Genomic DNA, 54512 nt, shown 5'->3' with positions numbered 1-54512 from the left:
CGAGGCGTTCCACGACAGCGTGATTTGCGTGCCAGAGGCCGAGGCGGTGAGCCCCGAGGGGATGGACGGTGCGCTCGTGTCCGGGGGGAGCGTCACACACGGGGAGGCGGCGTTGGCGGTGACCACGCCATCCTTGACGGTGAGCCGCCCCGTGCCCAGGGCGTAGTCCGAGCCGTTGTTGTTGTCCCAGGTGGTGCCGTTGTTGAACGCGGCCTTCATTCCCGTGGCGGCGCCCAGGGCGACGGTCTTCTTCACCCAGTTGGCGCAGGCCGTCTCGTTCATCGCCACACCGGGCGGCGTGGTCCAGGTGCCACCGGTCGGTGCGTAATGGATGTTGACGGTGCTCCAGCCGCGCGTGCCGGTGAAGTAATACACCTCGGCCTGGTTGTTGGTGGAGGTGGTGCAAGGGGTGCCCGCGTTGGCCAGGAGCTGGCCATTCTTGATCTGGTGGGTGCCGCTGGCCGGGATGTTGTAATTGGCACCAGACTGGTTGTTGTAGTTGTCCCAGTGATTCTGCCCATCGGTGAAGACGGCCTGGAAGGTGCTCGCCGTTCCCGTGGTGAGCACCTTCATCACCCAGTTCGTGCACGCCGGGCTCAGGGACTCGCCCGGCGTGGCCGTCCAGCTTCCGCTGGCATTGTGGTGGATGTAGGGCGCGCTCCACGCCTTGTAGGGTGTGTAATAATAGACAGTCGCCGTGCCAGCGAACGCGGACGGACTCATCAGCATCAGCGCCAGCAGGGCACTTCCTCTCCAGCGGACTCTCATGTGCTCGCGACCTCTCCAGGGGGGAAGGACAGCGGGCACCGGTATAGTCTTTTCTGGATTTTCTGGAAATCAGGGCAGCCGGTCATCGGCGAACGAAGCAGGCTTGGCGTACGTGAAGGGAGCAGGAGGGGTGAGAGCGATCCATGCGTCCCGCGGCCGCGCGTACCTCGAGCTGGCCGACGCGACGCCGGCCGATGCCGAGCGCGGGATGGCGATGCTCGAGAAGCGGGTGGGGTGAGGCCAAGGGTCGGGGCTCTGCGGAAATAACGACACCGGACAGTTTCGGAACTTGACGGTTCCGGAACTCGCTAGTATCAACATCATCACGAGGATGACTGCATGACTCAGAACGATGACGACGCCATTGCCGTCGAGCCTGCACAGCCAGGACGCAAGCGAGACCACTCGCGCGACGCGAAGATCCTCGAGGCCACGCTCGAGGTTCTCGCCGAGGTGGGCGCAGCGGGCCTGACAATGGACATCGTGGCCGCGCGAGCCGGAGCCGGGAAGGCGACCATCTACCGCCGATGGACGTCGAAGACAGAGCTGGTCATCGACGCCGTCGCGCACATGAAACGCAATCAGGTCGATCTCGAGCGTCTGCCCGACACGGGCACGCTCCGCGGAGACCTGCTCGGCCTGTTCAAGCCGCAGTCGATCGAAGAAAGCGAGCGCAAGCTCAAGATCATGACAGGGCTCGCCTCGTTGCTCTCGCAAGACCAGGCGCTCGCCGACGCGGCAACCGCCGCGGTCGTCCAACCGTGGGCCGAAGCGCACTTCGCGCTGATGCGGCGAGCGGTCGAACGCGGCGAGATCTCGGCGTCCGCCGACATCGGCACTCTGTCCCAGGTCATCCCGTCGATGGCCGCCTACCGCACCCTGGTTCAGCGCAAGCCGATCGACCTGGCCTTCCTCGTGTCGATGGTTGACGGAGTCATCATGCCGGCCCTCCGGCGTCAGCCCTCGGAGGTACCACCCGCTTCGACAGGTCACAGACCTGTTCCCACCACCTCACGGGTCGACGAATCCCCGTTGCCCCGACGAGCCTCGAGCGTGCGGAAACGCTCGAAAACCTGAACCTGCATAGGAGAGAGTCATGACCGTCAGCGTTACCAACCACCTCAACTTCCGTGGCGATGCTCGTGCGGCGCTGGAGTTCTACCAGTCCGTGTTCGGCGGCGACCTCACCATCGTCACCTACAAGGACGCCCAGAACGTCCAGGCTCCGTCCGAGGCGAATCAGGTGATGTGGGGCCAGGTCGCCGCCAAGAATGGCTTCCGGGTGATGGCGTACGACGTGCCGTCCCGGATGCCGTGGGACGAAGGCAAGAATGCATTCTTCGTCTCTGTCCGCGGTGACTCGGATAAGGAAATCACCGCGCTCTGGGAAAAGCTCTCCGTTGGCGCGACCGTCGCGCAGCCGCTGGCGCCGTCGGGATGGGCGCCCCTCTACGGCATGCTCAAGGACCGCTTCGGCATCACGTGGGTCCTGGACGTCGCTACGGAGTACAAGGCGTCCTGAGCCAGCGAAGGAGCGGGTGTGGTGGCGCTGGCTCGCACCTCCTCTTCACCGCTCCTCCGGGAGGCAGTGGCAGCTACACGTTCCTCGCCGGCCTCAGCTCCACCCGTTGCGGCGGAAACGGGGTCTGGCGCCTCTGGTAGACATGCGCCTCACGGGCCTCGGGTGTTGGCTCGGAACCAGCCCGGCTCCGCGCGCACCACGGTGTTGCCCGTGAACATGCCCCGGGTGAACACCGGATCCTCGAAGAACACATAGGGATGCACGAGCTCGGGCCGGCTCGCGGCCTCCAGCCTGGCCGAGAGCGTCGGCGGCAGCGTGAAGTCGAGTGCACGCAGGTTGCTCTCGAGCTGCTCCAGCCTGCTGGCGCCGATGATGGTGGAGGCCACCGCGGGGCGCGTCGCCACCCAGTTGAGCGCCACCTGCGCGGGCGGGTGCCCCACCTCCTTCGCCACGGCGACGAGCTGCTCGACGATGGCCCACGGCCGGTCCTTCAAGAACTTGTCGGCAATGGGCAGACCGGTGGCCAGGAGCGCGTGGGCACGCCCCTCTCCTTTCAACCGCGAGCCCTCGCGCGTGTATTTGCCCGACAGGAGCCCACCGGCGAGCGGGCTCCAGGGAACGATGGCCGCCCCCAGCTCGAGTGCCGCGGGAATGTGCTCGCGCTCGATGTTGCGCTCGGCGAGCGAATACTCCAGTTGCAGCGCCGAGACCCGCTCCCAGCCGTTGCGCTCGGCCAGCGTCTGGGCCCGAGCGAAGTACCAGGCCGGCACGTCGGAGAGGCCGATGTACCGGACCTTGCCCTCGCGCACGAGGTCGGTCAGGGTCCGCATCACCTCCTCCACGGGCGTCAGGCCATCCCAGGCGTGGAGCCAGTACAGGTCCACGTAGTCCGTCTTGAGGCGGCGCAGCGAGCCTTCGAGCGCGCGGTAGATGTTCTTGCGCCCGTTGCCGCCCGCGTTGGGGTCTCCCGGCGAGGTGCCCATGGTGAACTTGGTGGCGATGACGGCCTGGTCTCGCTTGCCATGCTTCGCGAAGAAGTCGCCGATGATGCGCTCGCTCGAGCCGGCGGTGTACGCATCCGCGGTGTCGATGAAGTTGCCGCCCGCCTCCAGGTAGCGCGCCAGGATTTGATGGGCGGTGCTCTCCGGGTTGCCCCAGCCGAACTCGGTACCGAACGTCATGGTGCCCAGCGCCAGCGGGCTCACCCGGAGCCCCGAGCGGCCAAGCAGGTGGTACTGCGTCAGGGAATCAATGTGATGGGTAGACATGAGGGTGCTCTCAATCCCTGGCAAGTTGTCTTGCCTTCGCGTTGTCGACAGGCCCTCTCAGGGGCCCGTCTTGCCGCTACAGATAGGGGGAAGCACACCCGAGGGCGACCCGCTTCTTGCCCTGAACGCCAGGAGCTAAGGCACGACTCCCGGCGCTTCGCCGGCCTCGACCTCCGCGCCGTAACGCAGCGACTCCCACGCGAGCATCACCTTCTTGCGCGCGGGGCCCCAGCGGTAGTCACCAAAGACGCCCGTCTTGCGCAACACGCGGTGGCAGGGGATGAGCAACGCCACGGGGTTGTCTCCCACCGCCGAGCCCACCGCTCGCACCGCTTTCGGGTTGCCGATGGCTTGGGCAAGGTCCTCGTACGTGGCCACGTGGCCCGGGGAGATGCGCAGCAGCGCCTGCCACACCTGCACCTGGAAGGGCGTGCCCTTCACCAGCACTGACAGCGGCGTGGGCTCGCGCGGGGGCCGCGAGGGGAAGATGCGCTCCGCCCACGTGGCGGTCGCATCGCGGGACTCCATGAAGGTGGCACGCGGCCACTGCGCACGCAGCGACACCAGGGCCTCCTCCGCGGACTCGTCGGAGAGGAAATGCAGGCCGCAAATGCCGCGCTCACAGACGGCGATGAGGCAGTCCCCGAAAGGCGACGGGTGGATGCCGTGGCGCACGGTGAGTCCCTCGCCGCCCAGCTTGAACTCGCCCGGTGTCATGGCGGTGAGGGTGACGAAGAGCTCGTGCAGCCGGCCGCCGCCGGACAGGCCCACGGCGTAGGAGGTGTCGAGCACGCTGTGCCGCTCGGCCAGCAGGCGGCGGGCCGAAACGAGCGTGTGCACCTGGAGGAAGCGCTTGGGGCTGATGCCCGCCCAGCGGGTGAAGAGGCGCTGGAAGTGGAAGGGGCTCAGGCCCACGTGCGCGGCGACGTCGTCCAGAGAGGGCTGCTCGCGCGCATGGGCGTCGAGGTAGAGGATGGCCTGCTCGATTCGGGCGTAGTCGCTGGTCGCCATGCTCCGGCTCCTGGGATGGGTGCTCCTGTACCCGGTATGGCCGCCAGGTCGCGCGGGAGCAACCCGGTTCTTGCGCTCCTTCGCGCCGCCAGATGCCGCAAGAAGCGGGTGGCTCACCCGGTGCGGGTCTCCCTAGCCTGCCGCGCGTTCTACCCACGTCTGGAACTTCGATGCGTCTCTACGACTATCTCCCCTCCGCCAATGGCTACAAGGTCCGACTCCTGCTCTCCTGGCTGGGCAGGCCCTATGAACTGGTGCCCGTGGACATCTTCGCTGGCGAGAGCCGCACGGAGGACTTCCTGCGGCGAAAGAATCCCGACGGGCGCATCCCCGTGCTCGAGCCCGAGCCGGGCCGCTTCCTGGCGGAGTCCAACGCCATCCTCCTCTACCTCGCGCGGGGCACGCGGTTCCTGCCGGAGGATGCCTTCGAGCGCGCCCAGGTCGACCAGTGGCTCTTCTTCGAGCAGAACAGCATCGAGCCCAACGTGGGCACCGTGCGCTTCTGGCACCTGACGGGCCGCGCGTCCCGCTACCCGGAAGCCTTCCGTCTGCGCGTGGAGCGAGGCCATGAGGCGCTCGCGGCCCTGGAGCGGCACCTTCACGGGCGCACGTTCCTCGTAGGCGAGCGACCCACGGTCGCGGACATCGCGCTGTATGCGTACACGCACGTGGCACCCGAGGGCGGCTTCTCCCTGGAGCGCTCCCCCGCCGTGTCCGCGTGGCTGGAGCGCGTGAAGGCCCTGCCCGGCCACATCGGGGCGCTGGCGCCGTACTCCGCCAACGCGCACGTGACAGCCGCCTGAGGACCGCCTTCTCAGGGGCGGGGCCAGCCCCTCCGTCGGGCTATCAGGGGTAGTCGACGACGTCCACCACGCGCTGCGGGATGTTGGACAGGTGGCCGCCTGGGCCCTCGAGACGAAGGATCGGTGGTACGGCTCAGGAGGCCTTGGCGAGGAGCACGTCGCGCAGGAGCGTGCTCGCCGACGGGGCCTCCGGGTCACGCTCCAACCAGCGGGGGACGGGCAGTCCCTTGGAGCGGAGGAAGGGGGCGTTGAAGAGCTTGCTCGCGTAGCGGTTGCCGGAGTCGCACAGCACGGTGACGACGGTGTGCCCAGGTCCCATCTTCCGGGCGAGGCGGATGGCACCGGCGACGTTGACGGCGCTGGAGCCCCCGAGGAAGAGGCCCTCGTGCTCGATGAGGTCGAAGAGGATGGGGAGGGCCTCTTCGTCGGAAATCTGGAAGAACTCGTCGATGGGAGCGCCCTCGAGGTTGGCGGTGATGCGGCCCTGGCCGATGCCCTCGGTGATGGAGGAGCCCTCGGCCTTGAGCTCGCCACGGGTGTACCAGTGGTAGAGCGCGGCCCCCATGGGGTCGGCGAGCCCGATGACGATCTTCGGGTTGAGCTCCTTGAGGGCCATGCCGACGCCCGCGAGCGTGCCGCCGGAGCCCACGGCGCAGATGAAGCCATCCACGCGGCCCTCGGTCTGCCTCCAGATTTCGGGGCCCGTGGTCTCGATGTGGGCCCGGCGGTTGGCGACGTTGTCGAACTGGTTGGCCCAGATGGCGCCATGGGGCTCGCGGGCGTTGAGGGCCTCGGCGAGGCGGCCGGACACCTTCACGTAGTTGTTGGGGTCCTTGTAGGGGACGGCGGGGACCTCGATGAGCTCGGCGCCCATGAGGCGCAGCGTGTCCTTCTTCTCCTGGCTGTTGGTGTCGGGGATGACGATGACGGTGCGGTAGCCGAGGGCGTTGCCCACGAGCGCCAGGCCGATGCCGGTGTTGCCGGCGGTGCCCTCGACGATGGTGCCGCCGGGGCGGAGCAGGCCGCGCGAGACGGCATCGCGGATGATGAAGAGGGCGGCGCGGTCCTTCACGGACTGGCCCGGGTTGAGGAACTCGGCCTTGCCGAGGATGGTGCAGCCGGTCAGCTCGGAGGCGCGCTTGAGCTTGATGAGGGGCGTGTTTCCAATGGCCGAGATGACGTCGTGGTGGATGTGCATGGGGGCGGGTGAGACCGTATCAGTTCGCCGCCAGGAAGTTGCGGACCTGGGCGGTGTGGTAGCGGACGAGGAGCGTGTTGATGAGGGGCAGGGCGCGTTCCACCATCTCCGCCGCCTGTCCCGGCGGCAGTCCGGTGAGCCGGTCACTGAGCATCTGGGCCTCGCGCACGAACAGCGAGTACATGGCCTTCGTGTAGAGGAGCAGGTCGTCCACCCGGAAGCCCAGGGCCTCGGTGAAGCCCGCTTTCTTGAGCTGGCCCCACTGCTCCACGAGGAAGGCGTCGTCGCGCGCCAGCACCGTGCGTCCCCCCTTTTCGCGTGTGACCAGCAAGCCCAGTTCCACCATGCGCTCCAACTCCGCCCGGCTCACGCCCGCCTCCTTCAGGAGTGCCGCCGCGCTCACCGTGTCCGGCTGGCCGACGACGCCAATCGAGGGCCCCAGCCGCTGGCGCACCTCGGTGATGAGCTCGCGCTGCTTGGGGGTGAAGGCGTCATCGCGCTCGCCCAGCATGGCGCGGATGGCCTTGAGCGGCAGGAAGCGCTCCTCCTGGAGCTGGCGGATGAGGTGCAGCCGCTTCAGGTGCTGCTCTCCGTAGAAGGCCATGTTGCGGCCCGTCTTCTGTCCCTCCGGCAGCAGGCCCTGCTGGATGTAGAAGTGCACCACCTGCCGCGACAGGCCCGCGCGCTCGCACAGGTCCTTCATGCGGTACGGAAAGGCGGAGCGATCCACCGCCGTCCGCCCTGGCCGCCCGGCCGCCGCCTGGGACCGACGCCGCTCGCCACGCGCCGCCATCACGGTACCTCCATAGGAGACCGGCACCACCGCCGGTGCTCGCACGCTAACACCTGCTCATCCCGGGTGAAGCGTTGACCGGGCAACAGTGCGCCGGTGGGGTCCGCGCGCCATGGATGTTGGCGCGTTTTCGTGAACTTGACGGTGTGTCAAGTGTCACTGGACACTTGATGCCAACCCCCCGCGGTCCTTCGTACCCCTGGCGGATCCTCCTTCCGCTTCGAGAGCTTCCATGCGTCCGTTCTCTCCCGGAGTGCCGTGGTCCGTATGCGTGTGCGTCCTGATGCTGGCGTGCGGCGCGTGCGGCCCGAGTGAATTCGACACCACCCGTGTTCCCCCGCCGCCCGTCACACTGGGCGAGGACTTCTTCGGCGTCCTGTGCGACCGCATGGGGGCGCTGCTGCTGCCAGAGGATCTCTCGGGCGCGGCCGTCCACGGCGTCTGCCATCCCGGGCCGGACGGCCAGTACGCGGCGAGCGTGGACACGGCGCGGCTGCCGCCGCTGGTGGATGGCTCGGTGAACGCGGCCGGTCAGCCCGTGAGCCTGGCCGAGCAGGAGACGAAGCGGGCGGAGGCGCTGGTCCGGCTCGCGGAGCTGGCCCGTCAGCGCCCGCGCGTGGTGGCCGCGCTGGATGCGCTCTTCCCGGACGTGGAGGTGCCGGTACGCGACGTGTCCAATCCGGACGCGGCGCTGACATGCGGCCCGGCGAATCCGGAGCGGGCGCGGCTGCACGCGGAGCTGGCGGCGCTCCTGGGGCGCATGACGGCGATGTACGGTGACGGCACGCTGCCGGACACGACGCGGGCGCTGGGCTCGTGGCTCGAGTCCTTCGCCAATTCGCCCGAGGCCACCCAGGTGTTGGCCGAGCTCGCGGCGCGCCAGGGTTATCAGCCCTCGGAGCGGACGCTCGGGGCGCTGCGGCCGCTGCTCGCATACCCGGGGATGCGGAACCTGCTGGATGCCAGCACGCGCGTGGTGGCTCCCAGCGCCTCGCCCGGCCCCGCGCGCACCGCGTTCACGTCGATGCTGGAGGTGGCGCACCACGCGCTGCGGACCGTGGAGCCCGAGGAGGCGCGCGCGCCGCTCTCGGTGACGCACGACAAGGTGACGGGGCGGGACGTGCTGTCGCGCCCGCGCACGGCGACCGAGTTGTTGTCCACCCTGATGCTCACCGAGGCGGGATCCGCGCCCTCCGGGTCGCCAGTGCTCGCTCCGCGGCGTGACCGGCGTGGGGTGGCGGTGGTGACCTCGGTGGGGTTGCCCTTCGTGGACGCGGATGCTGACGGGCTGCCGGACGTGGACGGGCTCGGCCGGTTCGTTTCGGGCTCCACAGCGCCGGTGCCCTCGCCTTTCCCCGTGCCGGGCGAGCAGGACACGGCGGCGCGGGACGCCGAGGGCCGCGCGCTCTCCGGTCCGGGTGGCTCACCGCTGTATGCCTACGTCAATGCCCGGCGCACGCTGCTGGGGCAGATGCTCTCCGAGGTGCGGCCGATGATGACCTCGGACGCTACGCACCCGCGCAGCACGGTGATGCAGCTGCTGGACGGTCTGCCGGTGGTGCTGGGCCCACGCGACGGTGCGAAGTCGAGCACGCGCGAGTACCCGCCCGTGACGGTGACGTATGACGCCTTCCACGCGGACGAGTCGCCGGTGTTGGACCTGGTGCACGCGGGCGCGCAGGTGCTGGGGCACCCGTCCGCGGACGACACGCTGGTGATGACGCGCGCGCTGGTGACGAACCACCCCGGCGACGTGGCGCGGCTGGTGGGACTGCTGCGAGCCCTGCTGCGCTCGGTGGACGCGCACCCGGAGGCGGAGCTGAAGGAGGGCAACACGCTGCGGGACGACCTGGTGGACGTGCTGGTGGAGATCTCCCGCGAGCCGGGGTTGCTGGAGGACATCGTGAAGGCGCTGGCGCAGCCCGACTCCCAGGGGCTGGGCCCGGCGTTCGCGAGCTTCATGGAGCACCGCGATGGCATCGACTACGACCGCAACGCGCTCAACGGCCCGCCGAGGAACGAGACCGTGGGCGACAATGGCAATCCGAGGACCCTGGTGGACCGGGCGCAAGCGGACGCGGGGTTGAACCAGAGCCTGTTGCAGCGCTTCCTCCGCATCGTGCACGACGCCAACGGGGTGACGTTCTGCAACAAGGCCGGCGCGGTGGTGCACGCGCGCGGGGTGCCGCTCGCGGGCAACCTCGACCTGCCGTTGTTCGGTGGAACCTACAAGGAGTGCGAGGTCTTCAAGGTCGACAACATGGCGGTGTTCTACCTGCAGTCCATGGTGGGCAAGGCACAGCTGTACATGCGGCCTTCCATCATCCGGGATGGAGTCCTCGGCATCGGTGCCACGACCGTGAGCGTGATGGAGCAGTCCAGTGGCATCACCGGCTTCTGGGACGCGGCCAACAGCAGGACGCTCCGGCCGAAGACCGAGTGGCTCGGCCGGATGATCGTGTTCGACCAGGTGAACGACAGCCCGACCTCCAGCGGGAAGAACTACATCACCAACCGCTTCCTGAAGGATTTGCAGGGAGCGAACATCGGCAGCTCGGTGTGTCCGGAGCGGGTGATCGACGATCCGGACCCGGACGCGGCGGATGCCGCACCGGATGGAAGGATTCGCGGCCTGCGTGCCTGCGCGGCGGATGAGTGGTTCCCCGTCCGCAACCCGGACACGTTGCTGATGCTGGAGAAGGAGGGCTTCTTCAAGGCCATCCGCCCCCTGCTGCTCGCCTTCACGAGCCGTGACCGGGAGGACCTGTTCATCCAGATGATGGAGGTGATGCACCGGCACTGGATGAGTGACCAGGCTCCGGCGAAGGACTGCAAGCTGACGAGCAACCCGGATGATCCGCGCTCCCAGTGCTCGCGAGCGGGTGCGAAGCAGCTCGAGCCCCTGCTGGCGGAGCTGCTGCGCGGGGACGCGCTCGGAAGCCTCCAGTCGGTGGTGCCCAAGCTCCAGGCCCTCCAGGTGCCGCACTGCACGGCGGTGGATGCGAGGACGAAGCACTGCACGCGCACCGAGATGCGGGATGGCGTGAAGGTGCTGGGGGAGCTGGTGCGGACGGCCATCGACCCGGCCCGGGCCCAGGAGGTGGGCCTGACGGACCGGCGTGGCGGCTCCACGCACGTACGGCAGGACGGAGTGACGCGGGCGCAGGTGACGCCGTTGTCGCTGGCTCTCGATGCGCTCTCCGCGATGGACGATGCGTTCGACCGGTACGCGGCCGAGCATCCCGGTGAGCCGGACCGGCGCGAGGCCTTCAAGGACGCGGCGTCGCGGCTGGCGGACCAGTTCCTCGCGGTGCGGGGCGAGCGCGAGACATCGGAGCTCGTGAACCCGCTGACGTCGCGGCTGCTGCCACCGGCGATCGACCTGCTGCGCTCGGAGCTGTACGCGCGCTGCCCGGAGACGTGGACGCCTCCCTACAAGCGGTGCACCTGGATGCGGGACGAGGTGACCCAGCAGGCAGAGGACGTGCTGGGCGGTCCGGTGTTCGCGACGACATGGGACTTCCTGGATGCGGCGCGGCGGGACGCGGCGCTGTGGACCCAGGTGGAGGGGTTGACGGGCTACCTGTTGAATCCAGACGCGGCGGGGTCCTGGCCGGCGGTGCTGGGGACGGCGGTGGACGCGGTGCAGTTGCTGGCCTCGGAGGGGAAGCATCGCGTGCCACTGGCGCACCTGGCGGCGGAGGCGTTGAAGCCCGGGGAGCTGGTGGATGCGACGCTGGTGCTGGGACGCCGGGTGGCGGGCAAGGTGTACGCGGAGGACGGAAAGACCCAGGTGTGCGCGAGGGAGATGGACCCGCATGAGTTGATGTCCGGGGTGCTCGCCCGACTGGTGACACCCACGGCGATACCGGGTGAGGCGGTGCCACGGACGCCGTTGGAGGTGCTCACGGAAGCGGTGTCGGAGGTCCAGCGGGTGGTACCCGGACGGAGGGAGGCGCGCTCGGCGGAGGACTACCAGCGCATCGCCCGGGAGGTGGTGTCGTTCCTGGTGGATCCGGAGCACGGGCTGGAGCGGTTCTACGCGGTGGCGAACAAGGCTGGAGGTGCGCCGTGAAGGTGCTCGGGTCCATGACCTCTCTGTCGATTCCCGTGGTCCTCCTGGGCGCGCTCCTGGCCGCGCCGCTCGCGAGCGCCAGCGGTCTGTACGTAGGAGATCGCGGCGTGCGCCCACTCGGGCGCGGAGGGGCCTTCGTCGCGGGCGCGGATGACCTGGGAGCCATCTGGTACAACCCGGCGGGTCTGGTGGACGCGGGTCCGAGCGTACTGTTCGATGGCTCCTGGGTGCGCTTCTCCACGGACTTCACGCGGCGGGTGGAGGTGACGAACGGCGCGGGAGCCTCGCAGGTGAGCGAGCTGCCCTCGGTGCGGGGCTCGTCCGAGTTCCTGCCCATCCCCACGGTGGCGGGTTCCTGGGCCTACGGTGAGCGCAAGCAGCTCGTGGTGGCCGCGGGCGTGCTGGCGCCGCAGATGGCGGTGATGAGCTACCCCCTGGCGCTGGAGGATGGCACTCCGTCCCCCTCCCGGTATTCGCTGGTCACGCTGGATGGCTCGCTGCTGGTCATCCCCGGAGTGTCGGCGGCATACCGGCCCTTCGACTTCCTCCAGGTGGGCGCGGGCGTGAACGTGCTCACGGGCAGCTTCGTGACCCAGACCGTGTTCAACACGAGCCCTCCGGAGCGGCTGCTCTCGGCGCCGGAGGATCCGTCCTACGACGCGCTGGCGGAGCTGAGGGCCACGGGCCTGCTGGCGCCGAGCGCGAACGCCGGCATCCTCGTGCGCCCGGCGAAGTGGCTGCGCGTGGGGCTGAGTGGACAGCTCGGGTACACGCTGGACGCACCGGCCACGGTGCGGGTGCGGTTGCCGAGCGCGGCGGTGTTCGCGGGGGCTCGGCAGGAGGGCGAGGGGGCGCGGCTGAAGCTCACGCTGCCGGCGATCCTCCGGGCGGGGGTAGAGGTGCGGCCTGTCGAGGCTTTGAGGGTGGAGCTGGGCTATGCGCGCGAGCTGTGGTCCACGCACGAGTCCATCGACATCCTGCCGGAGGACGTGCGCATCCACGACGTGGCGGGCATCCCGAGCCCGTTCAACGTGCCGGCCATGTCGATTCCACGCCGGTTCAAGGACAGCCAGTCGTTCCGGCTGGGGGGCGAGTACACGCTCTCGGCCGGCAAGGTGTTCGCGCTCGATGTCCGGGCGGGTGTCAGCTACGAGCAGAGCGCGATCCCCGCGGCCTACCTGGCTCCGCTGACGGTGGACTCGGACAAGGTGACGGGCTCGGTGGGTCTGGGCCTGCGATTGGGGGAGCGCCTGCGGTTGGATGCGGTGTACTCGCGGGCGTTCGGTGGGCAGCGCGAGGTGACGACCACGGAGGCCGCGGTGCCGCGCATCAACCCGATGGCGGGCGAGGACTTCCCGACGGCGCCCGTGAACGCGGGCAGTTATCAGGTCCAGTCGAGCATCCTGGGCTTCGGTCTTCGCTATCAACTCTAATCGTGTTCCGCATGCACCCTCTCCCTCTGGGAGAGGGCGGGGGGTGAGGGTCGTCGCCTCCGTGTAGTCACGAGCCACACGGTCCAAGGGCAATACCCTCACCCTAGCCCTCTCCCAGAGGGAGAGGGGACACACACAGTGCACACGTCATGAACCCAGTCCTTCTCACCCTCTTGATGCCGGGTCTTCTGATGACCGCTCCCCTCTCTCCCTCACCCTCGGATCTTCCCGCTCTCGCACGGCTCCCGCTGGAGCAACGGCGCGCCCACATGAATGCCCTCTCGCGCGAGGCGCTGACGGAGCTGTTCGCGGCGACACCGCCCAGGACGCTCCTGGAGGCGGGGAAGGCCTCCGCCGCTCAGTTGGGCACCTATGAGACGCGCGTGGTGAAGCGCGAGCGGGTCTCCGGCAAGCTGCACGAGCCGCAAACCATCCAACTCGCGGTCCGGCAGTCGCCTCGGGCCCTGCGGCTGGAGGTGCTATCCGGACCCGCCAAGGGACGGAAGGTCATCTACGACTCCGTGGTGAAGAAGAACGAGCTTCGGGTCCGCGAGGCGGGAGTGCTGGGCATTGCCGGCGCGGTGTGGATCGACATGAACGGAGGGCTCGCCCGGGGCGACACGAACCACCCCATCACGGATTTCTCCTTCACGTCGATCATCGGCACCCTGGAGGACTGCTTCGCGAAGGGCGAGGCGGTGGGCGGATACGCTCGGAAGGACGAGGGCTTCGACGCGGCGGGGCGCTACTGCATCACCTTCACCGCGCCCGCCGGAGCACAGCACCTGTACGCGACGCGGGCGCGCATCTGCATGGATCCGGTGCTCGCCCTGCCGGTGGTGCTGGAGATCGACGACGCACGCGGGCCGCTGGAGCGCTTCGACTTCACGGACGTGAAGCCGTTCTCGAAGGCCGACTTCTCTCCGTCGTCACTTTGAGCGGGCCGGCAGGGGTTGGAGCCCGGCCTTCCAGCGTTGGAGCAACTCGCTCGTGTCGTGCTCCCACGGATGGAAGCCGGGCCGGTAGTAGCTCAAGTAGGGGCCGATGAGCCCGAGCATCCCGCCGGGCTGGATGCACAGGAAGCGCACGAGGCCGAACCACTCGCGCACGGAGAAGAGGAGCTTCTCCGCGTGCATCAGCCGGACCTGATGCTCGAAAATCTTGGCGGAGAAGATCACCGTCGTCAGGAGCATGACGAGACAGCGTTCCAGCCAGGGGGAGCCGATGGCGCGGTAGACGTCGAACGCCACGGCCTTGTGCTCGTTCTCCTCGGCGGCGTGCCAGCGCCAGAGCTCGGCCATCCGCGGATCGGCGTTCTCCAGCATCCGAGGGTCCCTCAGGACGAGGGTGGCCAGCAGCGCCGTGAAGTGTTCCAGCGCGCAGGTGACCGCGAGCTGCCGCCGCCGAGGCGCGTGCTTCGTGACCCGCCGGAGGATCCGCTCCACCCGCTTCTCCATGGCCACCACCGGGTAGCCATTCCTGATGAGCATCTGGTTGTACCGGACGTGCTCCCGGCTGTGATGGCCCTCCTGGGCGCAGAAGGCGTCCACTTCACGCTTCAGCGGCTCATCCGTGACCTGGTTCCGGAACGCCTTCACACTGGCCATGAAGAAGCGTTCGCCCGCCGGGAAGAACACGGACAGGTTGTCGAAGAAGAGCGTCACCGACCGCCGGCCGCCGTGCCAGTACTTCGGCACGTCCGAGAGGTCGAAACGGAAATCACGCACTTCCGGTGCTTCTCTCCTGGGCGCCTCGGTCGTCATCATGGAATCGTCCACCTTTCGTCGCGCTTCTCCGCTGTGAGCAGGATTCGGATCGCGGTGATCGCCGACTCGATGTCCGGCGGATCTCCGGTAATGGCATCGCGGTACAGGAACGACTCGCCGATGCGGATGATGACGTAGGCCAGCGCATCCAGGTCCATCGCCGGACGGATGTGGCCCTGCTTCACGCCGTCCTCCAACGCCGCACGGAGGCACGCGGTGTTGCGCTGCTCCACCGTGCTGCTCTTCGACATCAGGATGCGCATCGCGTACTCGGCGTCCTGCTGCACGAACAGCCGGAGCGGCTCGTTCTCCACGATGAGGTGGATCATCCGCTGCGTGATGTCGGCGATGAACTCGGGCCCTTCGCCACGGGCCTCGCTCCGGGCGGTGTTGAGCGCGAACTCGAACTGCGAGGAGATGACCTCTCCATAGAGCAGCTCACGGGTGCCCACCCACCGGAACACCGTGGCGCGGCTGACACCCAGCTCCTGGGCCATGCGCCCGATGTCGAAGCGCTCGCCCTTGTTCCACCACTCCAGCGCGAGGGAGAACAGCGCCTGGGGCGTGGCCTTCGCGGGCGCTTCGAGCCGCCGGGTGAGCGGGGTCTCGGGGGCACTCCGCTGTTTGGCGCGCGAGCGTTTCATGCCGTGGGGCCTGGCATCATCATCTTCTGCCGCCTCCGCCGAGCGCCCGCCACCAGGATGCGCTGGTAGAGGGTGGGCATCACCCGCTGCATCAGGTCGATGAGGACGGCATCGAGGCCAATGAGCTGGCGCCGCCGGTTCTTGAGGATGGCGGCGACGATGTGGGAGGCGGCACGCGCTGGCGTGGTGGCGAAGAGCTTCTCGAAGTCCGCGGCCGAGCGCTCGTCCACCCAGCCCTGACGGTGGATCATCCGGGCGCTCCGGGCGATGTTGGTCTGGATTCCACCGGGGTGGACGCACGTGACACCGATGGGGAGGTCCTCGACCTCCAGCTCCTGGCGCAGCGCTTCCGTGAAGCCCTTCACCGCGAACTTCGCGGCGTTGTAGGCCGACTGTGTCGGGAAGCCAATGAGTCCGAAGACGCTCGAGATGTTGACGATGTGGCCCTCGCCCGCCGCCTTGAGGTGCGGCAGGAAGGCCTTGGTGCCGTGCACCACGCCCCAGAAGTTGATGTTCATGAGCCACTCGAAGTCCTCGTACCGGGTGTCTTCGAGGGTGGCGCCCAGGCCGACGCCAGCGTTGTTGATGATGATGTGGACGGCGCCCATGTCGCGTGCCACGTCATCGGCCCAGGTGTGTACCGCCTGCCGTTGCGCGACATCCAAGCGCACCGTACGCACCTGGACGCCGTGGCTCCGGCACCGCTCCGCCGTCTCCGCGAGGCCCTGTTCATTCACGTCGGAGAGCGCCACGTGGCAGCCGTGCTGGGCGAGCAGCACCGCCGTCTCGCGGCCGATCCCCGAACCCGCACCCGTGATGGCCGCGACCTTTCCCTTCAACGACTTCATGGGCTGACTCCGTTGTGTGGTGTGTCACTGGCGGCCCCGTCGAAATGGCCGCGCAGCAGGGCTGCGATTTCGACCACCGCGTCGCGGCAGGCTTGGCTCACCCCGGTCATGTTGGCGAACCCGTGGATGAGGCTGTCGAAGCGGCGCAGCTGGACCGGCGTGCCGGCTCGTTGGAGCGCGTGGGCATAGGCCTCTCCCTCGTCTCGCAGCGGATCGAACCCGGCGGTGACCACCAGCGCCGGTGGCTGGCCGGACAGGTCCCGGCACACGAGGGGAGAGAGCCTCGGGTCCGGGCCCTCGCTCCGGAAGGCTCCCATGTAATGCGTCTGGTACCACGCGACATCCGCCCGCGTGAGGAAGAAGCCCTCGGCGAAGTGCTCCAGCGATTCCCGGTCCACGGTGCGATCCACCGCCGGGTAGAGCAGGAACTGCAGCACGGGACGGGGAGTGCCATCCCGGACGGCGAGCTGGGAGACGACGGCGGCCAGGTTTCCGCCCGCGCTGTCTCCGCCCACCGCGACCCGGGCTGGATCCGCTCCCAACTCCCCGGCGTGCGCGCACGCCCATGCGAACGCGGCGGTCACATCCTCCAGCGCCGCGGGAAAGGGATGCTCGGGCGCGAGCCTGTACTCGATGGAGAGGACATGCAGGCTGGCGTGACGGCACAGCAGCCGGCAGGCGGAGTCGTGGGTGTCCAGGTCTCCCAGGACGAAGCCGCCGCCGTGGAGGAACACGAGCATCGGTCGTCGCGCCGTGCCCTCCACCGGCGCGTAATGACGGGCCTTGATGGGGCCGTGCGCCGCCTCCAGCACGAGCTCCCGTACCGCCCCGACCTCGATCGGCTCGCCCGCGTGCACCAGCGCTTCGCGGCGCATGCGGCGGCGGGCCTCCGCTGGTGGCAGGGTCGACACATCCACCGCGCCCATGCGCTTGCGCAACGTGAGCAGCAGTTGCAGCTCCGGATGGAGGGTGAGGCCGTTGCGTTCCACCGGCGGCGTCCCGGAGAGGTAGACCTGGAGGGGGTGTGGCAGGCGCAGGAGGGTGCGCGCGACGCGGTGCTCGACCCGCTCCTTGAGCGTGAGTGTGTTTTCAGCCATGGGCCAGCCTCCTGGGGCGTTCGTGGAACATGACGGCCGGTTGGGCGTGGCGGATGATGGCCACGTACTCGGAGGGCTCGAAGCGCTCCACGCGGCGCCTGAACGAGGAGATGAGCCCCGGCCACAAGGCGGAGTTGCGCCCCGTGGCGTCGAGGTACCAGCTCGCGCATCCGCCCTGGTTCCAGACCGTTCCGCTCATCCTGGCATCGACCTCCCGGACGAATCCGGCCTGGGCCTCGGGTGTCGGCTCCACGGCGGCCAGGCCCCGGCCCTCGAGGTAGCGCAGCGCACCGAGCACGTGCTCGAGCTGCCCTTCGAGCATCAGGAGGACCGAGCTGTGGCCGAGTCCGGTGTTGGGTCCCTGGAGCATGAAGAAGTTGGGGAAGCCGCTCACCGTGGTGCCGAGGTGCGCCGTCATGGTCCTCCCCCACGTCTCCTTCAGCGTGCGCCCATCACGTCCCCGGATGTGGTGGGCAATAGGCAGCTCCTGCACTTGGAACCCGGTGCCGAAGATGATCGCCTCGACCTCGTGCTCGGTGCCATCCGCGAGGACGATGGAGTGTTCACGCACCTCGCGGAGCTGCTCGGTGACGAGCTGGACGTTCTCGTGCGTGAGCGACGTGAGGTAGTCATCCGAGATGAGGACGCGCTTGCAGCCCATCGTGTAGTCGGGGAGGAGCCTGGCCCTGAGCTTCGGATCGGGAACGGACTGCTCCAGGTGCCGCACGGCGAGCCGCTGGGCGAGCTTCAGGAGCCACGGGTGGATGAACCCGAAGGCCATCAACTCGCGGAACATGTAGATGAGCCAGCGGGTGAGGCGCTGCGCTCCCGGGACCGTCCGGTACACCCACTGCATCCAAGCACTGATGGCGCGGTCTCCCCGGGGGAGGACCCACGGCGGCGTGCGCTGGACGAGGACCAGCTTGCCCACCTCCGGTTGGATGCGGGGAACGAACTGGATGGCGGAGGCGCCGGTGCCGATGACGGCCACCTTGCGTCCGGCGAGGGCGTACTGGTGGTCCCACCGCGCCGAGTGCATCACCTTGCCCTGGAACTTCTCGAGGCCCGGCAGCTTGGGGATGGCCGGATCGCTCAGGGCGCCCGCGGCGGAGACGAAGACGTCCGCGGTGAAGCGACCCTGCGAGGTCTCGATGCGCCAGCACTGGGCCGCATCATCCCAGCGGGCGTCGAGGACCGTGTGACCCAGGCGGAGGTGCGGCCGGATTCCGAATCTGTCGGCGCAGTCGCGCAGGTAGGCGTGGATCTCCGCCTGGGGCGAGTAGGAGCGGGACCAGTTCGGATTCGGGGCGAACGAGAACGAGTAGAGGTGGGACTGCACGTCGCACGCGCAGCCCGGGTAGGAGTTGTCGCGCCAGACGCCGCCGACCTCCCATGCGCGCTCGAAGACCACGAAGTCCTCGATTCCCTCCTGCTTGAGCCGGATGGCCAGACCCAGGCCACTGAAGCCGCTTCCGGCGATGGCGACGTGAAAGTGTGCGGACATGATCGAATCCCCATCATGTCGCGGTGTGCGTCGAATCGCAAATGTGACGCATGGATGACACAGCGACGCGAGTCGTCGCACGCGGTGGGGGACGGGAATGTAAAAGGGCCTGACTCCCCGGAGGGAATCAGGCCCTTGCTGCCTCCCAGGGAGGCTGTTTCTGTCGCTAGGCGCGAGCCTTCTTCAGCTCCTCAAGCTCCACCTTGAGGAGCCAGTCATCCTGGAAGTCGGTGGCGGCGCGGGCGATCTGCTCCAGGCGCTCGGGCTTCACGGACTTCGACTCGCGCATGGTGCGCACCTCGCGGTAGAGCGCCGCGAGCGACGGGTGCAGGGCCATGGCCTTCTTGGCGCGGGCCTTGGCCTCGCCCTCTCCCTCGGCGAAGGCGTTGAGCTCGCCGAACCAGCGGTCCCACGCGCCCGGATCCGCCGGGCCACCGGCCACCGAGGGCAGTCCCTGGCTGAGGAAGAGCTGCGCCACGCTGGGCATCTCCACCACGCGTCCGTCCAGCTCGCCCCGGAGGTTGAGCACCTCGCCCCCGCCCACGGCGAAGCCCTGGAGCTTCAGGCCGCTCGCCAGCTCCAGCTTGAAGTTCCCCTTGTCCGGCAGCTGCCCGGCGCCGAACGCCACCAGCGCGAGCCCCGGCCACGGCTTGCCCTCGGCCTTGCCCGCGCGAGACACCATCACCGGGCCTTCCAGGCGCACCAGGGCGGAGGAGAGGCCCTCGGCCACGGGACGGGCACCCGGGAGCGCCTCCACCACACGGGCGGTGATCTCCCGGCCATCGGACAGCACCAGGTGGTTCACCGTGCGCGCGTTGATGGCCTCCTTCAGGCCGTAGTCGCCACCGCGCTTCCAGGCCAGCGTGGCCTCGAAGTCGGCCAGCACCTCGAAGAGGTGCTCGAAGTCCCGCGCCACGAAGAGCTGCGGCTGCATCCGGGTGATGTCGTACTCGGTGTCCGCGCACTGGATGCTCAGCGGCACCTTCTTCACCGCGTCGGTGAGGCAGTGCTTCGCCTCGCCGATGCTGGACAGCAGGCCGGCGCCGTAGATGCGCGGGCGCTCCAGGCTCCCGACGAGCCCGTACTCGGCCGTCCACCAATAGAGGCGCGAGGCGCGGGTGCTCTCGCTGACGTAGCGGCGGCTCTGGTTGGCGGCCTCCAGGCGCGCCTGGGCGTGTTCGATCTCCTCCTGCGTGGCGGTGGGGTCCTCCTTCACCACGCTGAGGTTGCGGATGGCCTGGAACACGGCCTCGTCCTCCACGGTGGCGATGGCCTTGAAGCCCACCAGCCCGCAGCGCTTGAGGTACTCGGCATAGCGCGCGTTGGCGATGATGGGCGCGTGGCCGGCGCTCTCGTGCACGATGTCCGGGGCCGGGGTGTACTGGATGTGCTCGTGGGTGCGGATGTCCGCCGCGATGGCCAGCACGCCCAGGGCCTGCAGCTCGGTGAACACCGCGGGTGGGATGAAGCCGCGCACGCCCACCGCCGCCCAGCCCAGCTTCGCCAGCTTCTCGTTCATTTCATCCAGGCTGGGGATGCGCTCCACGCCGATGCCGGTGGCCTCCAGGCCCTCCAGGTAGACGGGGTGCGCCTTGTCGCGCAGGTGGCTGCGCAGCTGGCAGAGGATGTGGCGCCACACCGCCTGGTCCCTCGGCGTGTAGGCCTCGTAATCCTGGCCCACCACGTAGCGGCGCAGGTGGGCGGGCAGACGAGCAAGGGTCCGTTCCGTGGGCGTCATGTCAGCTTCTCCGTTCCATCAAATTGTAGTGACGGAGAGCGGTGACGGAAATCCGTTAAAAAACGACGTCTTATTCGGTTTTCCGACGACGGCCCGGTGTCAGTCTTTGACGCAAGCCGTCGAGGACGAGCCGGGCTGCCTCGGAGCGGGGACCGCCCGAGGGGCGGAGGGCGACCACTTCGATGAACTGGGGAGCCTCCTCGCGCAGGGGCCAGACGGAGAGGTCCTCGGGGAAGGAGCGCAGGGGCCGCAGGTCGGGGGCGATGGCGCAGGCGCGGAAGGCGCGCAGCAGGTCGAAGAGGTGGAGGAAGCTCTCTCCACGGGCGACCTCGCGCACGGTGACGCCGTGGGCGGCGAAGCGGGCGCTGTTGGCGCCGCCGTAGGGATCATCCCGGAGCCAGTCCACGAACGCCTGGCCCTCCAGGTCTCGCACGTGGAGGGAGCGGCGCGCTGCCGGGTGGAGGGCCAGGTCGCTCTGGGGACCGGCGAGCACCACGAAGGGCAGGCGCAGGAGGGACTCGGCCTCGAGGCCCCGGTGGGGAGGCAGGGGGGTGAAGTCCAGGGCGAGGTCGAGCTGGTGCGTCTGCACGAGGCGCACCAGCTCGAAGGGGCCGCCGAAGCGGACCTCGGGCTTGATGTTGGCGCGCGAGGCGTCCTCGGCGATGCCGGCGAGGAGGAAGTTGGAGAGCGTGGTGTTGAGGCCGAGGCGCAGGCTGGGCTCGGCGCTGGCGAGGTCGCGCAGGCGCTTGAGGTCGAGCTGGTGGAGGGGCGTCTGGGTGCCCTCGTAGAGCTTCTCGCCGCGGGCGGTGAGGTGGAGGCGGCGGCCGGGGCCGCGCTCGAGGAGGGGCTGACCATCGGCGAGGGCGTCCTCGAGCGCGCGGAGGTGCTCGCTGATGACGGAGCGGGCCACGCCGAGGTGCTCGGCGGCGCCTTCGAGACTGCCGGACTCGACGGCGGCGGCGAAGGACTCGAGCCAGACGAGGTGTCGCGGGAGCTTGCGCGGGGGCATCGGGCGCATCCTTACACCCGGCGGGCGCGCGTGCCCGTTTGGGAGTGCCTGGTTGTCCACTTGACTTGATTCGTAGGGGGGGCCAGATTGACTTCATGAGTTACGGTGCCCAACCACTACATCGTCCTGCCACCATGGCCGATCTGGAAGCCCTACCCGAGACAGTCAGGGCGGAGATCATCGAGGGGACCCTCTATGTGCATCCCTTGCTTTCGCCGTGGCATTCGCATGTCGCGGGCGGACTGTTCTATGCCCTGTTCGAGGCTTTCGAGCGCGGCTCCCATGGACGAGCTGAGTGGTGGCTCTTGCGCGCGCCGGGTGTTCAGGCGGGAGGCTCGCCGGAGTTCGTTCCGGACCTTGCCGGTTGGCGCCGGGAAAGGTTTCCCAAGTTGCCCTCGGAACGGTTTACCGAGGCTCCTGACTGGATCTGTGAAGTCCTCTCGCAGGGCACTCGCTCCTACGACCAGTGCATCAAACGGCCGTTTTACGCACGGATCGGGGTTCGCCACCTGTGGTTCGTTGACCCGGATGCCCGGATGCTCACAGTGAGCGAACTTATTGGAGGTCGCTGGGTGGAATTGGGCGCCTACCGAGAGGACGATGTCGTCCGGGCGGCCCCCTTCGAGGTCATCGAGTTGAGGCTTGGCGACATCTGTCGGTTTGATGCCTGGACTCCTTGAGCCTTGCTGTGTGCAAGGCCACCACGCACCTGTGCCTGGACATGCGGTTCCAGGTGAAGCGCATCAGTTCATGCGCTCAACTGGTCGAGCAGCGCCCGCCACTCGGGGAAGATCGCTACAGCAGCCGCTGGATTGTTCCGGACCCAATCACGCAGTCGCCGTCGGAAGACCACGGGATTGTTTTCAGGTCTCCTGGAGATTGCTGGCTCAAGAGCCGCCAGCAGGTCCTTGCCCGAGTGCCAGACGAGCACGTCTTCGATGCTCGTCTGGGCCGCCAATCGTCGTGAGCGCTCGGCAAGGGATGCGGCGATGGTCATACTGGCCAGTGCTGGCTCGACCTTTTGACGAAACGCCTCGATATGGTCTCGTGCCCAGTTGAAGCAGGCCGCCTCACCGCAGTCCGACGGAAGCTTGATTTCGTTCTGGAGGGTGTCTGGCCGGGTTGGTAATTCCGCAGTGGGAGGCATGCTGCGGCGTGCGATACCGACTGCCCAGCGTGCGGCGGTATACGACTGGAGATGCTTCGCTGCCTTCATCAATTCGGCTGAATAGGATGCCTCGTCCCATCCGGTCGCCAGGGAGACGAGGCGTGGCTCGAGCAGATAACTCTCCAACTCGTGGCGGCACCAGCGCCAGCCGAGGACATTGCCCGAACTGTCGGCGATGCGGTCCACGGTGGGATGCCCCAGGTTCGCCGGAGGGTCGAAATCGAAGTCCCGGTCACGCAGGTAACAGGCCCGCACGTTCTTCTTGCGCTCATCTCGCGCCTTGGGAGGGAGCGAGCCCTTGGGGCCGCCTTTCGTGACGGCCACGCGGAGAGGTGGTGTGACCAGGAGCGCCGTGAGCACCTCCGCGTCCAGGTCACCCTCGACGAAAAGGAGCGCTACAGGCACGGCTGGCCTCCGGGAAGCCGGACCTCGTTCTCGGACGGGGTCACCGTTTCCAGATAAGGCGAGTGGCTCGTTACGATGAACTGGCAGTCGGGTCCGATGCGCTGAAGCGAGGAGATGAGTACCTGCTGCTGCGGGGGGTGCAGGTGCAGTTCCAGTTCGTCGATCAGCACGACAGATCGCGCGATACCCAAACGCACGAACTCGAAGAGCAGAGGGAAGATGGCCTGCTCTCCCGAGGACATCTCGGTCAGGTCGTAGACGCGACCGTCACGCTCGATGAGGAAGTAGGAGTCCGCGGCGCTCGGCGCCTGTCCCACCTCACGAGGCTCCACGCCGACGAAGCGCGTTCCCGGGAAGATCTCCGCGAACCGCGTCTCGAGCCGCAGGAGGTAATCGGAGGCCTCCGTCTTGCGAGGGGAGGTATGAAAGCCCCACCAGCCGACGAGGTACTCACGCAATTTCCCGTAGCCGATTGTCCTCAAGTTGCGGTGTTGGTCGAACCAGTAGGTACTGCCCAACCTGGGTAGATAGGACGAGCGGATGTGCGCCTGGGTCTGGCTCAGTGCGGAAATGAAGAATCGGCCAAGGAACTGGCTCAGCGCGCCTAGTCCTTGGGGCGAGGACAGCCCACCACCGGCATAGACGAGCCTCACCTGAGCATGGTGGGCGGGTGGCGGGAGAGGTGCATGTTCGCCAGGGCTGCCGGCCTGGAGCCATTGCTGGAAGAGTTCTTGCGTCGCAACCAGTTCATCGGGCTCGAAACGCACGTCCAGCTCGACTCGTGTAGGCCCGCGGCTCGACACCCGTTCGGGCAGAAATCCAGTCCACCCGAACCTGGAGGGCTCCAGCGTCTGCCGCGTCGCCAGAGACATCGCCAGTGCAACCGCCTGGAGCACGGTCGTCTTACCCGAGCCGTTGTCGCCGAGCAGCATCGTCAGCGGGCGTGGCCGGTCGGTTCCCTCTTCCAGGAAGGGGATGTCGAGTTGGGCGATGCCCTTGAAATTTTGGATGTGGAGGTGGGTGAGTTGCATCGGCCGCGTGTTCCTGAGCCTGCTGCTATCACGCATCAGGACTGTAGGCGACCCTACTCACGACACGAAACCTCAATGTTCGCGAGAGCATGGCGTCAGGAGTGAACATCCTGCCTCCTGGTTTCCCCATGGGGTTTGGCGGGGCGTTGGCTTGGTGAGAGTTGAGCCACTGGGGGCCTGCCACCCCGCCCGTGCATCCTTATAGTGGGCCTACAGTGGCCACACATCCGGACATCCTGCGTGCGCGGCTCGAAGACCGCGCGGATCTGCTCGAAGCCACACGTTTGCGCTACCGCGCCCTGGAGAAGCTGCTCCGGGCCTTCTTCTGGAAGGACCGGGTACGGGCCAACCTCGAACTGCTGCGCGAGGTGGCACTGGCCCAGCCGGAGGTGGATGCCACGCTGGAGGCGGTGTCCCGGCGCGCGGAGGCGGAGGGCTGGCCGAGCGGCTCGGCGCCCATGGCGTTGCTGACCGAGGTGCTGCGGCTGCGCGAGGCCGTCGCGTGGGCGGTGGACCGGCGGCTCATCGCGAAGAAGAAGCCGGAGCTCCTCGGGGAGGCCCTGCTGCAGCTGGAGGAGGAGGTGCTGGACGCGGGGCCGCTGCTGGGGCGGCGCCTCTGGGCCCAGGCGGTGGAGATGTTGCCGCGCAACCTCCCGGAGCTGCGGGCCGTCTGCACGGCGGCCGAGGTCTTCGAGCGCGTCTTCAAGCGTCCCGCCCCAACGAGCGGGCTGCCCTTCGACGCGGCGGAGGCGGACGAGCTCCGCCGGGCGCTGCCCCTGGCCGACAAGGCCCTGGAGACGCTCTGGAGCCGGCTGGACCGCTTCGACGCCACGGGCCGGGTGAGAGCCTTCCTGGCGAAGCGGGCGAGGCTCGCGCCGGTGCACCCTCCGCGCAGCGGGCCGGAGCTGCTGCTGCACGCGGCCTTCTGGCACGACCTGGCGCGCTCCCGGGTGAAGGCCCTGCTGGAGTCCCGCCTGGCACCGGTGGAGCCTCGCGAGGAGGAGTGGCCGGAGCTGCTGGGCTGGCTGGCGGCCCGGGAGTCCTCGGCGGAGGCGCGGCTGGCGGCCTCGGAGGTGCTGGGAGAGGGCCGGGCGGGGTTGCTGGAAGTCGCGGCGGAGCTGGCCTCGCTGTCCCATGCGCGTCCGGTGGGGCCGTGGAACGAGGAGTCCGCGTGGGTGCGGCTGTGGACGGCGGCACAGCGTGGGAGGACCGAGACGGGCCCGGACATGGAGCGGCTGCGGGAATCGCTGCGCCTCTTCATCCGGCTGCGGGGCCAGGGGCAGACGCCGGCGAGGCTCTTCTCTCCGGAGCGGGAGCCGCTCGCCCGGCTGCCCCCGGGAAGCGTGGGGGATGCGGCGGAGGATCTGCCGGGGCTGGTACAGAAGGCCCGGGAGGCGGCCAGCCAGCCTCGGACGGGGAGGATGTCAGGGTAGGGGATTAACCTGGACGCTGGTGACCCCGGATGGGAGAAAGCTCCCGTGCGCCTGTTGGCACTTCACGTCCAGGATTTCCGCAACCTTGGCCAGGTCTCCCTGGCGCCGAGCCCGCACGCGACCATCGCGGTGGGGCAGAACGGCCAGGGGAAGACGAACCTGCTGGAGGCGCTCTACTTCCTCGCGACGCTGAAGCCGCTGCGGGCCGGGCGCCTGTCGGAGCTGGTGCGGTGGGGGACGCAGGGAGCCCGGGTGACGGGCCGCTTCCTGCTCAAGGGAGCGGAGCGCGAAATCTCCGTCGAGGTGTCCGGTGGCGTGCGGCAGGCCTTCGTGGATGGGAAGAAGGCGTCGAGCCTGGAGGACTACTTCGGGGGCGTGTCGGTGGTGGCCTTCACGCCGGACGACCTGGAGGTGGTGAAGGGCGGGCCGGACGCGCGGAGGGCCTTCCTGGACCGGGCGGTGTTCAACCGCTTCCCGGCGTTCCTGCGCGAGAGCCGCGAGTATGGGCGGGCGCTGAAGAACCGCAACCGGCTGCTGCGCGAGGGCCCGGTGGACCCGGCGTACCTGGAGGCCTACGACGAGACGCTCGCGAAGGCGGGAGCGCGGGTGTACGCGCGGCGGCGGGCGCTGATGGCGGAGCTGGCGCCGAGGGCGCAGGCGACGTTCGCCTCCATCGGGCGGACGCCGGAGCCGGCGGTCTACGGCTACCACCCGGCGCACCTGGGGGACGTGGACTTCGCGGCGGCGGACGAGGCCGCGCTGGCGGTGGCGCTGAAGGAGGCGCTGGCGGCGCGTTACCGGAGGGACACCGAGCGGCGCTTCACCTCGGTGGGGCCGCACGCGGACGACGTGACGGTGACGCTGGGCGGGCGGAGCGCGCGGGCGTACGCGAGCCAGGGACAGCAGCGGGCGCTGGTGCTGGGGTGGAAGATCGCGGAGATCGAGAACCTCGAGGCGGCGATGGGCTTCCTGCCCCTGCTGATGCTGGACGACGTGTCGAGCGAGCTGGACCCGGAGCGCAACGCGTACCTGATGAACTACCTGTCGGCGAGTGGCGCGCAGGTGTTCCTCACGACGACGGACGCGGGCCTGGTGCGCGCGGCCGCGGCACAGGACACGCAGTGGCTGGCCGTGCGCACCGGAGAGGTGTCGAGCGTGCCGCCGGCGCGGGAGCTGCCCGCGGACGAGCCCTCGTAATCAGTGCCAGCGGCCCCCGCGCCCGGCCGTCCAGAGCCAGGTGGGAACGAAGCTCAGGGCGACGAACACCCCCAGGTACAGCCCGAGGTGCTGAAGCGGCGCGTTGCCGAATCGCACGAGCAGCACGGGCAGGCCGAGGGCCCAGGCGAGGGCGCTCCAGCGCGCGAGCGGGTGGGGGATGAGCCGCAGCAGCCCCACGCCGAGGCACGGCTCGAAGAAGGGCTGGAGCCTGCTGATGAACGAGCGGTCCTTCTCGAGGGCCCGCGCGAGCTGCTCCTGGTAGCGCTGGTGCTCCGCGAGCCGCTCGGCCTCGTCCCGCTGATGGCTCTTCTGGCGCACCTCCATCCGTGCGCGGGTCTCGGCGTCGAACTGCTCCTGGGCGCGCCAGCGCTGCTCGTTGTCCGCGAGCTGCTCGGGAGACTGGAGGTCCGCGCCACACGTGGTGCACGCCTGGGTGAAGCGGCCGTTCTCGGTCTGGCACTGGATGCAGCGGGGAAAGCGCTGCTCCGCCCGGGGCTCGACATCGAGCGCCAGGGGCGTCTGTCCGTGCAGCTTGAAGCGCTCGACGTGGGCCTCGGGCACGGCCACCGTGGAAGGCGCCTCGCCAGGTCCCACCACGGACTCGAAGCGGTTGCCGTCCTGCAGCCGCACCTGGCCCCCGGGGGGCGTCTTCTCGCCGCGCGAGCGCTCGAGGTGGAGGAAGCGGGAGAACTTGGACGACATGGGCTACTCCTTCCGCGAGCCGTGGACCGGCGGCGAGGCGGGCCGGGTGCGCCCGCGGGCCCACTCGCGCAGCCGGAGGATGTCGTCGCGCATGGTGACGGCGAGCGGGAACGTCTCCTGGATGGCGCGCGTGAGGTGGGCCTGCCCCAACTCCACGTTCTCGCCGAAGGCCTCGTAGAGCGCGGCGATGACGACCTGCTCTATCTCCGCGCCGCTGAAGTCCGAGGCCATGTCGGCCAGCGCGTGCAGGTCGTACGCGGCCGGATCCCTCTTCCTCCGTTGCAGGTGGATGCGGAAGATGTCGCGGCGCTCGGCGGCCTCGGGCAGGTCGATGAAGAAGATCTCGTCGAAGCGTCCCTTGCGCAGCAGCTCGGGGGGAAGTCCCTCGATGCGGTTGGCGGTGGCCACGACGAACACGGGGGCCGTCTTCTCCTGGAGCCAGGTGAGCAGGGTGCCGAAGACGCGCGCGGTGACGCCGCCGTCGGCCGTGCCCGAGGAGGCCACGCCGGACAGGCCCTTCTCGATTTCATCCACCCACAGCACCACGGGGGCGATGCTCTCGGCGACGCGGATGGCCTTGCGGAGGTTCTCCTCGGAGGAGCCCACCAGGCCGCTGAAGATGCGGCCCATGTCGAGCCGCAGCAGGGGCAGGTTCCAGTGCGCGGCGATGGCCTTGGCGGTGAGGCTCTTGCCGCAGCCCTGCACACCGAGCAGCAGCAGCCCGCGCGGCTCGGGCAGGCCGAACTGGCGCGCGCGCTCGCCGAAGGCGGCGGTGCGCCGGGTGAGCCACGCCTTGAGGTTCTGCAGGCCGCCCACGTTCCCCAGGTCCTGCTCGGGCGGGTAGTACTCGAGCAGCCCGCTCTTGCGGATGACCTGGCGCTTCTCGTCCTGGACACGGCGGATGTCGGAGGCGCTCAGCCTGCCGTCATGGGCGATGGCCTTGGCGAAGGCGTTCTCCGCCTCCGACAGGGTGAGGCCCTGGGCGGCCTTGATGAGCTGCTCGGCGTCCTCGCGCGACAGCTCGATGGTGGCCTTGTTGCCCCGGCGCACCACGGCGACGATCTCCTTGAGCAGGTTGAGCAGCTCCTGGAAGCCGGGCAGCGGGACGTCGAGGACGGACACCTCCTTCTCCAGCTCGGTGGGGATGGTGAGCGTGGGGGAGAGGATGATGACGGTGGTGAAGGTGCTCTTGAGGAAGTGGGCGAGCTCGCGCAGGGCGCGCACCACGGACTTCTCCTCGAGGTAGGGGTGGAAGTCCTTGAGGACGACGAGGGAGGGCTCGGAGAGCTTCTCGATGGCGGCGAGCGCCGCCATGGGGTTGCGGGTGTCCTCGGGGAAGGCGGGGCCGCGGGAGCCGCCCGCCTGGCGCAGGCCGCGGGTGGTGGACCAGGTGAGGAGCACCTTGCCATGGGCGCGGGCCATGTCCGCGAGGAGGGTGTCCACGCGGTGCTCCTCCCACGACACCAGGTAGAGGAGCGGGTAGCGGGCGCGGATGAGGATGTCGAGCTCCTCCAGCCAGGGGGCGGAGGTGGCCGGGGACCCGGGGCGGGGGAGCGCGGGACTGGACGTCATGCCCAAGGATATACCAGGGAGGGCGAGCAGGGGGACACAGGGCGGGCCGGGATGCTCGCCCGGTAACCCTCACCGGAAGTCCGGACGGGCCGCCGGGTGTTGAATCCTGTCATGCCATTGTATCGAAAGGGACAACCCATCACCGTGCACCACGGCAAGCCGTGGAAGCCGGGCAAGCCCATCCAGATGAGGGGGCACGTCGCGGCCTGTGACGGAGAGCTGGTGCGGATGACGCGCCGGTTCCAGAGCCCGGGGCGGCCGTATGACGGGCTGTATGCCACGCAGCGGCGGGGGGACCACGGCACCATCGAGCTGCCACTCGGCGCCTGGGTGGCCCGGCGGCGCTACCTGCGCCAGTCGGGGTCGCTCATTGGCGAGCTGTACAACATCCAGACGCCCATCGAGTTCCATCCGCGCGAGGTGCGCTACGTGGACCTGGAGATCGACGTGGCGTACCTGCCGCACCGCGCGGAGCGGGTGCAGGTGCAGGACGTGGCGGAGATGGAGGCGGCGGTGGCCCGGGGGTACATCCCCGGCGAGGTGGCGGAGGTGGCGCGCGAGGTGGCCGAGGAGCTCGCCCGGCGTCTGGAGTGGTGGGATGGGGAGTCGGCGCTGGAGTGGGACGTGCGTCCCGAGCCCGCGCGGCTGACCCTGGCCGTGGAGGACTTCCTCCACCGAGCACTCACTTCAGGCTGCTGATGGGGTCGACCTCGGCGAGCAGCTTGGTGACGCGGGCCTCGTCGATGCGGGCGGTGAGGCGCTCCTGCTCGTGCTGGTCGCGCACCGTCTTGGAGAGGCTGAAGGTGGAGCCGATGCTGAAGAGCAGCCCCATGCCCAGGAAGGCCTTCTGCCAGCCGTCGACGGGCAGGTGGTAGATGCCGAGCGCCGTCACGCCGACGGCCAGGGCGAAGGAGAGCCAGGATTGGAGGACCCAGGCGCCACTGTGGGTGGCCTGCACTGCGGCGGTGTTGGGCTGGCGGGACATGGAAGGCCTCTTTCGGTTCGGAGTCGCTTCGGTGGAAGCGCGTTGACGAGACACACGATGCACCCGTTTCTCGTAAACCGCATGGAACTAATGGCTCGGCGTTCGATAACGTGGAGTGAATGATTCAGCTTCAACGTCTCGAGGGCTTCTACTGGGTCGCGCGCACCGAGGGGTATGCCCGGGCGGCGCGCGCGTTTCCGTACCCCATCACCCAGCCGGGCGTGCACCAGCAGGTGAAGCGGTTGGAGTCCGAGCTGGGCGTGCGCCTCTTCGAGCGGGTGGGGAAGGACCGCGTGGTGCTCACGCCGCAGGGCCGCGCGCTCTACGACTACGTGGCGCCGTTCTACGAGGGCCTGCCCGGGCTGGAGCGCGCGCTGCGCTCGGGCGAGGTGGGAGGGCGGCTGCGCATCCACGCCTCGGGACATACGCTGCTCCACCTGCTGCCACCGTGGCTGCGGCGGTTGCAGGGCCAGCGGTCGGACATCGAGGTGGCCCTCTTCGAGGCGAAGGTGCCGGCGGTGTCGCTCGTGCGCTCGGGCGAGGCGGATCTGCTGGTGGACCACCTGCCCGAGGTGCCTCCGGATCTGGACGCCCGGCTGGTGGGTAGGACGCGCGCCTTCCTCTGCATCCCATCCAACCACCGGCTGGCTCGCAGCAAGGGCGCGGTGAGCCCCGAGCAGCTCAAGGACGAGCCCTTCATCACCTACAGCTCGGATCCGCAGCTGCGCGAGTTGCAGCTCGCGGCGCTCGCGCACTTCGGCGTGGTGCCACCGAGGATGTACGCGGCGGACTCGTCGGAGACCATCCTGGGCTTCGTGGCGGCGGGGCTCGGGTATTCGCTGCTGGCCTCGCTGCTGCCGCGAGGGCCGCGGGTGCCCGGCGTGGTGGCCTGGCCTCTCACGGAGCCGGCTCGCGAGTTCCCCATCTATGCCGCGTGGCGCAAGGGCAAGCAGCGAGATCCTCTCATCGATGCACTGTTGGAGCTCGCTCCGAAGCCGTCAGGTTCATGACGCCTTCGTTGGCGCCGGTGATGGCGGCTCTGTATGGAACCTGTCAGAGTCACCACTGGCGCCAGGAAAGTCCGGCACCCGACATGCCCAGGGGAACATGTATGAAAACGCTCGTTGATCACCTCGCGCAGTACGCGGCCTATCATCGTGACCGTCGCAACATCGCCACGCACTTCATCGGCATCCCGATGATCGCGGTGGCCGTCGCCACCCTGCTGTCCCGGACCGGCATCGAGGTGCTCGGGCTGTGGGTGTCACCCGCCCTCGTGGTCAGCCTCGGCGCGGTGCTCTTCTACCTGCGGCTGGATTCGCGTTTCGGGCTGACCATGGCCGTGCTCATGGCGTTGAACCTGTGGGCGGGACAGGTGCTCGCCGCGCAGGGGTCCACCACGTGGCTGAGCGCTGGCATTGGCCTGTTCGTGGTCGGCTGGGTGTTCCAGTTCGTGGGTCATTACTTCGAGGGGCGCAAGCCGGCCTTCGTGGACGATCTGGTTGGATTGATCGTGGGGCCCTTGTTCGTCGTCGCCGAGGTGGCGTTCATGCTGGGGTTGCGCTCCGAGGTGCGCCAGGTCGTGGAAGCGCGGTCCGGCCCCACCTACATCCGGAGCAAGGCAGTCGCCTGAGCCAGCCGGGCACCGCCGCGAGGAATCGCGCCCACGGCCGTCATGTTGGCCGTGGGCGCTGTCGATTCGAACGAGGTGTGGCTTCTCCTGGGTCATCTGGCTTCGAATGGTGTGAGGATTCTCGGCGCGGCTCACATCATGATGATGCTGCAGGTCGCGCCGCCCCCGATACAGCCCGTGGTCCCCCTGGGCAGGAGCCCACCGGTGGCGAGGCCCAGCTCGGCCTCATCGAGCTCGGTCATGGGCGTGCCCGAGGGAACGTCGGGGAGGGCCGCGCGCTGCTCGGCGGAGAGGCTGGCGCGGTACAGCGGATCCTTCCAGGCCCTGACAATCATTTCCTTCTTCATGGGGTTCCTTCGAGTGGCACCTGCACCAGTCCATTCTGGTGAGGGCATCGGGTTGGAGGGCGCATGAAGGAGTTGTGAGGTGAGCGGCTTCGCGCGAGCCGGCGAAGCAGGCCGCAAGGTCAGCGGCCAGCGAGCCTCGCTCCTTCATGGGGTTCGTCACGGATGGGCTGGAGGCAACCTGATGGGATGCACCGTGGAGCTGGATTCCGCCCTCCGCGAGGCGACAAAAGGCGAGGAGACGCGGGTCTGGAGTTTCGAGGAGGGACACTGCGGCCATCTCTTGCAGGTGCAACGGTCCCAGTGAGTGCCAGGCGCATGTCAGGCCCCGGTGTTAGTGGGGTCCATGTCATGACGCAGTGCTCCGCGTCCCTGTCCTGGAGGAAGTTCGTGAAGAAGATGTCGATGCTGCTCGCCGTGCTCTCCCTCGCCCCGGCTTCAGCCCTCGCCGCCGACTACAAGTGCAATGGCAACCGCGTGGAGAAGAGCGGCAGCACCCAATACACCGTGCGCACCTCGGGCCCGGACATCACCATCGAGAAGGGGGGCGGCACCCGCGGCAAGGCCGTCAAGCGCGGCAGCGGCTATGCCGTCGAGGTGGGCGGCAGCACCCAGGCCACCATCGAGAACGGGAAGATCCTCAAGGGTGGCGCCTCCTGGTCCACCGTGAGCGATGCCCAGCGCGTCTACGATTGCCCGGACATCGTGGCCGCCACGCTGTGGGTGCTCGACCAGAAGGGCCAGCTGTAATCCCGGGACGGCTCCGCCTCACTTCGACACGATGGTCGTCGTGTCATCGGGCAACAGCAGCCAGGTGACGAGCGCACCCGCGGCGGCCACTCCCGCCGTCCCCAGGAGGATGTTGGCCGCGAGCGCGTTGCCCTGGGCCGAGGATCGCCGCGCGGTGGCCTCGTCCGCGTAGAAGCTCTGGCGTGCCGCCGTCAGCTGGCTTCGCGAGCTCAGCCCGAAGTACGTCCCCAAACCGCCCGCCACCACGCCCGCTCCCGCCAGTGCCAGCGACACCTTGGGCACGCGGAGCTGCCGGCCCTCCACGCCCGGGGTCAGGGCCGGAGAGGGGGGCTCGGGCACCAGCGCGGCGCTCTTCGCGGGCTCCTGCTCCGGACGGTCCGTGTGGGGCGTGGGCGGTGCGGCGTCCACTCGAGGCTCGGCGGGGGGAGTGGCCGGCTCGGAACCCTCCGGGGTGGAGTCTTCCATCTGTCCCTCCAGCCGTGAGAGCTCCTTGCGCACGCGCGTGCGGAGGGTCTCGAACTCCTGCTCCACTTTCGGCGACACCCGCAGGGGCAGCTTCGCGTCCGGGTCCAGCAGCAGGGCCGTCTTGAAGCTGGCCAGGGCCTCGTTCATGCGCCCCAGGTCCGCCTGGATGGCGCCCTCGTAGAGCGACACCAGCACATCCTCCTTCACGGAGTCGACCAGGCGGCGGGCCCGGCCGAGCTGCGCCAGGGCGCGCTCGTACTCGAGGCTCTCGTACAGGCGCACGGCCGCCATGATGTAGCGCTTGAAGTCCTTCTCCGAGCGCGTGCCACTCTTCTTCACCGGGCGCTCCGCTGTCTTCTTCGCCGCCTGCGCGGGCGATGTCGGGACCACGCCCAGGGCCAGACCCAGGAGGAGCACCAGGGACTTGCGGCGGAAGATCGCGTGCATGGCACCGGATATTACCCCCAGCATGCTAAAGTCGTCTGTCTACCTCTTCGAAGAATCCGGAGAATCCACATGCGACCCGTCTGGTTGGGGGCGTGTCTCGCCGCGCTGGTGATGGCCTGCTCGGGACAGGGCACGGCCGTACAGGTCACCGGCAAGGTTGTGCTCGAAGGTGAAACGGATCATTCCGGAGTGCTCGTCACCCTCGCCGGGCGTTCGGTGCTCACGGACAAGGAGGGCTCCTGGCGGGTGGAGCTGCTGAGCGGTGGCGCCTACGTGGTCCAGGTGTCCGCCAGCGGCACGCTGGAGGGGACGCAGGCGGTGGCGGTGGAGGTGCCGGACGAGGGCTCCGCTTCCGTGCCGGAAGTGAAGCTCACCCCCGTGGGCGAGGTGGAGGGACAGGCGACGCTGGGCGTCGCCACGGGCAATGCTGGCATCACGGTGATGGCGCCGGGGAGCTCGGCCGTGGCCGTCACGGATGACTCGGGACACTACGTGCTGCGCGGGGTGCCGACGGGCAGCCGCACGCTGGAGGCCGTGGCGCCAGGCCATGCCCGAAGCTCCATCCCGGTGCAGGTGCGCCGGGCGGCCCGGGCGAATGCCGCGCCGGTGGTGCTCTCCCGCGCGCGGTCCGTCCAGCCGCTCTCGGCCACGTTGTTGGGCGCGAGCGGTCATGCCGGCCTCGTGGCGACGCTCCTGGGCACGGAGCTGACCGCCACCACGGCGGCCGATGGCTCCTTCTCCTTCAACGGCGTGCCCGACGGCGTCTACTCGCTGTCCCTGCGCGGTGGCTCCTACGAGGAGCTCGTCCCGAGCGTGGTGTTCCTGCAGGGGACGGCCTATCTCTCCCAGGGCGTGGGCCTGGTGCCGATGCCGCCCCTGAAGCTGGTCCCGGCGAAGCGGCTCGCCAGCGCCACGCAGGTGGGACTGCCGCAGAATTGGGAGGGCATGGCGTCGCAGCCGCTCATCCAGCGCACGATGGATGGGGGCCGCTTCCTCTTCCTCTCCGACACCGCCTATCAGCTCATCATGGACAGGGGCAGCATCATGGGTCTGTCTTTCGATGGCACCCTGCGGACGGTCTCCTCCACGGGGGACTCCTCGTTCGTCCTGGGTTCCTCGGTGACATCCTTCGTGCCCACGTCCGATGGCGCACACGTCCTCTTCACGCGCGACGACGGCACGCTTCTGTCCGGCGATCTCGCCACGGGGGAGAGCCGTCCCCTGGCGGCTGGACTGTTCCATCCCAGCCGCTACCTGTACGGCGGCGATCCCCTCACTCAGTATGGAGCCAGCCCCGATGGCTCCAAGGTGGTGTACCTGAAGGACAACGTGCTGTTCGTCGTGGGCGCCGAGGGGGGGACCAGCACCGCGCTGGGTCCCGCAACCTCCAGTGCCTATTACAGTGGCCGCTCGGAACCCGCCGTGTTCTCGGCGGATGGCAACCGCCTCTTCTACTACGCGTCGGGTGCGGGCCTGTCCCTGGCGGACTTGAGGACCGGGGGCTCGCAGGCCATCACCGCCTCCCTGTCGTCATTCCGGGTGACTCCCGACCGCTCCATCGCCGTCACGCTCGCCTCCAACAACCTGTCCGTGTCCCGGCTCACCGCCGCCGGAGTCTCGACCAATGCCGTGGACACCTCCGTCTCCGAGTTCATGATGTCCCCGGATGGTGCCCGCGTCGTCTACAGGACGACCACCTCGTTGGCCCGATTGCTCACGCTGCCCTCGACGGTCCCGACCGCGCTCAGCACCACCAACTATGATCTGCTGCAGTTCTCCCCGGATGGCCGGCAGTTCCTGCTACTGGACCGGGATAGCACGGCGGCCACCTACATCCTGTACAACGTCGATTTGACGACCCCGTCGACCGGCAAGTGGTCGCTGTGGAGCGGTTCGAGTCTTCCCTCCTCGTTCCAGTACTCGACCAACGGGGCCTGGGTCGTCTTCTCCGTGGGGTCCTCCTACTATGCCGTGGGGGCGAAGGGGACGGGGCTGCGCTCGCTGCTCACCACCAGCGGCGCCGTCTACAAGACCGCCATTGCCCCGACCAATGATCGCATCTTCCTTCTCGCCGATGTCACGGCCGCCTCCCGGAGTCTGCAATCCGTGCCATTCGGTACGGGCCCGGCGGTGAACCTGGCCAGCGGAGTGAGCGACTTCGGTGTGTCGTGGGACGGCAGCCGGGTCGTCTACCTCAACGGCCAGGGCTCGCTGCGCGCGGTGGCTCCCGTGGGTGGAACCGACACGCTCCTCTCCGAGGGCGTGCGCTCCTTCTCGCTCTCTCCAGACAGTGCGTGGGTCCTCTATACGGATGTGAGGGAGGTGGCGCGGGCGATGAATCTCGGCACCGGGGAAGTGCGAGTCCTGTCGGACCGGGCGTCGCGCGTCTTCTGGTCGAGCCCCGGGCAGGTGGCGCTCGTGCGCGCGGACTCGCCCGCTCCCCTGGCCTTCCAGGACGGCCTGTATCTGATCAACGTCCCCTGAGGGCCGCCTCTGGGGCGGCTTCAACTCGTACCGGCCCGTCGTGGACGCCCACGGCGGGCCGTCGTCATTTCAGCGTCTGGCGCGTCGCAGCCGGAAGCGCCTCACGGGGGGCGTGGAGGGCCCGGCGGCCTCCTGGGGAACGTGCTGGAAGAAGGGGAAGCGGAACTCCGCCCACAGCACGAGGTAGGCCACCCCGAACACCGCCGTGGCCACCACCCACCACCACGTCACGCCGGTGGCGAGACTCACCACCGCCGCCGCCATGCACACCACGCCAATCCCCAGCGCCAGCTCCCGGCGCCGCGGTGACTCCGACATGGCGAAGCCCATGGAGACGAGCGACAGGGCCAGCAGTGTCCACGCCAGCCCGAATGCCTCCCGTGCGTACAGGAGGGCAATCGACAGCAGGAACAATCCCAATCCGAACAGTCCCAACCCACCGTCCATGAGGTTCCTCCTCCTCCAAGTCGCCAGGTAACGAGGGTTCAGGACCTAACATCCTCATCTGTCCACCAGTGGAGGAACGCTCGGCGGAGCGGGCGTCTGGCCCGCCCGGTCGTCCTCCACATGGCAGCGGGTCAACGTTTCATGTCCCCTGGAACTCACGGGGTGAGGGGTGGGTGCCTACCCTCGGCCCATGAAGCTGGGAGTGCTGCGCCACGTCCTTCACTTGTCGCTGCTGCTCGTGTCCGTCGCGGGTTGCCATCGCGGGGTACGTTTCGAGAACCAGATGTTCTCCAAGCCCGGGGTGAGCTACCGCGTGGGCGAGCTGCCACCTGTCTGGGAGCGGGTGAAGCTCTCCGAGAACGATCTCGCCTGGTACACCGAGGACACCGGCCACGCCCTCCAGGTGAATTCCACCTGCCAGGCAGAGGACGTGCCGCTGGACGTCCTCACGCGCCACCTCCTCATGGGCTTCACCGAGCGCCAGGCGGTGGCCGAGGAGAAGGTGGTGATCGACGAGCGGGAGGCGTTGCGCTCGCACTACCAGGCCAAGCTGGATGGGGTGCCCGTGGAGCTGCTCATGGTGGTGCTCAAGAAGGACACCTGCGTGTACGACTTCACCTACGTGGCGCCGCTGGGCCGCTTCGAGGAGCGGGTGGGGGACTTCGAGTCGCTGGTGCACGGCTTCCGCGCGGAGCGTGCGTCATGAGGACGGGGGCCGAGCTGCACCACCCGCGCCGCCACCGGCCGGTGGAGGCGTCCTCCGCGGGCGCCATCAATCCGGAGGGCGGCTCCTTCCGGCAGCGGGTGGAGGCCCGCCTGGAGCGGCTGGGCTCGCTCATGGTGATGACGGGCAAGGTGTTCACGCGCGCCTTCAGCCCGCCGTTCTCCCTCTCGTCGCTCGTCTACCAGGTGGAGGCGCTGGGGGTGCGCTCGCTGCCCATCGCCCTGCTGACGTCCACCTTCGCCGGGCTCGTCATCGCCCTGCAGTTCGGCTTCTTCCTGGCGCGCTTCGGCGTGCAGTACACGGTGGGCCGGGTGGTGGTGCTCACCCTCTTCCGCGAGCTGTCCCCGGTGCTCATCGCCCTCACCGTGGGGGCGCGCGTGGGCTCGGGCATCGCCGCGGAGCTGGGCTCCATGACGGTGACGGAGCAGGTGGATGCCATCCGCGCCCTGGGGGCGGACCCCTTGCGCAAGCTGGTGGTGCCCCGGGTGCTCGCCTGCTTCATCCTCATGCCCGCGCTCACCGTGCTGGCGGACGTCATCGGCATGGTGGCCGGTGCCCTGGTGGTCAATGCCCAGTACGCCATCAGCTTCCGCCTGTTCTTCCAGGGGGCGCTGGAGGTGGTGTTCATGAGCGACTTCGTCTCCGGCGTCTTCAAGGGCTTCGTCTTCGGAGGCATCGTCGGCGTGGTGGGTTGCTTCAAGGGGCTCACCGTGGAGGGCGGCACCGAGGGCGTGGGCCGCGCCACCACCCAGACGGTGGCCATCACCTCCGTGTCGGTGTGTCTGGCCGACTTCTTCATCACCAAGCTCACCCTCTACCTCTGAGATGCTCTTCCGCCACCGCACATCCCGCCTGGAGTTCCGCCCGCCCGTGAAGGGCGAGGAGCTCATCCGCTTCGAGCACCTGCGGAAGTCCTTCGGTCCCAAGAGCGTCTACGACGACCTGCAACTGTCCGTGTACGCGGGCGAGACACTCACGGTGATCGGCGGCTCGGGCACGGGCAAGAGCGTGTTGCTCAAGTGCCTCATCGGGTTGCTGCGGCCGGATGCCGGACGCATCCTCTTCGAGGGGCAGGATCTCACCGGCTACCGGGAAGAGGACTTCATCGACGTGCGCCGGCATGTGGCCATGGTGTTCCAGGGCGCGGCGCTGTTCGACTCACTCACGGTGGGGGAGAACATCGCCTACCCGCTGCGTGAGCACTTCCCTCGCATGTCTCCCGAGGAGCTGAGGGAGCGGGTGGCCGGGAAGCTGAAGCTGGTGGGCCTGCCGGGCATCGAGGACATGCGGCCGGCGGACCTGTCCGGCGGCATGAAGAAGCGGGTGGGGCTGGCGAGGGCCATCGCCACGGATCCGGAGGTCATCCTCTGGGACGAGCCCACCACGGGGTTGGACCCCGTCACCACCGAGAACATCAATCAGATGATTCGTACCATGCAGAAGCAGCTCGGGTGCACGTCCATCGTGGTGACCCACGACATGATGAGTGCCTTCAGCGTGTCGGACCGTATCGCGATGCTGGCCAACCGGCGCATCGTGCAGGTGGGCACGACGGAGGAGGTGCGCGCGTCCACGGTGCCCGAGGTGCGGGCCTTCCTGGATGCGAGGCGTCAGGAATTGGAGCCTCGGGCGGAGGTGGCGCCATGAGCCTCTTTGGTGGCACGTCCCAGGACCGGCGCCTGTCGTTGCGCGTGGGTGGCTTCGTGGCCCTGGCGCTGGCGCTGGCGGGCCTCGTCGTCTTCCTCATCGGGCAGGAGACGCGCCTCTTCGAGCGGGAGGTGACGTACCGCGCCTACTTCGAGAACGTGGAGGGCCTGACGGACCAATCGCCCGTGTGGCTGGGCGGCCTGGAGGTGGGCCGGGTGGAAGGGGTGAGCTTCCCGACGAGGCCCGGGGAGAAGCGGCTGGAGGTGCGGCTGAAGCTGAGCCGGAAGTACGCGCAGCGGGTGCGGGCGGACTCGGTGGCGAGGCTGTCCAGCCTGGGCGTGCTGGGCGACAAGGCGGTGGACATCTCCATCGGCTCGCTGGACCAGCCCCAGGTGGCGGATGAGGGGGAGATTCCGAGCACGTCGGGGGGTGACCTGTCCTCGTTGATGAAGGGGGCATCGCAGGTAATGGATGACATGGTGGCGGCGAGCCGTACGCTGCGCGTGGCGGTGGAGGCGTACGGGGACCCGAAGATGGCCGAGGACGTGGCGGCCAGCTTGCGCAGCCTGCGGCAGTTGCTCGAGGAGGTGGAGAAGGGCGACGGCGCGCTGCACGCGCTCATCTACGACAAGGAGACGGGCAGGCAGGTGCGCACGTTGGTGTCCAATGCCTCGCGCGTGGCGCTGCGGGTGGACAAGGCGGTGGGCCACGTGGAGGGGCTGCTGGACGAGGTGCGCAACGGGGATGGTACCGCGCACGCGCTCATCTACGGCCAGGAGGGCGCCAAGGCGGTGCAGGAGCTGGGGGCGGCGGCGGGGCAGCTCGCCGGGCTGCTGGATGACGCGAAGAAGAACCCGGACAGCGCGGTGCACCAGCTGGTCTACGGCAACGCGGGCAACATGCTGTCGGACCTGGGGAGCGCGGCGGCGGACATCAAACAGATTACGTCCATGGTGGCGCGTGGCGAGGGCTCGCTGGGCGGCATCCTGAAGGACCCGACGGTGTACGAGGATTTGAGGCAGATGGTGGGCAACGTGCGGCGCAACAAGGTGCTGCGCGCGCTGGTGCGCTTCGCCATCGACAACAACGACAACGTCCAGTACGTGGGGCGGCCGCTGCCGCCGCCGAAGGGAAACGAGTCCCCCACCGGAGTGGGTGGTTCGGGCCAAACCCCCCTCCAGCTGCCACTCCCACCGCCCGTGCCACCGAACAGTGGTCCCTGAGCCCCACTCCCCTCCCACTCCCTCTCCCTCTGGGAGGGGGTCGGGGTGAGGGTATCCGCTCCCCGGGATGAGAGTTCCTACCAGTGGGCGAAGAGGGAGACGATCAGTGCGGCCACGGCCATGATGCCGATGACGGTAAGGGCGGCGGGGCTGCTCTGGAACATGGAGCCGGGGTTCTCCCGGCGCTCCCGGCTGGAGGGGACGGCCTGGGGCATCCGCGCGGTGACGGCCCGGTCGATGAGTATCACCGAGAGACTGGCCGCGAGCCAGAGGCCGAAGGAGAGCCAGGGCACGGAGCGGAGGAAGAATCCGAGCACGACTCCCGCGGCGGAGATGGCGTAGGCGATGAGGTACGCCACGAGCATCCGGGAGGAGAAAGAGGTGGGGCGGGTGTTTCCGCGGACCATGGCGCGCACTCCTGTCCCCCTCTCGTGACGAAACGTGTGGAGTCCCGGAGGGGCGGGCAATCCCTGGAGTGATGGAGGCTCATCGCCCCCTGCCCACCCCGCGGTCTCCTGCCCGGAAGGTGCTCCGCCAGGGAGCCGGGGGCCGGATTGGCCCCACCTGGAGGCTCCAGGGGAGCCAGGCGCCGGGGTAGAACGCGCCGCATGAACCTGGAACTCGAGGGTAGGGCGGCGCTCGTCACGGGCAGCAGCCGGGGCATTGGCCGGGCCATCGCCATGGTGCTGGCGCGCGAGGGCGCGCGGGTGTGCCTGAGCGCGCGCGGAGTGGAGGGGCTGGAGGCCACGGCCGCGGAGCTGCGGGCCTCGGGCGCCGAGGTGGTCACGGTGGCGGGTGACGTGGCCACGCCGGAGGGGGCGGCGGCGGCGGTGGACACGGCGGTGCGCGCCTTGGGTGCGTTGGACATCCTCGTCAACAACGTGGGCGGCAGCGGCGGCGCGGGTGCCTTCGACGCGGCCACGGCCTCTCAGTGGAAGGACGTGCTGGACCGCAACCTCCTGGCCGCCGTGTGGTGCAGCCAGCACGCGGTGGAGGTCATGAAGGCGCGGGGTGGCGGCTGCATCGTGCACATCAACTCCATCTACGGCCGCGAGTACGGCACCAGCGCGCCCTACACGGCGGCCAAGGCGGGCCTCACGGCGCTCACGAAGGAGATGGCGATCGACCTGGCGCGCCACCGCATCCGCGTCAACGGGGTGGCGCCGGGCTCCATCCTGTTCCCCGGGGGGAGCTGGGACCGGCGGCGGCAGGCGAACCCCGAGAAGGTGGAGAAGATGGTGCGCGAGGAGCTGCCCTGGGGCCGCTTCGGCGTGCCCGAGGAGGTGGCTGACGTGGTCGCCTTCCTGTGCTCGGAGCGGGCGCGCTGGGTGACGGGGGCCACCGTGCCGGTGGATGGTGGACAGGGCCGTGCCTTCTGACTCGGGACGACGCGGCCCCGGCGTGTAGAGTGCGCGCGTGCTGAAGCTCTACAAGAAGGAAGGCGACACGCTCCGCTACTGGGCGGCCTGGGTGCACGAGGACAAGCTCACCGTGCATTGGGGCACCGTCGGGGAGACGGGCGAGGAGAAGGAGCAGCCGCTCCCGGCCGACGAGGACCCGGACATGGCCATCGCCCAGGCGGCCGAGCCGCTGGTGGACCAGGGCTACGACGAGCCGGACCTGGACGCCATGGTGCCGCTCGTCATCCAGTACGCGCTGAAGGGCAAGGGCACGGGGCACGACTTCGAGAAGCGCCACGCGGTGGAGGAGCTGCTCACGGACGTGCTGGGCTGGACGGGCAACGGCGAGGTGGAGGGCGGCGAGACGCAGCCCGGGCGCATGAACGTCTTCTGCCGGGTGATGGACCTGGACGTGGCGGTGCGCACCATCGTCGAGGCGCTCGACGAGGAGGACCAGCTGGAGGGAGCGGTCATCGCCCTGGTGCGCGAGGGCGAGGAGCCCCGGGTGCTCTGGCCCGAGGACCACTCCGGTCCCTTCCGCGTCTGATTCCCCGCCCCATGTAGAGCTGCAAGGGGTCAACCCTCATCCTACCGGCGGGCGTCAGGACGACGGCTGCTCCTGTTCTCCGTTGTGGTTCTCGCGCCGGTGGATGGCGGGGCTGGTGCGGTGCCGCTCGAGGTTGAACGCCGTGTTGACGAGTCCCACGTGCGAGAAGGCCTGCGGGAAGTTGCCCAGCATGCGCCGGTTCACCGGATCGTACTCCTCGGACAACAGCCCCACGTCGTTGCGCAGGCCGAGCAGCCGGTTGAAGAGCGCCTGCGCCTCGTCCATGCGGCCCTGCAGGATGTAGTTGTCCGCGAGCCAGAAGGAGCAGGCGAGGAAGACTCCCTCGCCCGGAGGCAGCCCGTCCTCCGTCTCGTGGGTGTGGTAGCGCCGCACGAGCCCCTCGTGCAGCAACTCCCGCTCGATGGCGCGCACGGTGCCCAGCACCCGCGGCTCCCTGGGCGGAAGGAAGCCCACCAGCGGCATCAGCAGCAGACTCGCGTCCAGGCGGGATGAGCCATAGGCCTGCGTGAAGGCGCCGAGCTTCGGGTCGTAGCCTCGCTGGCAGACCTCCTCGTGGAGGGCATGGCGCAGCTTCCTCCAGCGCTCCACGGGCCCCGGCAGCTTGAAGTGCTCCGCCGACCTCACCGCGCGATCAAAGGCCACCCAGGCCATCACCTTCGAATGGGTGAAGTGCTGGCGCTCCCCTCGCACCTCCCACAACCCCTCGTCGGGCTTCCGCCACCCGGACTCCAGGAAGTCCATCAGCACGAGCGCCACGTCCCAGGCACGCCTGTCACGGACCAGTCCGGTGCGGTGCGCCTGGTGCAGCGCATCCATCACCTCTCCATAGACGTCGAGCTGGAACTGGTGGACGGCCGCGTTGCCCGTGCGCACCGGCTTGGAGCCCTCATAGCCGGGCAGCCAGTCCAGGAATGTCTCGGAGAGGCGGCGCTCGCCGGCCACCCCGTACATGATTTGAAGCTTCGCGGGGTCCCCCGCCACCGAGCGCAGCAGCCACTCGCGCCACGCCATGGCCTCCTCCCGGAAGCCGCCGAGCAGCAGGGCGTAGAGGGTGAAGGTGGCGTCCCGCAGCCAGCAGAAGCGGTAGTCCCAGTTGCGCACGCCGCCGAGCCGCTCGGGCAGCGACGTGGTGGCCGCCGCCACGATGCCTCCGGTGGGCGCGTAGGTGAGGGCCTTGAGCGTCATCAGCGAGGTGTGGACGGGCTCGCTCCAAGGGCCCTGATAGGAGCAGTGGCTCGACCACTCCCGCCACCAGTCCTGGGTGTCCGCCGCGGCCGTCAGTCCGTCCAGGGGCGGTGGCGGTGGCTCGTTGGAGGGATGCCAGCGCAGGACGAAGGGGATTCGCTGGCCCTCGGACACGGTGAAGTCCGCCTCGGTGTGAAGTCCCTGTCCCCGTGTCTTCACTGGAGAGTAGAGGCTGAGGGCATCCGGTCCCGCCTCCGCGCGTAGCTCCTCGCCCTGCCGCGTCACCCACGGCACCACCGAGCCGTAGTCGAAACGGATGACGAGCTCCATGCGCATGGGCACCCGGCCCCTCACGCCCTCCACCACGCGGATGACGTCCGGTGTGCGGTCTCGTGGGGGCATGCAGTCCACGACCCGCACCACGCCATCGGCGGTGGTGAACTCCGTCTCCAGCACGAGGCTGCCCTCGTGGTAGCGCCGCCGCACCTGGCGTGGGGGCTCTTCCGCTGGCGCCAGCTTCCAACGGCCGTGCTCCGGCTCACCGAGCAGGGCCGCGAAGCAGGCCCCCGAGTCGAAACGGGGCAGACACAGCCAGTCGATGGAACCGTCCCGTCCCACCAGTGCCGCTGTCTGGGTGTCTCCGATGAGTGCGTAGTCCTCGATGGGGTGGGCCATATCCCTCGGAAGGTGGGGCTCCGAGCGTCAGGGCACAAGCGGGCGGGCCCGGCCAGGGTGCACAGGTTGGATGTGGCCACCCGGATGACGTGCGAACACCGGGTGGTGGGCTGCGGGCGGGCGGCCGGGCCCTGCCTGGCTCTCGCGAGATACAGCCCGGCTGCCTCGGAGCCCTGTCATGGCCATCACGGATTCGAATCCCGGTTCGGACATCAATGACACGCGTGGTTCACGGATGCAGGCGAGCCTGTGGGGTGGTCCTTTCCTGATGGGGCTGCTCGTGGCGCTGGTCGGTGTCGTGGCGCTGGGCGCGGTCGTGCTCACGAGCGTCCTGTCGGTCATCTTCTATGGAGCGATGCTGGTGGTGGCGGGCATCTTCGAGGTCGTCCACGCCTTCCGCGTCCGGAAGACGGGCCCCTTCCTGCTCTTCCTGTTGGGAGGCATCCTCTCCATCGTGGTGGGAGCCGTGGTGCTCGCTCGTCCGGGTGTCGGGCTGGTGGCGTTGACGCTCCTGCTGGCGGGGTACTTCTTCGCCAGCGGGCTCTTCCGGAGCATCACGTCGATCTCGGACCGGTACGCCGGCTGGGGATGGGATTTCGCCTACGGCATCGTGTCCGTGGTGCTGGGTGCCATCATCTTCGCCCAGATGCCCGCCTCCTCGTTGTGGGCCCTGGGCGTGGTGGTGGGCGTGGAGATCCTCGTCCGTGGCATTTCCATCATGGCGGGCTCGCTCGCGGTGCGCGGAGCGATGCGCAAGCTCCACGCCTGAGTTCGTGAGACCCGGCGTCATCGGCCGGTGTAGGTTGTGCCCATGCTGGTCGATGCCTTCATGTTGCTGCACACGGACCTGCCCCGAGAGGCGCCGGGGAGTGACGACATCACCCGCGAGGCGCTCCGCCGCCTCCGTCCGTTGCTCCCCGCCGCGCCCGAGGTGCTCGACCTCGGCTGTGGCCCCGGGCGCCAGACGCTCGTGCTGGCGGAGGAGCTTGGCACCCGCGTCACCGCCGTGGACCTGCATGCGCCCTTCCTGGCCCGGCTGGAGGCCTCGGCCGCGGCACGGGGACTGGGTCATCTCGTCCGCACGCGGTGCGCCGATTTCGGAGCGCTCGAGGAGGCGCCGGGCAGTGTGGACCTCATCTGGTCCGAGGGGGCCATCTACCTCCTGGGCTGGGCCGAGGGCCTGCGGCGGTGGCGCCCGTTGCTGCGTCCCGGGGGGGTGATGGCCCTCACCGAGGCGACGTGGCTCACGGCCTCCCCGCCGGACAAGGCCGCCGCCTTCTGGCGTGAGGCATACCCCACCATGGGCACCATCGCGTCCAACGGCGCCGCCGCGCGCGCGGCCGGCTTCGAGGTGCTGGACACCTTCGTGCTGCCGGAGTCGGCGTGGTGGGACGAGTACTACCGTCCGCTGCGGGCGCGCATCGAGTCGCTTCGGGCCCGGGCTCGTGAGGACGCGCTCCTGGCCACCGCGATCGCCGAGACGGAGCGGGAGATCTCCCTCTACGCGCGGCATGGCTCGTCCTACGGCTACGTCTTCTATCTGCTCCAGGTCCGCGCTTCGGGCTCGAGCAGTGCCCCGAGGGGCGGGGCGTACCCCGGGGAGGGCACTCGGTGAAGGTGTAGACACTCCCCGCGCCCTGGCAGCTCCGCCTCTCATTCCGCCACCCGCGGAGCTCACGTGAGGGGTTGTCGTCCGAGGTGTGTTCTCATCCGTTGCGGAGGTGTCGTCTCGCGAGCCGTGAGGCGGACACTCCGTACGCTGGTTCACGGATTCCGCACGCGGGGGGCGCCAGCGCCAGTGCATCAGTTCATCATGAGCGGACGCGAGGGCCCGGGTGATGGGGAGAGTCCTGCACATGTTCTCACCGTTCAGCACCACCGAGGTCTCCGGTTTCGGGAGCCCCTCGCGGAATCGGATCCGTCCGGCCGCCGAGGTGCCCACCGGAACGGTGGCGCTCGTCTTCACGGACGTGCAGGGCTCCACGCGGCTGTGGGAGCGGTACAGCTCCGGCATGCGTGCCGCGTTGGACGTGCATGACCGGGTGCTGCGCGCGCTCCTGGCGGAGAGCGAGGGCTACGAGGTGAAGACGCAGGGTGACTCCTTCATGGTGGCTTTCGACTCGGCGGTGGAGGCCGTGCGCTGGTGTCTGACGGCGCAGCAGGAACTGCTGCTCGCGCCCTGGCCGGAGGAACTGCTCGCCGAGGCGGATGCGGCGGAGGTGCGAGGCCCGCGCGGGCTGGTGCACCGTGGGCTCCGGGTTCGCATGGGCGTACACCTGGGCGAGCCGGAGTGCCGCATCGACGCGCGGACGGGCCAGGCGGACTACTTCGGGAGGATGGTGAACGTGGCGGCACGGGTGGCGGCGGCGGGCCACGGCGGGCAGGTCCTGGTGAGTGGGGCGGCCTGGGCCCAGGTGGAGGGCTCGCTGGAGGCGCTGGGCCAGCCCGTGGTGCGCCCCCTGGGCGAGTACCACCTCAAGGGCATCGAGGATGCCGTCACCCTGGTGGAGTTGCTGCCCGCGACGCTGGCGGCCCGGTGCTTCGAGGCCCCGCGGGTACAGCGGGTGCGGCGCGGGAATGTCCCGGGTGAGACGAGCGAGCTCATCGGGCGGAAGGATGAGCTGGCGCTGCTGCGGCGCTGCTTCGACGAGGGCGCCCGGCTCGTCACGCTGCTGGGCCCGGGTGGCATGGGAAAGAGCCGGCTGGCCAACAGCTTCGGAGACACTCAGCTCGGCGCGGGCACGTGGCCGGGCGGGGTGTGGATGTGCGGGCTGACGGACGCGGCGACGGTGGACGACATCTGCCACGCCGTCGGCCAGGCGCTGGGGGTCGCGCTGACGCGCAGTGGAGAGGACAGCGAACCGGCGGCGCGGCTGGGCCGGGCGCTGGCCGGACGGGGGGACGTGCTGGTCATCCTCGACAACGTGGAGCACGTCATCCACCACCTGCCGGCCACGCTGGGCCGCTGGCGCGGACTGGCACCCCGGGCGCGGTTCCTCGTCACCTCGCGCGAGGCGCTCCTGTTCCCCGACGAGCGGGTCATCGAGCTGGAGCCGCTGGAGGTGCCGGAGGAGGGGGAGACGCGCCTGGATCGGCTGACGGGTTCGGACGCGGTGCGCCTCTTCGTCCAGCGGGCCCGGGCGGTGCGGGGAAGCTTCGAGCTGACGGACACGGAGGCGCCGCGGGTGGCGGACATCGTGCGCAAGCTGGATGGCATCCCCCTGGCCATCGAGCTCGCGGCGGCCCGGACCAACCTGCTGGGCGTGATGCAGATTCAGGAGCGGCTGTCGCGCCGCTTCGAGTTGCTGCGCGGAGGGCGCCGCGACGGCTCGGCGCGGCAGTGCACGCTGTGGGGCGCCATCGACTGGTCGTGGAATCTGCTGGAGCCGGCGGAGCGGACGGTCATGGCGCAGTGCTCGATGTTCCGGGGCGGCTTCACGCTGGCGGCGGCCGAGTCGGTGCTCATGTTTCCTCCCGGCGGGCCGGACGTGCTGGAGATCATCCACTCGCTGCGCTCGAAGTCGCTGCTGAGGGCCTACGCACCGGACGGGCTCTCCGGAGAGCTGCGCCTGGGCATGTACGAGAGCATCCAGCAGTACGCCTCCTCGCGGCTGGCGGAGCGGGGCGAGGGGGCGATGCTGGCGGCACGCCACGCGGACTACTACCTGGCCAAGGCTCGCCGGTTGAGCGCGCGGATGAGGGGGCAGGGGGGCGAGGAGGCCTTCCGCCGGTTCTCGCTGGAGCGGGAGAATCTGTTGGTGGCCTGTGACAACGCGCTGGCGGTGACACCCGCGGTGGCGAGCTCCCTGGAGCGGGCGCTGGGGTTGCTGGTGGCGCTGGAGCCGGACGTGACGGCCCGGGGCCCCGTCGGCAGCACGCTGTCGAGGCTGGACCGCGCGCTGGAGCTGTCGGCGAACATCGAGGTGGAGCCGCTGCTGCGGGCCGAGGCGTTCGCGGTGCGGGGCCGGACGCACCATGGGGCGGGCCAGCTCGCGGCGGCGGGTAGGGACCTGGAGGCGGCCCGGTCCATGTTCCATTCCCTCGGCGCGGTGGACCGGGAGAAGCGCGTGCTGGTGGACCTGGGCATCGTGGCCCGGGACGAGGGGGACATGGGGGCCGCCTGGGAGTTGGTCCAGGAGGCGAAGGAGCTCCCCTCGGAGGGGGACCGGTGGCTGGACGCGTACGCGGTGGGCAACCTCGGCATCCTGGAGCTGGGGCGGCACGGAGCCGGAGCGGCGCTGCCGCACCTGCGCGTCGCGCTGGAGCTGTTCCGCGCCGTGGGAGACGTGGCCTTCGAGGTGGGCTTCCTCACCAACTACGCCATGGCGATGGGCGAGAGCGGGAGCACGGCGGAGGCGGTGGTCCTGCTGGACGAGGCGCTGGACAAGGCCTCGCGCGTGGGGGACCGGGCGGGACAGGCGCTGGCCCGGGTGAACCTGGGCTGCTTCCTGCTCGACGCGGGCCAGGCGTCGGAGGCCCGCGAGCACCTGGAGTCCGCCGTGCGCATCGGCCGGCAGCTCGGCATGCGCATGCTGGAGGGCGTCGCCCTGGGCGAGCTCGGCCGGGCCCTGGTGGCGCTCGGGATGCTGGAGGCCGCGCGTGCCGGCCTGTCGGAGTCCATCTGCATCCTGGAACGGGTGTCACGCTGGCACGCGCTGCGCTTCACCGCGCACCTCGCCTCGGTGCGAGCGGTGCTTGGAGATCTCGTGGGTGCCCGCGAGGACTTCGAGTCGCTGGAAGCGGCCCCCGAGCTCCAGGGGGATGCCGTGCTGCGCGAGCTCTCCGAGCTGCTTCGGGCCTCGTTGGACCTGGCGGAGGCCCAGTGGGCCCCTCCCGGCAGTGACGAAGGCAGGCGGGCCCTGGCGGAGGCGCGGCGGCGCGTGGCACGGGCCCGGAGCGCTCCACCGGAGGCGGCCTCATCCGATTTGCGAGAGGCGCTCCGGGCGCTCGACCGTTCCGTGCCGGTGTTGGGTGAGAGGAATGTGTCCGAGTGAGGAAGCCGTTTTTGAGCCTCGTGCTCTACCACTGAGCTACCTCCCGGCGAAGCGGATCGGGAGGACCGGATTCGAACCGGCGACATCGAGAGTAATGGGCTTGTAGGGCCTCTTCGGCCGGACACGAAAGTCGTCAGGAATGAATGAAACGCCCGAGTGGGGAAGCCGTTGCGTTGCTCGATGATGAGTCGAGTGCCTCTACCATTTTGGCTATCCCGGCGTGGTGTGCCGGGAGTTTGATTCGAACCAACAAAACGTGCGTGTAGGGCCTCTCCGGGCGGGCGCTTCAAAGCGTTGCGTCTATACTTGCAGTGACGCGGCGGCCCGTCCGGACCTGACAGGCTATTTTCCCGGGGCATTTTCACGCGCGCGGAACGCGGCGCACGGGTCCTCCCGCTCCGTGGCCGGTGTGAACCAGACGTAGTCGTAGGGCAGCTTTCCGGGACTGTCGGTGGGCACGTAGCCGCCCGGCTCGCGAGCCTCGGGTGAGACCTCGAGGAAGGCCACGGCGAGCACCAGGAGGCTGGGGGCGCGCCGGGAGAGTTCCGCCGGGACGCCCCGGTCGGTGCGAGCGTGACCGGCGCCGGTGATGAGGATGGCTCCGTCCTCCGAGGCGGCGGACAGCAGGCGGTCGGCCATCTGCGCGTCACGTGCCCGCTGGGCGAGCACCATGGGCGCGAGCATGGACTCGGGCAGGTGGCCACAGTGGGACTCGTGCATCTCCGCGCGCATGGCGCGGTCGACCGGCTCGGGCAGCGGGGTGTCGAGTCCGAGCCGTGTGCGTGTCTCCGGAGCCAGGGCCTCGGGGCCCCGGGTGACGAGCTCTCTCACCTGGCGGCGCGGGAGGTTGGCGCCGAGGATGCGCAGGCCGCGCTCGGTGCCCGCGGCGAAGATGGGGCGGTAGAGCGGCCAGTCGGGCCAGCCGCTCTTCTCCCACGTGACCGCCTGGGCGATGGCATCCGGGTCCCCAGGTGCGCGGGCGAGCGCCTCGTCGACAGCATGCTGCTGCTCCGTGTCGAGCATCTCGAAGGCGAGCACGGGCTTGCGGCCGGAGGCGGTGAGTCCCCGGACCAGCTCCGCCTGGAGCCGGTGGTGGTCGGGGTTGTCGTGGCGCTCGCCGAGGAGCACGAAGCGAGCCCGGGAGAGGTCCGCGAGCAGCGCCGCCTCATCCACCTGGCGGTTGTTCCGCACATCCCAGATGCGGCCCACCAGCGGATGGTCGCGGTGCGAAGTGCTTCGCCACTCCGCTACCCGCGCCTCGGGTGGAGTGTCGCGGCTCGAGGAGGATGGAGTGGCACAGCCACAGACCAGGAGGAGGGAGAGACATACGCGGAGAGATGTGGGAGCGCTCATGGGGTGCGGCAGTCAGCCACCTTCTCGCGATAGGCACTACGTCAAGAGACGCCGGGCGCTCAGCGTCCAACACTGTCTGCGAAGCGATTGGCTGTCCAACGTTTGATTTTGACTTCAAATTTGATGTCAAAATTTCATGCGTCGAGGTGTAAGAATTTAAGAAGGGGGTATTGTGTTGGATATGTGTTTGGGGTTATCCCGTTGTTCCCAACTTTCGCTGAGGAGTAGGGAATGTCGCGGAGCCCCGTTTCGAAGAGCGGCCGTTTGGCCCTGGTGATTGGTTCACTGGTTGCCCTGGGTGGTTGCAACAACAACACCGAGAACAAGGAACCGGTGGAGCCTGCCTCGGTAGCGGAGGTGGCCGCGGGAGACGTGCGTGGCTGCGCGACGCCCAGGCTGAGCCCCGAGGAGCAGGCCCAGGTGGAGAGCCGCTTCGCGCAGGAGTTGGCGGGCAGGAAGAGCGAGCTGCGCGCGGTCCGCTCCGTCAACATCCCCGTCTACGTCCACGTCATCAACAAGGGCACGGGCATCTCCAACGGTGACATCACCTCGACGATGATCACCAACCAGATGAACGTGTTGAACAACGCGTACGCCAACACCCCGTACTACTTCACGCTGGTGTCGACGGACCGCACGACCAACTCCACCTGGTTCACCGCGCAGCCCGGCACCAGCGCCGAGACCCAGATGAAGAACGCCCTGCACAAGGGCACCTCGAGGGATTTGAACCTCTACTTCAACGGCATGGGCGGCGGTCTGCTCGGCTGGGCGACCTTCCCGTGGGACTACGCCTCCAAGCCGCTGATGGATGGCGTGGTGGTGCTCTACAGCTCGGTGCCCGGTGGCACCGCGGCCCCGTTCAACCTGGGTGACACGGCCACCCACGAGGTGGGTCACTGGATCGGCCTGTACCACACGTTCCAGGGTGGCTGCGCCAGCCCGGGCGACTCCGTCAGTGACACTCCGCCCGAGGCCTCCCCTGCCGCGGGTTGCCCGACGGGCCGCGACACCTGCTCCACCACGGGTCTGGACCCCATCACCAACTTCATGGACTACACCGACGACGCCTGCATGAATACGTTCTCCGCGGGGCAGATCTCCCGCATGGACAGCATGGGCCTCACCTACCGCTAGTCCAAGTCGCGCTACCTCTGAAGTACCCCGCGCCGGGGCCCTCCTAGGGGGTCCCGGCGCTGTCATTTTCGGACATCCACTCAATCCGCCGTGGAGTCCCGGGCCACGCTACGCTACGCCCCTGGCGTGCAACCGCGAGGAGGAGTGCGATGAGCGAGCGAGACCTGCTGATGATTCCCGGCCCGGTGGAGTTCGATCCGGAGGTGCTGCGGGCGCTGGGGGCGAAGACGGCCAGCCACGTGGCCCCCGAGTTCATCGCCGTCTTCGGCCGGGCGCTGAAGAGGTTGCGCGAGGTGTGCCTGGCACCCTCGGCGCAGCCCTTCGTGGTGGCGGGCAGTGGCACGCTGGCCATGGAGTTGGCGGTGGCCAACCTGGTGGAGCCGGGCGAGCGCGCGCTGGTGGTGAACACCGGCTACTTCAGCGACCGGATGGCGCTGCTGCTCGAGCGCCATGGGGCGGAGGTGGTACATGCGCGGTGCGCGCCGGGCGAGGCGCCGGACGTGGCGTCGGTGGAGGCGCTGCTGGCGGGTGGGCGCTTCAAGATGATGACCGTCACCCACGTGGATACCAGCACCGGAGTGCTGGCGCCGGCGGAGGCGCTGGTGAAGGCGGCGGACCGGCACGGGGTGCTGTCGGTGGTGGACGGGGTGTGCGCCACCGCGGGGGAGGCGTTCCACCAGGATGCGTGGGGCGCGGACGTGTACCTCACCGCGAGCCAGAAGGCGATTGGCGTGCCACCGGGGCTTGCGCTGCTCACCGTGAGCCCTCGCGCCATGGCGGCGTGGCGTGCGCGCCGGACGCCGGTGCGCTCGCTGTACGCGGACTTCGGCGAGTGGCTCCCCATCATGGAGGCCTACGAGGCCGGCAAGGCCGCCTACTTCGCCACGCCGCCCGTCAACCTGGTGTGCGCGCTGGACGTGAGCCTGGGGCAGATCCTGCGCGAGGGGATGGAGGCGCGCTTCGCCCGGCATCGCCGCATGGCACGGGCCTTCCGGGCCGCCTGGCGCGCGCTGGGATTGAAGATGCTGCCGGTGTCCGAGTCGGTGACGGCCCACACGCTCAGCGCCCTCTACTACCCGGAGGGAGTGGACGCGGCGGTGCTCGGCCGGGCACGTGAGCAGGGCGTGGTGCTCGCGGGGGGACTGCACCCGCAGCTCAAGACGCGTTACTTCCGGGTGGGGCACATGAACGTGGTGGGCCCCGGGGACGTGCTGGCCACGGTGGGCGCGGTGGAGCGTGCGCTCTCGGCGGCGGGTCACCGGGCCTCTCCGGGAGCGGCGGTGGCCGCCGTTCAGGCGGAGCTGCTCTCTGGGGGGTGAGGCGCTCAGGGCGGGGGCTGACCGGGGGCGTCGAGGACGGGGCGGCGGGTGGGGAGGGTGAGGCGCTCGTGGTCGTAGAAGCACTCGGGGCCGAGGAGGGAGATGAGCTCGCGCTCGCGGGCAAGGCCTGACTCGGTGCCGGCCTGCCAGCACTTGTGGTCGACGTCGTCTCCCAGCGAGGCGAACGCCAGGGGGACTTGAAGTCCCGCCGGGCTCGTCATCGAGGAGAGGGGCGCGGCACTCGGGCAACCTTCTTCGCGTGCGAGATCGACTCCAGATGTTCCTGCCGAAGGGGACGATCTCGACGGAGTCGGCGCACCCTTCGCTCCGTATCCTCCAACATGGCCCACGCCTCGCGAGCCTGCCGAGGGAAGAGGTGAAGTGCCTGCACGTAGAGGCATGTGACGTGGACGCGCATCCCCAGGTCGCGGAAGCCAATCTGCTGGAGACGGCGAAGCCACCGCCCGAACTCCTTCCACGCCAACCTGCCTCCGTACGCCTCGGTGAGGATGGTCTTCGCGATGGTTTGCTGTACGGCGAGTCGCTGGGCTGGGGTCTTTGTCCTCTGAAGCCACCGCTTCTCCAACTTCAAGAGTTCGCGTCTGTAGTCCTCGTAGGGTGCCTTGGCTTCGATCAGCGCCAAGAAGAGAAGATCGATCTCACGACCAAACGAAGGGGATCGCTCCCGGCCTGTGGGTTCCATGCTCAGGCTCCAGGACAGGGCTTGTCGTTGGCTTCCCATGGCCAGAACCCGTGACGGATACAAGCGTCGTAACAGGATCGTCATGCCAAATGGATCAGTCGCGAAAGGAGCCCCGCCGCTGTTGTGTCAGTCAGAGGACTTGTGCTCCCTGTCCGCTTCTGGTTTGACCCGTGCTCGGTCACGTCGTGGCGGGGGGAGGGTGTCAAAGGATTCGCGCGACACGACCCGAGGAAGCCAAGGACTCGTTCCTGCGCCGGTGGCCCTTACGAGTCTGACACCCTGTCCGGAGCGACTCTATCTCCTCCAGGCGTGAATGTTACGGAAGGGCTTGGACGTCCAAAATCGAAACCCCATCAACGAACACCCAATTGAAGTAGTCATTGTAGGTGTGCTGGTTCGTATATCCCCCCTTCTCTATATCGATATATCCTTCAAAAGAGGCATACTCGCCGTAACGGGTAGTCCCTTCCGCCAGGAAATGCACCCTTGCCGTGCTGCATTCTACCGTTCTATCCAGCCGGATGATGACAGCACCTCCAAACGCGCCAGGATCTCCTGTCCCCGAATAGGACTCAGGACACGTGCAGGTGGATTGGCACGCGGGCGCGGAGGACTCAAAGGTGGCTGTAACGCTCGAGGCCGAACTCATCGTCACGGTGCAGCTGCTCGTCCCGTTGCACCCCGCGCCCGACCAATCGGTGAAGGTGGAGTTGGTGTTCGGTGTAGCAGTGAGCGTCACGAGCGTGCCGCTGGCGAAGGAGGCGCTGCAGCTCCCCGCCGGACAGTTGATGCCGGTCGGACTGGAGGCCACAGCGCCTGCTCCACTGCCCGTCCGTGTGACGCTCTGCGCGTAGCTGACGACATTGCACGTCCACGTTGAGCACGGGCCGAAGAACGGCTCTTCTGCACAGTCCGTGGGTTGGAGGACAAACCGATCGGGCAGCAGAGCATAAAACGCGCACGGAGAGACGGAAGACGTCGCGGGTTCCGAGACAGTGGCGACCATCGGCGGCGTGATGATTC

53 protein-coding genes and 2 pseudogenes (1 of these 55 running past the window's edge) are annotated in these 54512 nt (G+C 68.9%); 25 read left to right on the top strand and 30 right to left on the bottom strand.

The features are described from left to right. Positions 1–768, bottom strand: the 5' portion of a protein-coding gene (locus tag NR810_RS40060) for a carbohydrate binding domain-containing protein (protein ID WP_257460355.1). 2169 nt of this gene lie to the left of the window's left edge; only the first 768 of its 2937 coding nucleotides appear in the window; its start codon is at positions 766–768; its stop codon lies off the left edge, out of view. Between the two features lie 339 nt (positions 769–1107). On the opposite strand from NR810_RS40060, the gene NR810_RS40055 reads away from it, so the two are divergent. Both NR810_RS40055 and NR810_RS40050 read left to right on the top strand, forming a co-directional pair. After that, entirely contained in the window at positions 1108–1845 is a 738-nt protein-coding gene (locus tag NR810_RS40055) for a TetR/AcrR family transcriptional regulator (protein ID WP_257460354.1), read from the top strand. A gap of 19 nt (positions 1846–1864) precedes the next feature. Next, positions 1865–2290: a VOC family protein gene (locus tag NR810_RS40050; RefSeq protein WP_257460353.1), complete on the top strand. Its 426-nt coding sequence runs from the start codon at positions 1865–1867 to the stop codon at positions 2288–2290. Between the two features lie 149 nt (positions 2291–2439). On the opposite strand, the gene NR810_RS40045 is transcribed toward NR810_RS40050, so the two are convergent. Together NR810_RS40045 and NR810_RS40040 are read right to left on the bottom strand one after the other, a co-directional pair. Then, on the bottom strand, positions 2440–3558 hold the full coding sequence (locus tag NR810_RS40045; RefSeq protein WP_257460352.1) for an aldo/keto reductase: 1119 nt from the start codon (positions 3556–3558) through the stop codon (positions 2440–2442). 135 nt (positions 3559–3693) lie between these two features. Beyond that, positions 3694–4569 carry a methylated-DNA--[protein]-cysteine S-methyltransferase gene (locus NR810_RS40040; protein WP_257460351.1) on the bottom strand — a complete coding sequence of 292 codons (876 nt, stop codon included), beginning with the start codon at positions 4567–4569 and terminating at the stop codon, positions 3694–3696. A gap of 170 nt (positions 4570–4739) precedes the next feature. Between NR810_RS40040 and NR810_RS40035 the strand changes: the two genes are divergently transcribed. Beyond that, positions 4740–5372 carry a glutathione S-transferase family protein gene (locus NR810_RS40035; protein ID WP_257460350.1) on the top strand — a complete coding sequence of 211 codons (633 nt, stop codon included), beginning with the start codon at positions 4740–4742 and terminating at the stop codon, positions 5370–5372. A 133-nt stretch (positions 5373–5505) separates the two neighbouring features. On the opposite strand, the gene NR810_RS40030 is transcribed toward NR810_RS40035, so the two are convergent. Together NR810_RS40030 and NR810_RS40025 are read right to left on the bottom strand one after the other, a co-directional pair. Next, positions 5506–6570 carry a cysteine synthase A gene (locus NR810_RS40030; RefSeq protein WP_257460349.1) on the bottom strand — a complete coding sequence of 355 codons (1065 nt, stop codon included), beginning with the start codon at positions 6568–6570 and terminating at the stop codon, positions 5506–5508. 19 nt (positions 6571–6589) lie between these two features. Then, positions 6590–7408 (bottom strand): MerR family transcriptional regulator, encoded by an 819-nt coding sequence (locus NR810_RS40025; protein WP_257460347.1) that lies wholly within the window; start codon positions 7406–7408, stop codon positions 6590–6592. Positions 7409–7595: 187 nt separating this feature from the next. Between NR810_RS40025 and NR810_RS40020 the strand changes: the two genes are divergently transcribed. The 3 genes from NR810_RS40020 (at position 7596) to NR810_RS40010 (ending at position 13809) form a co-directional block, all read left to right on the top strand. Beyond that, positions 7596–11438, top strand: a complete 3843-nt coding sequence (locus tag NR810_RS40020; RefSeq protein ID WP_257460345.1) for a hypothetical protein — start codon at positions 7596–7598, stop codon at positions 11436–11438. A gap of 14 nt (positions 11439–11452) precedes the next feature. Then, positions 11453–12871, top strand: a complete 1419-nt coding sequence (locus NR810_RS40015) for an OmpP1/FadL family transporter (RefSeq protein ID WP_257460344.1) — start codon at positions 11453–11455, stop codon at positions 12869–12871. Between the two features lie 269 nt (positions 12872–13140). Continuing rightward, positions 13141–13809 carry a DUF1571 domain-containing protein gene (locus NR810_RS40010; RefSeq protein WP_257460343.1) on the top strand — a complete coding sequence of 223 codons (669 nt, stop codon included), beginning with the start codon at positions 13141–13143 and terminating at the stop codon, positions 13807–13809. Here the strand turns inward: NR810_RS40010 and NR810_RS40005 are convergent. The 7 genes from NR810_RS40005 to NR810_RS39975 form a co-directional block, all read right to left on the bottom strand. Next, positions 13801–14637: a metal-dependent hydrolase gene (locus NR810_RS40005; protein ID WP_257460342.1), complete on the bottom strand. Its 837-nt coding sequence runs from the start codon at positions 14635–14637 to the stop codon at positions 13801–13803. The two genes, NR810_RS40010 and NR810_RS40005, sit on opposite strands and share 9 nt — an antisense overlap. Beyond that, positions 14634–15281, bottom strand: coding sequence for a QsdR family transcriptional regulator (locus NR810_RS40000; protein WP_257460341.1), 648 nt, complete (start codon positions 15279–15281; stop codon positions 14634–14636). Before NR810_RS40000 ends, NR810_RS40005 begins: the two co-directional genes overlap by 4 nt. Continuing rightward, positions 15278–16129 carry an SDR family NAD(P)-dependent oxidoreductase gene (locus NR810_RS39995; RefSeq protein WP_257460339.1) on the bottom strand — a complete coding sequence of 284 codons (852 nt, stop codon included), beginning with the start codon at positions 16127–16129 and terminating at the stop codon, positions 15278–15280. The genes NR810_RS40000 and NR810_RS39995 overlap by 4 nt, the downstream gene beginning before the upstream one ends. Beyond that, the gene (locus tag NR810_RS39990) at positions 16126–17226 is read right to left on the bottom strand and encodes an alpha/beta hydrolase (protein WP_257460338.1); all 1101 of its coding nucleotides are present in this window, start codon (positions 17224–17226) and stop codon (positions 16126–16128) included. Before NR810_RS39990 ends, NR810_RS39995 begins: the two co-directional genes overlap by 4 nt. After that, complete coding sequence (locus tag NR810_RS39985; RefSeq protein WP_257460337.1) at positions 17219–18730, bottom strand: flavin-containing monooxygenase; 1512 nt, start codon at positions 18728–18730, stop codon at positions 17219–17221. Before NR810_RS39985 ends, NR810_RS39990 begins: the two co-directional genes overlap by 8 nt. A gap of 166 nt (positions 18731–18896) precedes the next feature. Continuing rightward, positions 18897–20468 (bottom strand): aromatic amino acid hydroxylase, encoded by a 1572-nt coding sequence (locus NR810_RS39980; RefSeq protein WP_257460334.1) that lies wholly within the window; start codon positions 20466–20468, stop codon positions 18897–18899. A 70-nt stretch (positions 20469–20538) separates the two neighbouring features. After that, the gene (locus NR810_RS39975; protein WP_257460333.1) at positions 20539–21477 is read right to left on the bottom strand and encodes a LysR family transcriptional regulator; all 939 of its coding nucleotides are present in this window, start codon (positions 21475–21477) and stop codon (positions 20539–20541) included. A 95-nt stretch (positions 21478–21572) separates the two neighbouring features. Here NR810_RS39975 and NR810_RS39970 point away from each other — a divergent pair, with 95 nt between their 5' ends. After that, a complete protein-coding gene (locus tag NR810_RS39970; protein WP_257460331.1) occupies positions 21573–22157 on the top strand; it encodes a Uma2 family endonuclease in 585 nt (194 codons plus the stop codon). A 68-nt stretch (positions 22158–22225) separates the two neighbouring features. On the opposite strand, the gene NR810_RS39965 is transcribed toward NR810_RS39970, so the two are convergent. Then, a complete protein-coding gene (locus tag NR810_RS39965) occupies positions 22226–23050 on the bottom strand; it encodes a hypothetical protein (RefSeq protein WP_257460329.1) in 825 nt (274 codons plus the stop codon). Beyond that, entirely contained in the window at positions 23041–24081 is a 1041-nt protein-coding gene (locus tag NR810_RS39960) for an AAA family ATPase (protein WP_257460328.1), read from the bottom strand. The genes NR810_RS39965 and NR810_RS39960 overlap by 10 nt, the downstream gene beginning before the upstream one ends. Before the next feature lie 215 nt (positions 24082–24296). On the opposite strand from NR810_RS39960, the gene NR810_RS39955 reads away from it, so the two are divergent. Together NR810_RS39955 and recF are read left to right on the top strand one after the other, a co-directional pair. Then, on the top strand, positions 24297–25514 hold the full coding sequence (locus tag NR810_RS39955; RefSeq protein WP_257460326.1) for a hypothetical protein: 1218 nt from the start codon (positions 24297–24299) through the stop codon (positions 25512–25514). Between the two features lie 45 nt (positions 25515–25559). Beyond that, positions 25560–26711, top strand: a complete 1152-nt coding sequence (gene recF / locus NR810_RS39950; protein WP_257460324.1) for a DNA replication/repair protein RecF — start codon at positions 25560–25562, stop codon at positions 26709–26711. Here the strand turns inward: recF and NR810_RS39945 are convergent, their stop codons facing one another. Continuing rightward, positions 26712–27434: a hypothetical protein gene (locus tag NR810_RS39945; RefSeq protein ID WP_257460322.1), complete on the bottom strand. Its 723-nt coding sequence runs from the start codon at positions 27432–27434 to the stop codon at positions 26712–26714. It lies immediately after the preceding gene. 3 nt (positions 27435–27437) lie between these two features. Beyond that, positions 27438–29006 carry an AAA family ATPase gene (locus NR810_RS39940; protein WP_257460320.1) on the bottom strand — a complete coding sequence of 523 codons (1569 nt, stop codon included), beginning with the start codon at positions 29004–29006 and terminating at the stop codon, positions 27438–27440. A 111-nt stretch (positions 29007–29117) separates the two neighbouring features. Between NR810_RS39940 and NR810_RS39935 the strand changes: the two genes are divergently transcribed. Beyond that, positions 29118–29705: a DUF402 domain-containing protein gene (locus NR810_RS39935; RefSeq protein ID WP_257460318.1), complete on the top strand. Its 588-nt coding sequence runs from the start codon at positions 29118–29120 to the stop codon at positions 29703–29705. Here NR810_RS39935 and NR810_RS39930 read toward each other — a convergent pair. After that, the gene (locus tag NR810_RS39930; RefSeq protein WP_257460317.1) at positions 29689–29991 is read right to left on the bottom strand and encodes a YiaA/YiaB family inner membrane protein; all 303 of its coding nucleotides are present in this window, start codon (positions 29989–29991) and stop codon (positions 29689–29691) included. The two genes, NR810_RS39935 and NR810_RS39930, sit on opposite strands and share 17 nt — an antisense overlap. Before the next feature lie 119 nt (positions 29992–30110). Here NR810_RS39930 and NR810_RS39925 point away from each other — a divergent pair, with 119 nt between their 5' ends. Next, complete coding sequence (locus NR810_RS39925; RefSeq protein WP_257460315.1) at positions 30111–31001, top strand: LysR family transcriptional regulator; 891 nt, start codon at positions 30111–30113, stop codon at positions 30999–31001. 101 nt (positions 31002–31102) lie between these two features. Then, positions 31103–31624 (top strand): Mpo1 family 2-hydroxy fatty acid dioxygenase, encoded by a 522-nt coding sequence (locus NR810_RS39920; protein WP_257460314.1) that lies wholly within the window; start codon positions 31103–31105, stop codon positions 31622–31624. Positions 31625–31755: 131 nt separating this feature from the next. Here the strand turns inward: NR810_RS39920 and NR810_RS39915 are convergent, their stop codons facing one another. Beyond that, positions 31756–31971 carry a mersacidin/lichenicidin family type 2 lantibiotic gene (locus tag NR810_RS39915; RefSeq protein WP_257460312.1) on the bottom strand — a complete coding sequence of 72 codons (216 nt, stop codon included), beginning with the start codon at positions 31969–31971 and terminating at the stop codon, positions 31756–31758. Between the two features lie 387 nt (positions 31972–32358). On the opposite strand from NR810_RS39915, the gene NR810_RS39910 reads away from it, so the two are divergent. Then, on the top strand, positions 32359–32718 hold the full coding sequence (locus NR810_RS39910) for a hypothetical protein (protein WP_257460311.1): 360 nt from the start codon (positions 32359–32361) through the stop codon (positions 32716–32718). Between the two features lie 18 nt (positions 32719–32736). Here NR810_RS39910 and NR810_RS39905 read toward each other — a convergent pair whose 3' ends face one another. Further along, positions 32737–33630 (bottom strand): hypothetical protein, encoded by an 894-nt coding sequence (locus tag NR810_RS39905; RefSeq protein WP_257460310.1) that lies wholly within the window; start codon positions 33628–33630, stop codon positions 32737–32739. Between the two features lie 69 nt (positions 33631–33699). Between NR810_RS39905 and NR810_RS39900 the strand changes: the two genes are divergently transcribed. Next, positions 33700–36114: a carboxypeptidase-like regulatory domain-containing protein gene (locus NR810_RS39900; RefSeq protein ID WP_257460309.1), complete on the top strand. Its 2415-nt coding sequence runs from the start codon at positions 33700–33702 to the stop codon at positions 36112–36114. A gap of 69 nt (positions 36115–36183) precedes the next feature. On the opposite strand, the gene NR810_RS39895 is transcribed toward NR810_RS39900, so the two are convergent. After that, positions 36184–36561 (bottom strand): hypothetical protein, encoded by a 378-nt coding sequence (locus NR810_RS39895; protein ID WP_257460306.1) that lies wholly within the window; start codon positions 36559–36561, stop codon positions 36184–36186. Between the two features lie 190 nt (positions 36562–36751). Here NR810_RS39895 and NR810_RS39890 point away from each other — a divergent pair, with 190 nt between their 5' ends. The 4 genes from NR810_RS39890 to NR810_RS39875 all read left to right on the top strand — a co-directional run bounded on the left by NR810_RS39890 (position 36752) and on the right by NR810_RS39875 (position 40155). Next, the gene (locus NR810_RS39890; RefSeq protein WP_257460304.1) at positions 36752–37267 is read left to right on the top strand and encodes a hypothetical protein; all 516 of its coding nucleotides are present in this window, start codon (positions 36752–36754) and stop codon (positions 37265–37267) included. A 131-nt stretch (positions 37268–37398) separates the two neighbouring features. Next, a complete protein-coding gene (locus tag NR810_RS39885; RefSeq protein WP_407653878.1) occupies positions 37399–38109 on the top strand; it encodes an MlaE family ABC transporter permease in 711 nt (236 codons plus the stop codon). 1 nt (position 38110) lies between these two features. Beyond that, positions 38111–38932, top strand: a complete 822-nt coding sequence (locus NR810_RS39880) for an ABC transporter ATP-binding protein (RefSeq protein ID WP_257460301.1) — start codon at positions 38111–38113, stop codon at positions 38930–38932. Next, positions 38929–40155 (top strand): MlaD family protein, encoded by a 1227-nt coding sequence (locus NR810_RS39875; RefSeq protein ID WP_257460299.1) that lies wholly within the window; start codon positions 38929–38931, stop codon positions 40153–40155. The genes NR810_RS39880 and NR810_RS39875 overlap by 4 nt, the downstream gene beginning before the upstream one ends. 77 nt (positions 40156–40232) lie before the next feature. Here the strand turns inward: NR810_RS39875 and NR810_RS39870 are convergent, their stop codons facing one another. Beyond that, on the bottom strand, positions 40233–40562 hold the full coding sequence (locus tag NR810_RS39870; protein WP_257460298.1) for a hypothetical protein: 330 nt from the start codon (positions 40560–40562) through the stop codon (positions 40233–40235). A 201-nt stretch (positions 40563–40763) separates the two neighbouring features. Between NR810_RS39870 and NR810_RS39865 the strand changes: the two genes are divergently transcribed. Continuing rightward, positions 40764–41534 carry an SDR family NAD(P)-dependent oxidoreductase gene (locus NR810_RS39865; protein ID WP_257460297.1) on the top strand — a complete coding sequence of 257 codons (771 nt, stop codon included), beginning with the start codon at positions 40764–40766 and terminating at the stop codon, positions 41532–41534. Between the two features lie 37 nt (positions 41535–41571). Continuing rightward, complete coding sequence (locus NR810_RS39860; RefSeq protein WP_257460296.1) at positions 41572–42102, top strand: hypothetical protein; 531 nt, start codon at positions 41572–41574, stop codon at positions 42100–42102. A gap of 54 nt (positions 42103–42156) precedes the next feature. Here NR810_RS39860 and NR810_RS39855 read toward each other — a convergent pair whose 3' ends face one another. After that, positions 42157–43983 carry a glycoside hydrolase family 15 protein gene (locus NR810_RS39855; protein WP_257460295.1) on the bottom strand — a complete coding sequence of 609 codons (1827 nt, stop codon included), beginning with the start codon at positions 43981–43983 and terminating at the stop codon, positions 42157–42159. Between the two features lie 178 nt (positions 43984–44161). On the opposite strand from NR810_RS39855, the gene NR810_RS39850 reads away from it, so the two are divergent. From NR810_RS39850 to NR810_RS39840, 3 genes and pseudogenes are all read left to right on the top strand, one after another. Continuing rightward, positions 44162–44752, top strand: coding sequence for an HdeD family acid-resistance protein (locus NR810_RS39850; RefSeq protein WP_306818914.1), 591 nt, complete (start codon positions 44162–44164; stop codon positions 44750–44752). A gap of 42 nt (positions 44753–44794) precedes the next feature. After that, complete coding sequence (locus NR810_RS39845) at positions 44795–45598, top strand: SAM-dependent methyltransferase (RefSeq protein ID WP_257460293.1); 804 nt, start codon at positions 44795–44797, stop codon at positions 45596–45598. A gap of 223 nt (positions 45599–45821) precedes the next feature. Beyond that, a pseudogene (locus tag NR810_RS39840) lies at positions 45822–47159 on the top strand (adenylate/guanylate cyclase domain-containing protein); the annotation flags it as partial. A 98-nt stretch (positions 47160–47257) separates the two neighbouring features. Here NR810_RS39840 and NR810_RS39835 read toward each other — a convergent pair. The 5 genes and pseudogenes from NR810_RS39835 to NR810_RS39815 all read right to left on the bottom strand — a co-directional run bounded on the left by NR810_RS39835 (position 47258) and on the right by NR810_RS39815 (position 50168). Continuing rightward, complete coding sequence (locus NR810_RS39835; protein ID WP_257460291.1) at positions 47258–47449, bottom strand: hypothetical protein; 192 nt, start codon at positions 47447–47449, stop codon at positions 47258–47260. A gap of 195 nt (positions 47450–47644) precedes the next feature. Beyond that, positions 47645–48094 carry a hypothetical protein gene (locus NR810_RS52360; protein WP_306818913.1) on the bottom strand — a complete coding sequence of 150 codons (450 nt, stop codon included), beginning with the start codon at positions 48092–48094 and terminating at the stop codon, positions 47645–47647. A 204-nt stretch (positions 48095–48298) separates the two neighbouring features. Next, positions 48299–48604 carry a hypothetical protein gene (locus NR810_RS39825; protein ID WP_257460290.1) on the bottom strand — a complete coding sequence of 102 codons (306 nt, stop codon included), beginning with the start codon at positions 48602–48604 and terminating at the stop codon, positions 48299–48301. 347 nt (positions 48605–48951) lie between these two features. After that, positions 48952–49023: pseudogene (locus NR810_RS39820) on the bottom strand. Positions 49024–49319: 296 nt separating this feature from the next. Next, positions 49320–50168: a ChaN family lipoprotein gene (locus tag NR810_RS39815; RefSeq protein WP_257460289.1), complete on the bottom strand. Its 849-nt coding sequence runs from the start codon at positions 50166–50168 to the stop codon at positions 49320–49322. Between the two features lie 393 nt (positions 50169–50561). Between NR810_RS39815 and NR810_RS39810 the strand changes: the two genes are divergently transcribed. Together NR810_RS39810 and NR810_RS39805 are read left to right on the top strand one after the other, a co-directional pair. Next, complete coding sequence (locus tag NR810_RS39810) at positions 50562–51467, top strand: zinc metalloprotease (RefSeq protein WP_257460288.1); 906 nt, start codon at positions 50562–50564, stop codon at positions 51465–51467. 149 nt (positions 51468–51616) lie between these two features. After that, entirely contained in the window at positions 51617–52786 is a 1170-nt protein-coding gene (locus tag NR810_RS39805) for a pyridoxal-phosphate-dependent aminotransferase family protein (RefSeq protein ID WP_257460287.1), read from the top strand. 5 nt (positions 52787–52791) lie between these two features. Here NR810_RS39805 and NR810_RS39800 read toward each other — a convergent pair whose 3' ends face one another. The 3 genes from NR810_RS39800 to NR810_RS52915 form a co-directional block, all read right to left on the bottom strand. Beyond that, a complete protein-coding gene (locus tag NR810_RS39800) occupies positions 52792–53007 on the bottom strand; it encodes a hypothetical protein (RefSeq protein ID WP_257460285.1) in 216 nt (71 codons plus the stop codon). Continuing rightward, positions 53004–53489: a hypothetical protein gene (locus NR810_RS39795; protein WP_257460283.1), complete on the bottom strand. Its 486-nt coding sequence runs from the start codon at positions 53487–53489 to the stop codon at positions 53004–53006. Before NR810_RS39795 ends, NR810_RS39800 begins: the two co-directional genes overlap by 4 nt. Positions 53490–53805: 316 nt before the next feature. Further along, a complete protein-coding gene (locus NR810_RS52915) occupies positions 53806–54495 on the bottom strand; it encodes an InlB B-repeat-containing protein (protein ID WP_407653877.1) in 690 nt (229 codons plus the stop codon). Positions 54496–54512: the final 17 nt, after the last annotated feature.

The sequence above is a fragment of the Archangium lipolyticum genome (genome assembly GCF_024623785.1).
Classification (GTDB): Bacteria; Myxococcota; Myxococcia; order Myxococcales; family Myxococcaceae; genus Archangium; species Archangium lipolyticum.
Note: the sequence above shows the minus strand (reverse complement) of the source record. Positions and strands in the feature narration are given on the sequence as shown.

What these genes read in the sequence shown, in the direction of transcription:
- NR810_RS39895 (WP_257460306.1), bottom strand. Translation starts at nt 36,561, where the DNA reads ATGGACGGTGGGTTGGGACTGTTCGGATTGGGATTGTTCCTGCTGTCG.
- NR810_RS39845 (WP_257460293.1), top strand. Translation starts at nt 44,795, where the DNA reads ATGCTGGTCGATGCCTTCATGTTGCTGCACACGGACCTGCCCCGAGAG.
- NR810_RS39915 (WP_257460312.1), bottom strand. Translation starts at nt 31,971, where the DNA reads ATGAAGAAGGAAATGATTGTCAGGGCCTGGAAGGATCCGCTGTACCGC.
- NR810_RS40045 (WP_257460352.1), bottom strand. Translation starts at nt 3,558, where the DNA reads ATGTCTACCCATCACATTGATTCCCTGACGCAGTACCACCTGCTTGGC.
- NR810_RS39980 (WP_257460334.1), bottom strand. Translation starts at nt 20,468, where the DNA reads ATGACGCCCACGGAACGGACCCTTGCTCGTCTGCCCGCCCACCTGCGC.
- NR810_RS40035 (WP_257460350.1), top strand. Translation starts at nt 4,740, where the DNA reads ATGCGTCTCTACGACTATCTCCCCTCCGCCAATGGCTACAAGGTCCGA.
- NR810_RS40010 (WP_257460343.1), top strand. Translation starts at nt 13,141, where the DNA reads ATGAATGCCCTCTCGCGCGAGGCGCTGACGGAGCTGTTCGCGGCGACA.
- NR810_RS39985 (WP_257460337.1), bottom strand. Translation starts at nt 18,730, where the DNA reads ATGTCCGCACACTTTCACGTCGCCATCGCCGGAAGCGGCTTCAGTGGC.
- NR810_RS39920 (WP_257460314.1), top strand. Translation starts at nt 31,103, where the DNA reads ATGAAAACGCTCGTTGATCACCTCGCGCAGTACGCGGCCTATCATCGT.
- NR810_RS39805 (WP_257460287.1), top strand. Translation starts at nt 51,617, where the DNA reads ATGAGCGAGCGAGACCTGCTGATGATTCCCGGCCCGGTGGAGTTCGAT.
- NR810_RS39870 (WP_257460298.1), bottom strand. Translation starts at nt 40,562, where the DNA reads ATGGTCCGCGGAAACACCCGCCCCACCTCTTTCTCCTCCCGGATGCTC.
- NR810_RS39990 (WP_257460338.1), bottom strand. Translation starts at nt 17,226, where the DNA reads ATGGCTGAAAACACACTCACGCTCAAGGAGCGGGTCGAGCACCGCGTC.
- NR810_RS39835 (WP_257460291.1), bottom strand. Translation starts at nt 47,449, where the DNA reads ATGAGCACCGACTCGGCCGCCGCCAGCGTGAAGCCGCCCCGGAACATC.
- NR810_RS39890 (WP_257460304.1), top strand. Translation starts at nt 36,752, where the DNA reads ATGAAGCTGGGAGTGCTGCGCCACGTCCTTCACTTGTCGCTGCTGCTC.
- NR810_RS39995 (WP_257460339.1), bottom strand. Translation starts at nt 16,129, where the DNA reads ATGAAGTCGTTGAAGGGAAAGGTCGCGGCCATCACGGGTGCGGGTTCG.
- NR810_RS39960 (WP_257460328.1), bottom strand. Translation starts at nt 24,081, where the DNA reads ATGCAACTCACCCACCTCCACATCCAAAATTTCAAGGGCATCGCCCAA.
- NR810_RS40020 (WP_257460345.1), top strand. Translation starts at nt 7,596, where the DNA reads ATGCGTCCGTTCTCTCCCGGAGTGCCGTGGTCCGTATGCGTGTGCGTC.
- NR810_RS39855 (WP_257460295.1), bottom strand. Translation starts at nt 43,983, where the DNA reads ATGGCCCACCCCATCGAGGACTACGCACTCATCGGAGACACCCAGACA.
- NR810_RS39925 (WP_257460315.1), top strand. Translation starts at nt 30,111, where the DNA reads ATGATTCAGCTTCAACGTCTCGAGGGCTTCTACTGGGTCGCGCGCACC.
- NR810_RS39880 (WP_257460301.1), top strand. Translation starts at nt 38,111, where the DNA reads ATGCTCTTCCGCCACCGCACATCCCGCCTGGAGTTCCGCCCGCCCGTG.
- NR810_RS39905 (WP_257460310.1), bottom strand. Translation starts at nt 33,630, where the DNA reads ATGCACGCGATCTTCCGCCGCAAGTCCCTGGTGCTCCTCCTGGGTCTG.
- NR810_RS39970 (WP_257460331.1), top strand. Translation starts at nt 21,573, where the DNA reads ATGAGTTACGGTGCCCAACCACTACATCGTCCTGCCACCATGGCCGAT.
- NR810_RS39795 (WP_257460283.1), bottom strand. Translation starts at nt 53,489, where the DNA reads ATGGAACCCACAGGCCGGGAGCGATCCCCTTCGTTTGGTCGTGAGATC.
- NR810_RS39865 (WP_257460297.1), top strand. Translation starts at nt 40,764, where the DNA reads ATGAACCTGGAACTCGAGGGTAGGGCGGCGCTCGTCACGGGCAGCAGC.
- NR810_RS39930 (WP_257460317.1), bottom strand. Translation starts at nt 29,991, where the DNA reads ATGTCCCGCCAGCCCAACACCGCCGCAGTGCAGGCCACCCACAGTGGC.
- NR810_RS40050 (WP_257460353.1), top strand. Translation starts at nt 1,865, where the DNA reads ATGACCGTCAGCGTTACCAACCACCTCAACTTCCGTGGCGATGCTCGT.
- NR810_RS39825 (WP_257460290.1), bottom strand. Translation starts at nt 48,604, where the DNA reads ATGGACTCCGACAGGCCGGCACGCGCGGCCTCCAGCATCCCGAGCGCC.
- NR810_RS39850 (WP_306818914.1), top strand. Translation starts at nt 44,162, where the DNA reads ATGGCCATCACGGATTCGAATCCCGGTTCGGACATCAATGACACGCGT.
- NR810_RS39975 (WP_257460333.1), bottom strand. Translation starts at nt 21,477, where the DNA reads ATGCCCCCGCGCAAGCTCCCGCGACACCTCGTCTGGCTCGAGTCCTTC.
- NR810_RS39935 (WP_257460318.1), top strand. Translation starts at nt 29,118, where the DNA reads ATGCCATTGTATCGAAAGGGACAACCCATCACCGTGCACCACGGCAAG.
- NR810_RS52915 (WP_407653877.1), bottom strand. Translation starts at nt 54,495, where the DNA reads ATGGTCGCCACTGTCTCGGAACCCGCGACGTCTTCCGTCTCTCCGTGC.
- NR810_RS39900 (WP_257460309.1), top strand. Translation starts at nt 33,700, where the DNA reads ATGCGACCCGTCTGGTTGGGGGCGTGTCTCGCCGCGCTGGTGATGGCC.
- NR810_RS39875 (WP_257460299.1), top strand. Translation starts at nt 38,929, where the DNA reads ATGAGCCTCTTTGGTGGCACGTCCCAGGACCGGCGCCTGTCGTTGCGC.
- NR810_RS39885 (WP_407653878.1), top strand. Translation starts at nt 37,399, where the DNA reads ATGGTGATGACGGGCAAGGTGTTCACGCGCGCCTTCAGCCCGCCGTTC.
- NR810_RS40015 (WP_257460344.1), top strand. Translation starts at nt 11,453, where the DNA reads ATGACCTCTCTGTCGATTCCCGTGGTCCTCCTGGGCGCGCTCCTGGCC.
- NR810_RS39945 (WP_257460322.1), bottom strand. Translation starts at nt 27,434, where the DNA reads ATGTCGTCCAAGTTCTCCCGCTTCCTCCACCTCGAGCGCTCGCGCGGC.
- NR810_RS39810 (WP_257460288.1), top strand. Translation starts at nt 50,562, where the DNA reads ATGTCGCGGAGCCCCGTTTCGAAGAGCGGCCGTTTGGCCCTGGTGATT.
- NR810_RS39940 (WP_257460320.1), bottom strand. Translation starts at nt 29,006, where the DNA reads ATGACGTCCAGTCCCGCGCTCCCCCGCCCCGGGTCCCCGGCCACCTCC.
- NR810_RS40000 (WP_257460341.1), bottom strand. Translation starts at nt 15,281, where the DNA reads ATGAAACGCTCGCGCGCCAAACAGCGGAGTGCCCCCGAGACCCCGCTC.
- NR810_RS40040 (WP_257460351.1), bottom strand. Translation starts at nt 4,569, where the DNA reads ATGGCGACCAGCGACTACGCCCGAATCGAGCAGGCCATCCTCTACCTC.
- NR810_RS52360 (WP_306818913.1), bottom strand. Translation starts at nt 48,094, where the DNA reads ATGTCCCCCTCGTCCCGGGCCACGATGCCCAGGTCCACCAGCACGCGC.
- NR810_RS40055 (WP_257460354.1), top strand. Translation starts at nt 1,108, where the DNA reads ATGACTCAGAACGATGACGACGCCATTGCCGTCGAGCCTGCACAGCCA.
- NR810_RS39800 (WP_257460285.1), bottom strand. Translation starts at nt 53,007, where the DNA reads ATGACGAGCCCGGCGGGACTTCAAGTCCCCCTGGCGTTCGCCTCGCTG.
- NR810_RS40005 (WP_257460342.1), bottom strand. Translation starts at nt 14,637, where the DNA reads ATGATGACGACCGAGGCGCCCAGGAGAGAAGCACCGGAAGTGCGTGAT.
- NR810_RS40030 (WP_257460349.1), bottom strand. Translation starts at nt 6,570, where the DNA reads ATGCACATCCACCACGACGTCATCTCGGCCATTGGAAACACGCCCCTC.